The sequence below is a fragment of the Hymenobacter jeollabukensis genome, from assembly GCF_005771675.1.
Taxonomy (GTDB): Bacteria; Bacteroidota; Bacteroidia; order Cytophagales; family Hymenobacteraceae; genus Solirubrum; species Solirubrum jeollabukense.
The window spans coordinates 111334-167514 of sequence record NZ_VAJM01000016.1 but is presented as its reverse complement, the minus strand read 5'-3'; the positions used below and the strand labels follow the sequence as shown (position 1 = coordinate 167514).

At 63.2% G+C, this 56181-nt stretch carries 55 protein-coding genes (2 of these 55 cut by a window edge); 28 read left to right on the top strand and 27 right to left on the bottom strand.

The genetic code is table 11. The features are described from left to right. The 7 genes from FDY95_RS23530 to FDY95_RS23500 all read right to left on the bottom strand — a co-directional run. On the bottom strand, positions 1–137 hold the 5' end (the start) of the coding sequence (locus FDY95_RS23530) for a hypothetical protein (protein WP_138081738.1). It extends 319 nt beyond the left edge of the window; only the first 137 of its 456 coding nucleotides appear in the window; its start codon is at positions 135–137; the stop codon falls past the left edge of the window. Positions 138–146: 9 nt separating this feature from the next. Continuing rightward, a complete protein-coding gene (locus FDY95_RS23525; protein ID WP_138081736.1) occupies positions 147–344 on the bottom strand; it encodes a hypothetical protein in 198 nt (65 codons plus the stop codon). A gap of 29 nt (positions 345–373) precedes the next feature. Then, entirely contained in the window at positions 374–748 is a 375-nt protein-coding gene (locus tag FDY95_RS23520; RefSeq protein WP_138081734.1) for a hypothetical protein, read from the bottom strand. Positions 749–913: 165 nt separating this feature from the next. Next, positions 914–1324, bottom strand: a complete 411-nt coding sequence (locus FDY95_RS23515; protein WP_138081732.1) for a hypothetical protein — start codon at positions 1322–1324, stop codon at positions 914–916. Positions 1325–1327: 3 nt separating this feature from the next. Continuing rightward, positions 1328–1660 (bottom strand): hypothetical protein, encoded by a 333-nt coding sequence (locus tag FDY95_RS23510; protein ID WP_138081730.1) that lies wholly within the window; start codon positions 1658–1660, stop codon positions 1328–1330. Positions 1661–1802: 142 nt separating this feature from the next. Continuing rightward, positions 1803–2183 (bottom strand): hypothetical protein, encoded by a 381-nt coding sequence (locus FDY95_RS23505; RefSeq protein WP_138081728.1) that lies wholly within the window; start codon positions 2181–2183, stop codon positions 1803–1805. 294 nt (positions 2184–2477) lie between these two features. After that, a complete protein-coding gene (locus FDY95_RS23500; protein WP_138081726.1) occupies positions 2478–3425 on the bottom strand; it encodes an ArdC family protein in 948 nt (315 codons plus the stop codon). 387 nt (positions 3426–3812) lie between these two features. Between FDY95_RS23500 and FDY95_RS23495 the strand changes: the two genes are divergently transcribed. Then, positions 3813–5204 (top strand): hypothetical protein, encoded by a 1392-nt coding sequence (locus tag FDY95_RS23495; protein WP_138081724.1) that lies wholly within the window; start codon positions 3813–3815, stop codon positions 5202–5204. A 103-nt stretch (positions 5205–5307) separates the two neighbouring features. On the opposite strand, the gene FDY95_RS23490 is transcribed toward FDY95_RS23495, so the two are convergent. From FDY95_RS23490 to FDY95_RS23480, 3 genes are read right to left on the bottom strand one after another with little or no spacing between them, the layout of a single operon-like run. Next, entirely contained in the window at positions 5308–5682 is a 375-nt protein-coding gene (locus FDY95_RS23490) for a DUF3127 domain-containing protein (protein ID WP_138081722.1), read from the bottom strand. 54 nt (positions 5683–5736) lie between these two features. Next, a complete protein-coding gene (locus FDY95_RS23485; RefSeq protein WP_138081720.1) occupies positions 5737–9540 on the bottom strand; it encodes a toprim domain-containing protein in 3804 nt (1267 codons plus the stop codon). Next, complete coding sequence (locus FDY95_RS23480) at positions 9491–9907, bottom strand: hypothetical protein (RefSeq protein WP_138081718.1); 417 nt, start codon at positions 9905–9907, stop codon at positions 9491–9493. Before FDY95_RS23480 ends, FDY95_RS23485 begins: the two co-directional genes overlap by 50 nt. A 344-nt stretch (positions 9908–10251) precedes the next feature. Between FDY95_RS23480 and FDY95_RS23475 the strand changes: the two genes are divergently transcribed. The 18 genes from FDY95_RS23475 to FDY95_RS23390 all read left to right on the top strand — a co-directional run bounded on the left by FDY95_RS23475 (position 10252) and on the right by FDY95_RS23390 (position 32531). After that, a complete protein-coding gene (locus FDY95_RS23475) occupies positions 10252–10767 on the top strand; it encodes a hypothetical protein (RefSeq protein ID WP_171025823.1) in 516 nt (171 codons plus the stop codon). A gap of 75 nt (positions 10768–10842) precedes the next feature. Beyond that, positions 10843–11283 carry a hypothetical protein gene (locus FDY95_RS23470; protein WP_138081714.1) on the top strand — a complete coding sequence of 147 codons (441 nt, stop codon included), beginning with the start codon at positions 10843–10845 and terminating at the stop codon, positions 11281–11283. 17 nt (positions 11284–11300) lie between these two features. After that, complete coding sequence (locus FDY95_RS23465; RefSeq protein ID WP_138081712.1) at positions 11301–11630, top strand: hypothetical protein; 330 nt, start codon at positions 11301–11303, stop codon at positions 11628–11630. Beyond that, positions 11593–14235, top strand: a complete 2643-nt coding sequence (locus FDY95_RS23460) for a VirB4 family type IV secretion system protein (RefSeq protein ID WP_138081710.1) — start codon at positions 11593–11595, stop codon at positions 14233–14235. Before FDY95_RS23465 ends, FDY95_RS23460 begins: the two co-directional genes overlap by 38 nt. Next, positions 14232–15395, top strand: coding sequence for a hypothetical protein (locus FDY95_RS23455; RefSeq protein ID WP_138081708.1), 1164 nt, complete (start codon positions 14232–14234; stop codon positions 15393–15395). The genes FDY95_RS23460 and FDY95_RS23455 overlap by 4 nt, the downstream gene beginning before the upstream one ends. Positions 15396–15444: 49 nt before the next feature. Beyond that, positions 15445–16119 carry a hypothetical protein gene (locus tag FDY95_RS23450; protein ID WP_138081706.1) on the top strand — a complete coding sequence of 225 codons (675 nt, stop codon included), beginning with the start codon at positions 15445–15447 and terminating at the stop codon, positions 16117–16119. Between the two features lie 100 nt (positions 16120–16219). Next, the gene (locus FDY95_RS23445; protein ID WP_138081704.1) at positions 16220–16891 is read left to right on the top strand and encodes a conjugal transfer protein TraK; all 672 of its coding nucleotides are present in this window, start codon (positions 16220–16222) and stop codon (positions 16889–16891) included. Positions 16892–16916: 25 nt separating this feature from the next. Then, a complete protein-coding gene (locus FDY95_RS23440) occupies positions 16917–18032 on the top strand; it encodes a DUF4138 domain-containing protein (RefSeq protein ID WP_138081702.1) in 1116 nt (371 codons plus the stop codon). A 10-nt stretch (positions 18033–18042) separates the two neighbouring features. Further along, complete coding sequence (gene traM, locus FDY95_RS23435; protein ID WP_138081700.1) at positions 18043–19584, top strand: conjugative transposon protein TraM; 1542 nt, start codon at positions 18043–18045, stop codon at positions 19582–19584. A 31-nt stretch (positions 19585–19615) separates the two neighbouring features. Then, on the top strand, positions 19616–20527 hold the full coding sequence (locus FDY95_RS23430) for a hypothetical protein (RefSeq protein ID WP_138081698.1): 912 nt from the start codon (positions 19616–19618) through the stop codon (positions 20525–20527). Positions 20528–20540: 13 nt separating this feature from the next. Further along, positions 20541–21095 carry a hypothetical protein gene (locus tag FDY95_RS23425; protein WP_138081696.1) on the top strand — a complete coding sequence of 185 codons (555 nt, stop codon included), beginning with the start codon at positions 20541–20543 and terminating at the stop codon, positions 21093–21095. A gap of 152 nt (positions 21096–21247) precedes the next feature. Further along, positions 21248–23605: an FG-GAP repeat domain-containing protein gene (locus FDY95_RS23420; RefSeq protein ID WP_138081694.1), complete on the top strand. Its 2358-nt coding sequence runs from the start codon at positions 21248–21250 to the stop codon at positions 23603–23605. A 147-nt stretch (positions 23606–23752) separates the two neighbouring features. Next, positions 23753–26356, top strand: a complete 2604-nt coding sequence (locus FDY95_RS23415; protein WP_138081692.1) for a T9SS type A sorting domain-containing protein — start codon at positions 23753–23755, stop codon at positions 26354–26356. Positions 26357–26584: 228 nt separating this feature from the next. Beyond that, positions 26585–29308, top strand: a complete 2724-nt coding sequence (locus FDY95_RS23410; protein ID WP_138081690.1) for a TonB-dependent receptor — start codon at positions 26585–26587, stop codon at positions 29306–29308. Between the two features lie 79 nt (positions 29309–29387). Next, positions 29388–30047 carry a hypothetical protein gene (locus tag FDY95_RS23405; protein WP_138081688.1) on the top strand — a complete coding sequence of 220 codons (660 nt, stop codon included), beginning with the start codon at positions 29388–29390 and terminating at the stop codon, positions 30045–30047. A gap of 12 nt (positions 30048–30059) precedes the next feature. Further along, positions 30060–30608 carry a hypothetical protein gene (locus FDY95_RS23400; RefSeq protein ID WP_138081686.1) on the top strand — a complete coding sequence of 183 codons (549 nt, stop codon included), beginning with the start codon at positions 30060–30062 and terminating at the stop codon, positions 30606–30608. A gap of 12 nt (positions 30609–30620) precedes the next feature. Next, positions 30621–32093 carry a M20/M25/M40 family metallo-hydrolase gene (locus FDY95_RS23395; RefSeq protein ID WP_138081684.1) on the top strand — a complete coding sequence of 491 codons (1473 nt, stop codon included), beginning with the start codon at positions 30621–30623 and terminating at the stop codon, positions 32091–32093. 45 nt (positions 32094–32138) lie between these two features. After that, positions 32139–32531, top strand: a complete 393-nt coding sequence (locus FDY95_RS23390; RefSeq protein ID WP_138081682.1) for a hypothetical protein — start codon at positions 32139–32141, stop codon at positions 32529–32531. A gap of 178 nt (positions 32532–32709) precedes the next feature. Here FDY95_RS23390 and FDY95_RS23385 read toward each other — a convergent pair whose 3' ends face one another. The 10 genes from FDY95_RS23385 to FDY95_RS26480 all read right to left on the bottom strand — a co-directional run bounded on the left by FDY95_RS23385 (position 32710) and on the right by FDY95_RS26480 (position 42897). Continuing rightward, positions 32710–33054, bottom strand: a complete 345-nt coding sequence (locus FDY95_RS23385) for a four-helix bundle copper-binding protein (RefSeq protein ID WP_138081680.1) — start codon at positions 33052–33054, stop codon at positions 32710–32712. Positions 33055–33088: 34 nt separating this feature from the next. Next, the gene (locus FDY95_RS23380; RefSeq protein WP_171025822.1) at positions 33089–33670 is read right to left on the bottom strand and encodes a helix-turn-helix transcriptional regulator; all 582 of its coding nucleotides are present in this window, start codon (positions 33668–33670) and stop codon (positions 33089–33091) included. A gap of 108 nt (positions 33671–33778) precedes the next feature. Then, complete coding sequence (locus tag FDY95_RS23375; RefSeq protein ID WP_138081676.1) at positions 33779–37006, bottom strand: efflux RND transporter permease subunit; 3228 nt, start codon at positions 37004–37006, stop codon at positions 33779–33781. 44 nt (positions 37007–37050) lie between these two features. After that, positions 37051–38196: an efflux RND transporter periplasmic adaptor subunit gene (locus FDY95_RS23370; protein WP_138081674.1), complete on the bottom strand. Its 1146-nt coding sequence runs from the start codon at positions 38194–38196 to the stop codon at positions 37051–37053. After that, entirely contained in the window at positions 38180–38776 is a 597-nt protein-coding gene (locus FDY95_RS23365) for a hypothetical protein (protein ID WP_138081672.1), read from the bottom strand. Before FDY95_RS23365 ends, FDY95_RS23370 begins: the two co-directional genes overlap by 17 nt. Next, positions 38773–40023, bottom strand: coding sequence for a TolC family protein (locus FDY95_RS23360; RefSeq protein ID WP_138081670.1), 1251 nt, complete (start codon positions 40021–40023; stop codon positions 38773–38775). Before FDY95_RS23360 ends, FDY95_RS23365 begins: the two co-directional genes overlap by 4 nt. 108 nt (positions 40024–40131) lie before the next feature. Further along, a complete protein-coding gene (locus FDY95_RS23355; RefSeq protein ID WP_138081668.1) occupies positions 40132–40662 on the bottom strand; it encodes a heavy metal-binding domain-containing protein in 531 nt (176 codons plus the stop codon). Positions 40663–40684: 22 nt separating this feature from the next. Then, positions 40685–41404 carry a DUF305 domain-containing protein gene (locus FDY95_RS23350; protein WP_138081667.1) on the bottom strand — a complete coding sequence of 240 codons (720 nt, stop codon included), beginning with the start codon at positions 41402–41404 and terminating at the stop codon, positions 40685–40687. A 53-nt stretch (positions 41405–41457) separates the two neighbouring features. After that, positions 41458–42438 carry a heavy metal-binding domain-containing protein gene (locus FDY95_RS23345; RefSeq protein ID WP_138081665.1) on the bottom strand — a complete coding sequence of 327 codons (981 nt, stop codon included), beginning with the start codon at positions 42436–42438 and terminating at the stop codon, positions 41458–41460. 285 nt (positions 42439–42723) lie between these two features. Further along, positions 42724–42897, bottom strand: a complete 174-nt coding sequence (locus tag FDY95_RS26480; RefSeq protein WP_171025821.1) for a hypothetical protein — start codon at positions 42895–42897, stop codon at positions 42724–42726. 90 nt (positions 42898–42987) lie between these two features. On the opposite strand from FDY95_RS26480, the gene FDY95_RS23340 reads away from it, so the two are divergent. After that, a complete protein-coding gene (locus FDY95_RS23340) occupies positions 42988–43266 on the top strand; it encodes a hypothetical protein (protein ID WP_138081663.1) in 279 nt (92 codons plus the stop codon). 199 nt (positions 43267–43465) lie between these two features. Here FDY95_RS23340 and FDY95_RS23335 read toward each other — a convergent pair whose 3' ends face one another. The 3 genes from FDY95_RS23335 to FDY95_RS23325 all read right to left on the bottom strand — a co-directional run bounded on the left by FDY95_RS23335 (position 43466) and on the right by FDY95_RS23325 (position 46710). Then, positions 43466–45733, bottom strand: coding sequence for a heavy metal translocating P-type ATPase (locus FDY95_RS23335; RefSeq protein WP_138081661.1), 2268 nt, complete (start codon positions 45731–45733; stop codon positions 43466–43468). A gap of 120 nt (positions 45734–45853) precedes the next feature. After that, on the bottom strand, positions 45854–46411 hold the full coding sequence (locus tag FDY95_RS23330) for a helix-turn-helix domain-containing protein (protein ID WP_138081659.1): 558 nt from the start codon (positions 46409–46411) through the stop codon (positions 45854–45856). 86 nt (positions 46412–46497) lie between these two features. Next, positions 46498–46710 carry a heavy-metal-associated domain-containing protein gene (locus FDY95_RS23325; protein ID WP_138081657.1) on the bottom strand — a complete coding sequence of 71 codons (213 nt, stop codon included), beginning with the start codon at positions 46708–46710 and terminating at the stop codon, positions 46498–46500. A gap of 309 nt (positions 46711–47019) precedes the next feature. Here FDY95_RS23325 and FDY95_RS23320 point away from each other — a divergent pair, with 309 nt between their 5' ends. Together FDY95_RS23320 and FDY95_RS23315 are read left to right on the top strand one after the other, a co-directional pair. Then, positions 47020–47550, top strand: coding sequence for a helix-turn-helix domain-containing protein (locus tag FDY95_RS23320; RefSeq protein ID WP_171025820.1), 531 nt, complete (start codon positions 47020–47022; stop codon positions 47548–47550). Positions 47551–47662: 112 nt separating this feature from the next. After that, a complete protein-coding gene (locus tag FDY95_RS23315; protein WP_246074114.1) occupies positions 47663–49741 on the top strand; it encodes a heavy metal translocating P-type ATPase in 2079 nt (692 codons plus the stop codon). A 52-nt stretch (positions 49742–49793) separates the two neighbouring features. Here FDY95_RS23315 and FDY95_RS23310 read toward each other — a convergent pair whose 3' ends face one another. From FDY95_RS23310 to FDY95_RS23295, 4 genes are all read right to left on the bottom strand, one after another. Beyond that, entirely contained in the window at positions 49794–50945 is a 1152-nt protein-coding gene (locus tag FDY95_RS23310) for an AlbA family DNA-binding domain-containing protein (protein WP_138081651.1), read from the bottom strand. Positions 50946–50974: 29 nt separating this feature from the next. Then, positions 50975–51403: a hypothetical protein gene (locus FDY95_RS23305; RefSeq protein ID WP_138081649.1), complete on the bottom strand. Its 429-nt coding sequence runs from the start codon at positions 51401–51403 to the stop codon at positions 50975–50977. Positions 51404–51490: 87 nt separating this feature from the next. Then, positions 51491–51751, bottom strand: a complete 261-nt coding sequence (locus FDY95_RS23300) for a hypothetical protein (protein WP_138081647.1) — start codon at positions 51749–51751, stop codon at positions 51491–51493. A 52-nt stretch (positions 51752–51803) separates the two neighbouring features. After that, a complete protein-coding gene (locus FDY95_RS23295; RefSeq protein ID WP_138081645.1) occupies positions 51804–52139 on the bottom strand; it encodes a hypothetical protein in 336 nt (111 codons plus the stop codon). Between the two features lie 388 nt (positions 52140–52527). Between FDY95_RS23295 and FDY95_RS23290 the strand changes: the two genes are divergently transcribed. The 6 genes in view from FDY95_RS23290 to FDY95_RS23270 are tightly spaced (at most 35 nt apart) and all read left to right on the top strand, a layout consistent with a single transcriptional unit that may run on beyond the window. Further along, positions 52528–52908 (top strand): hypothetical protein, encoded by a 381-nt coding sequence (locus FDY95_RS23290; protein WP_138081643.1) that lies wholly within the window; start codon positions 52528–52530, stop codon positions 52906–52908. Positions 52909–52943: 35 nt separating this feature from the next. After that, entirely contained in the window at positions 52944–54542 is a 1599-nt protein-coding gene (locus tag FDY95_RS23285; RefSeq protein WP_138081641.1) for a DNA cytosine methyltransferase, read from the top strand. Positions 54543–54546: 4 nt separating this feature from the next. Beyond that, positions 54547–54786, top strand: coding sequence for a hypothetical protein (locus FDY95_RS23280; protein WP_138081639.1), 240 nt, complete (start codon positions 54547–54549; stop codon positions 54784–54786). Positions 54787–54791: 5 nt separating this feature from the next. After that, on the top strand, positions 54792–55139 hold the full coding sequence (locus FDY95_RS26475) for a hypothetical protein (RefSeq protein WP_171025819.1): 348 nt from the start codon (positions 54792–54794) through the stop codon (positions 55137–55139). Between the two features lie 23 nt (positions 55140–55162). Beyond that, positions 55163–55603 (top strand): carboxypeptidase regulatory-like domain-containing protein, encoded by a 441-nt coding sequence (locus FDY95_RS26470; protein WP_171025818.1) that lies wholly within the window; start codon positions 55163–55165, stop codon positions 55601–55603. 8 nt (positions 55604–55611) lie between these two features. Continuing rightward, positions 55612–56181: the 5' portion of a DUF5131 family protein gene (locus tag FDY95_RS23270; RefSeq protein ID WP_138081635.1), read on the top strand. The gene runs 354 nt beyond the window's last position; only the first 570 of its 924 coding nucleotides appear in the window; its start codon is at positions 55612–55614; the stop codon falls past the right edge of the window.

Genomic DNA, 56181 nt, shown 5'->3' with positions numbered 1-56181 from the left:
CCGCGGACGGTGGCCGGGCCCAGGTTGTTGATGAGCACCGTTACCTGCGCACCGACGGCGGGCACCGGCAGCGGGTTGCTCCAGCTCAGCGACGCGGGCAGCTGCGCCCGGTCGGTCACTACGGTAGGCTTAAACATGGCAGGGGCTTAGTTGTAAATGCTGCGTTTGGCGAGGCGCAGGTCCTGGCGGGCCTGGTCGAGGCGGCGCTCGGCCAACCCTTGGTAAGTCCGGGTGTCGTACTTGCGCCGCTCCCGGGCGGCGAGCTTCTTGCAGGCATCGACTTTGCGGCCCAGCGCGGTCAGGTGGGACGGGCGGCTTACGGTATGAAAGGCAGTGGAAAGCATGGCGGATAGGATCTGAGAAGGGGATAGGACTATTGGAATTGCTCGTCGCGGCACAGCAGCACGTCGCCGTAGATAGGGTGCCCGGCCAGCAGGGAAGCCACCAGGTTGCACACGGCCTCGCTGCTGGCCAGCACGTCTTCGTCGCAGATGAGGATGTGGCCGGGCAAGGCGTCGTCCAGGTGCACCACCGAAACGAGGTCGCACTTGAGCAACCGGTACAGCTGCTCCAACTTGAAGCTGGTCTTGTTGTCGGGCTCCACGGTCGGCGCCTGCGACAAGGGCGTCTTGATTTGCAGCAGGCGGGCCTGGCCGAGCGGTTGCAGCTGGGCGACAACCTGGGCCCGGGCCTGCGCAAAGCGCGCGGCCAGCATCGGGGTACCTAACGAGGCGGAATCAGGGGACATGCTCATGGCTTTATCGTTTGGTTCTGAGCGTCTTGCTCTATACTTATTAAACGAAAACTGCCGCCCTTATGTTGTATTTTTTACAATATATAATTACTGATTTTCTGGGCCTGCCCCCAACAAAAAAGGCCGGATAACCCGGCCTTCTCAACTCCTGCGCAGCTGCTAGCCACGCCCCCAAAGCCGGCACCAGGCCAGCCCCAGCAAGCCGGCCCGGCGAAAGTCCTGCAGGCCCTGGGCCGGGGCCGGCAGCCGCACGTCAGCCCGGCAGGTCAGGATAACCACCGGCCCGAAAATCCGGCACTGGTCGTCATCCTCCTGGCCGAACACCTCGCCGATCAGGAAGCGCGGCAGCAGCTGCTCGGCGGCCGGGTTTCGAGCCCCCTGGCACTGGCGGTAGATGATGAAATCGGCGCCGGCCTCCATGATGCCCACCTGGGCGGGCTCTTGCTCCAGCAGCTGCGCCGCGAGCTGCCAGCGCCCCAAGCAGCCGCCGGCGGACTCGTCGCACAAGTTCAGGTCGGCCACCGCTACCTCCTGAGGAGCGGCGGCCGGGTGTAGAATCAACGCGAACATGGCTCAGGCTTTCAGCAGAAACACCCCTACGCACTTCAGCTTCGGGCCGGTCAGCGGCGCCTGGCCGGTCAGGTGGACAAAGTCGGCCCGCATCCAGCGCATGCCCGCCGCCGAATCGGCTACCACGAGCTGCATTCCGTTCTCGGCTACGCGGTGGCGGAAGATGGGCACCGGCATTCCCCACAACGTGGCCTTGCCGATGGGCTGGGTGGGGTCTACGTCCTCGACCAGCGGCAGCAGCTTGTCCTGCACCGACGTCAGGCCCATAAGTACCAGTTGGTCGAACAGTTGAAAATCGACCCGGTACGCGTCGTTGTTGTCAAGCAGGTGTACCATGAAAGGGAATTACGCTATTGGTTTACAGATACTTATTTAACGAAAATACACCGCTTTATGTTGTAATAAATACAATATAAACCCGGTATTTGACTTAGCTTGGATCTTCCCCCCAACTGCCCCACTCTTCACCCGTGCGCGGCTACGCAGCCAGCAGCGCGCCTGGGGTTGCGTAGGCTTTGCCGTCGGTCAGGCGCAGGTGCAGCGCGTGGGTGATGGGCGACTGGTCGGCGTCGAGGTAAAAATGCGCCGCGCGGTAGGGGTTGTAGCTCACCAAGGCCTGCGCCGGCGTCTCGGCCGCCGTGAACGTGCCCAGGGCGTAGGCGTGCACGTTGCGCCGCTGCTCGGCCAGCACCCGCAACCGGCCTGCCGGCCGCACCCGGAACGTCACGTTCAGCAGGTTGACCGTGGCCAGGTGGGCAACGACCCGCTCCCCGAGCATCACCGACCACAAGCCGTTATTCAGGTTGCGGTACACCTTCACCTGCCGCCCTTCCAACTCAATATCCGTGCTGCGAACCATACCAGTATCGTTAGCTAATCCCTTAATTACTAAACGCTTTAGCCCTACCCGCGTTGCCTGCTCCGGGCCTAATCAGCAGGTATATTCTGCCCGCCCTGCACCTTCCCCGCTACTGCCCCACACCTGGTCCCAGGGCACAAAAAATGCCGCCTCTCCCGAAACGGCATGCGCAACGCCTCCCTGGCTTCGTGTCCTGGCGCGGGCGGGGCTCGATGCCCCGCCCGCGCCAATCCCGGCCCGCGCCGCTTGGCCCCGCCCACCGCTGCCGGGTGGGCGGGGCCGCAGCGCCCGGGGTTACTCCTGCTCCTGCTCGGCCGGCTCCGGCTCGGCGTCCTGCGGCTGCTCACCCAGCATGTAGCGCACGGCCCGCTCGGCCTGCGAGGCGGCCGAAACAATCATTTTCGGGTCGTTCTTGAGCACCTGCAGCCAGTTGGCAATGTAGGCGGCATTGTGGCCCAAAATGCCGGGGTCGATGCCGGCAAAGCCGCACAGGAACGAGGCGCCGAACTCGGCTATAAGTTCCTCCTTGGCGTACTGGTCGCTGCCATGCCGGTCAAATTGCGCAATGCCTTCGCGGTTGAGGCGCTTGGCGTGGCCGGTGCTGTGCACGAACTCGTGAAAGAGGGTGCAAAAATAGTGGTCCGGGCTAACGAAGGTTTCCGGCTTGGGCATGTTCACAAAGTCCAGCCGGGGCGAGTAATACGCTTTTTGGTGCATGTGGGAAAGCTGGGGCGCCGTGGTGTAGGCGGCCAGCAGCTGCCGGGCCTGCTCGTGGGTGGGAATCTGCGGCTCGGCCGGCACGGCGGGCAGGTCAAATTCGATGCCGTCAATCTGCGAGTAGTGGAACACCGTGAAGTATTGCAGTACGCCGCGCTGCTGCTTCTTCTCGGTTTCCTCGGTGCCTTCCTGCTCGGCCTTGCGGCGGGCGGGCTGGTAGAAAATGATGGGAAAGCCTTTGGAGCCGGCGCGGACCGTACCGCACATTTCCTTGGCTTGGTTAAACGTCATGAACACGGCGGGCTGCCCGGCGGCGGCGAAGTTGAGAAACACGGCGTTGAAACCAGAATAGGCGCGGCCGGTGGCGTAGTTGGTCGGCCAGATGCCGGTGCCGGGGGCACGGTTGGCCCACGGCTGCTTCCACACGATGACGCCCTTTTCGAGCTGTTCAATGATGCGGGCCGTTACAATTTCGTAAACGGACTTTTTCGGGGCGGTCGGCTGGGTTTTGGACTTGGCTGCCATAAGAAAGAAAGGGGTTTAATAGGTTGCTTTCTAAGTATATATACGCTTTCTCGGGGACTTGTGTTGTAAAAAATACAACACAATAAAGAGCCGCGCGCCCTTTCTCCCTACTGCCCCAATCGTTGCAAAACACAATCTCAGCACCCCTGCGCCACCTGCTGCGTGCGGGATGGGAGGGGTTCAGTCCGAAGGACCGGAGCGCAGCGCAGCCCCGTACAGCCCGGCCCGAAGGGCACGCCCAGAGTCAAGTCTCGCCCAGAATCCCAGGATTGAAGCGTCTCAGGAAGGATAGAATAGTGGTATACTTGAAATTCCGCAGAGGGTCTGCTGTTGCCGCTTTACTAAAACGCAGCACTACACAACTAAATAGCGCTTGCTCAAACCGATATGTCGGAACTCTTTCGATACGACTTTAAAATACAATTAGACTTTGAGCAATACAAAGAAGTATTTGGGGACAATTACGGCCATACAACAACTGACTACACGCGAGTTTACAACTCAAGTTTGTGGTTCAACCAAATCAAGCCACAATACAGCAAGCTCACCATTTATTACGACCACCAAGAATACATCTTTGAAAAATTAGAATACCTATTAGAAAAAGGGATTAATATCCTGAGCTTGATAAAACCAGAACCCACTGAGGATAAATGGAATTTCCGAAGCATACTAGATTTATCAGAAAGTATGCTTATCAAAATCAAAGAAAGCCACTATTATCTACATGACAAGCAACCCGTTGTTCTTACCATAGACAACATATCTATTTTAGACCCTGGAGGCTTCATGTATAATGGCCGATTCACATTGACAGAAAACGCTATACAGCATATCAGTAATTATATCAAATACACATTCGTAGCTTACATTGAAGATAAAGACCCTCTTCTTTATGAGAACAACAATAGGACTGTTCGGCTTGGCCCAGTCGCATTCAAGTTAATGTTTGAACACCAATACGAAGCAATTCACGGCCGCGAAATAACTATAATCAGAGACCCATACCTAGTATTTACAGAGGAATCAGATGAGGTATCTGCGGAAGAATTTATCTTACTCGGCACCAAAGTCTGTCAGCTCATGTCGCTGTTCTGGGAAAAAAGGATTGACTTTTTTCACGCCAAAGTGCGAATCAAACCGCACGAAAAATACCGTACAAAAGAACTGATAAAGTATTCAGAACCTACTAGCGACAAGTCGGTTGACTCGTACCTTGAAAGAAAACTTGAGACATTCTATAACTTCATTGAACGAATCGACTATGACGCGTTCTGCGCACATGAGCTTTTAGTAGCAGATACAACAACGAGACTGATTAGATCGAAGGAAGTAGACTCAATATCCCGGTTTATGATTTATTACAACATCATCGAGAAAATCAGAAACTACTGCATGGCAACTCCTATAAAAGACAACCAACTAACAATAAAGGAGGAATACAGCTTCACTGTTGGCAAGAGAAAAAGAGACAACATAATAAAAGATGCAATAAAGTCCATCAGTTCTATTGTAGAAGATTCGGACGTTAAAGATTTCGAAGCAAACGCAAGTAACAAAGTTACTTTCATTCGAAAGACGGGCTTAATTGATCAGTTTAGCAGCCTGATCAGTTTCTTGGGACTTGATGCCGAAGATTACGCGATAGACTTTCAGACTCTCATTCGCATACGGAACGATATTTATCACGGCAACCTACCAGACGAAAATATACCTGAATACAACCATCACATGAATAGCTTGATTTACGACATGCTCCTTAAACTTATCACTTACTGAACTCAATGGACAATACGACCACGTACCTTCCATCTGTCACTACTTGAAAACAAAAAGCCGCCCCGGGAGACCAGGGCGGCTTTTTGTTGCGTGAGAAACGGCACTAGAACGGCAGGTCGTTGTCGTCGTCCGACGCGATGGGAGCGGGGCGCTGCGGCTGCGCGTCCTTGCGGGCCGCCGGGGCCGCCTGGCCGCCGCCGGCGGCCGCCTCGATGCGCCAGGCCTCCAGGTTGGTGAAGTAAAGCATCTGGCCGTTTTTGTTGAAGCCGCGGCCGCGCAGGTTGAACTGCACGCGCACTTCGTCGCCCACCTTGTAGGCATCGACCAGGCTGGTTTTGTCCTGCACCAGCTGAAACTTGATGTGCTCGGGGTACTGGCCGTCGACGACTTCGATAACGAATTCGCGCTTGGAGAATTTTTCGCTGACTTGCTGCGTGTCGAACTTCTCGTGCAGCTTGCCGGTGGCTTCGTATGCCATGGGTAGAAAGGGATTGTGCCCCTGGGGGCGGTAGGGAAAAAAGATGAATGCGGATTAGCGGCCGACCTGCTGCTCGTCGCGGGCTTTGTCGGCCTGGTAAGCGGCTTCCTGTCGGGCGTTTTTGTGCTCGGGCAGCTCCAGGACCTCGACGCCCTGGCTGCGCTCGGCCTTGTCCAGGGTGGCGGAAATGTCCTTGATGGTCGGCTGATCGGTGCGGTAAGTCACCGACATTTCCGAGTGGCGAATGCCGTCATCGGTGGTGACGCTCTTCACCTCGCTGGCGTTGGCGCCGGCGGCCTCGATGGCGCCGTGGATGCGCTCGGCCTTGCCGGGCTCCTGCTCGTGGCCACGGTCTACCTTTTCCTCGACCTTGATAATGGCCAGCTGGTTGCCCCCGGCGGCCAACTCCCGGGCCCGGTCGCGCAAGGCCTTCTGGTCTTCGGTTTCCTCCTTGGGCAGCTCCGCGGGCGGGGCCACCTTGTCGAGTTCGTTGGCGCGTACCTGGGCCTGATCAGCGAGGCGCTGGCGCTCGGCCTGATCGGGCGTTACTTCGGCTACGGCGGTGCGCTCCGGCGTGCCGGGGGGCGTGGGCTGGCCCGGGCCGACTTCCGGCGTCAGGGGGTTCTGCGCGTAGCGCTGCTCGGCCTCCCGCTGCCGTTGGGCACGCTCGTCCTCCAGCGTAGGCAGGCCCTGCTCCTGGCGCAGCTGCCGGGCCCGCTCAAACTCCGGCGCCGGGTTGGGCACCAGTTCGTCGCCCTGGCGAATGTGCGTCGGGCCGTAGGGGTTCAGCTCCCGGTGACAGGCCCTGTCCTGATCTTCCACGGCGGCCTGCCGCATGAACCGGGCGGCGTACGGCTCGGTGAGCGTCACGCCCTGGGCGGCTTCCTGATCGAGTGCCCGCGACACATCGGTAAAGCTGGGCTGATCGGCCCGGTAGGACACGGCCAGATACGTGCGGTCGTTGGCCGTCACCACGTCGGCCACCGTTGCCCCGGCCTGGCTCAGGCGCTGGCCCGCTTCGGCCAGCTGCTGCTGTTGCTCGGCGCCTTTGCCTTCCACTTCCAGCTGCAGCACGCGCACCGGCGTATCGAGGGCGTGGCCGTAGTTCATGTTCGGGTCGTAGTACGGCGACGTTTTCAGCTCGCTCTGGGGGTTGGGCACCTGCGCCGGCGGGGCGTAGGCCTCCCGGCTCTCCTGGGCGAACTTCTCCGCGGACGGAGCCTGGTCGAGCTGCCACTCGGCGCGCAGCGCCGGCAGCGTGGTATTGTTCTCGCGCACGTACTGGCCGGCCAGCACGTCCACCCGCTCGGCCCGCTGCGCCTCGCCGCCGATGATTTTAACGCCGGGACGCAGGCGGGCCTGCTCCAGCTCGTGGTGCACCGCGTCGAGGCTGGGTTGGCCCAGGTGGTAGGCCACCCGTACCTGCCCTTGCTCCAGCTCCGTGCCGGCTGCCGGGCGCACCTGCACATCGACTACGCCCGCGCCGGCCTCGTGCAGCCGGTCCCCCAAGGAAGCGTGCAGGGGGCGGCCGGTCTGCCCGTCCATGCCGCTGGTATTGATCAGCAGGTACCGCTCCTGGCCAGCTGCGCCGGGCACTTCGCCTAGCTTTTCGCCTTCCCGGCCGGTGAGCCAGGCCTGCGCGGAAGGGGTGCGGCCGCCCTCACCGTGCCAGTGCGGGTCGGAGTACTGCTGAATGCTTCTGTCGACGCCTTCCTCGGCCCGCAGGTCGCGGGCATCCTGCCGGCGTTCCGGCTCGCGCTGGCGGTACAATTCCGTGGCAGCCAACTGGCTGGTTTCCCACGTCGCGGGCCCTACCCGTTCGCCTTCTACGCGGTCTGTGCGCTCGGCCAGCACGGCGCGCGGCTGGATCAGGTTCAAATCCTTGTGGTCCTGCTCCAGCGTGGCCAGGCGGTCGTGAATCTGGCGCAGCTCCGGCTGGTCGATGCGGTAGGCGACGATGAGCGAGGTTTCCCCGCGCTCCGACGTCACCGTGCCCGGGGTCATGCCGAGCTGCTGCAACTGCTGGCCCAGCTGCTGCAGTTGCCGTTCCTGATCGGGGCTGGTACCCGGTACCGTCAACTCGACGTGCCGGTTAAGGCTGCGCGGGTCGATGATGAGCGACTGGTCCACGCCGGGCGCGTCGGCGCGCACGGGCGGCGGGTACACGGCCTGGGAGTAGCCCGCATCGGCCGCGGCGGCGCCAACCATGAACTGGCTGAGCTTGCGGTCCTCTTCCTGCCGCTGTCTGATGGCCTCCGGGCTGTTCTGCTGCCGCTCGCGCTCCAGCTGCTCCTGCCGCTCCCGTTCCTGCTGCTGCTGGGCCTTCAGTTGCTCCTGGCGCTGCTGCTCGGCCAACTGCTGCTGCTGCTGCGCCTCCTGCATTTTGAGTTGCTGGATGCGCTCTTTCTCCTGCAGCTCCCGCTGCGCCTGGGCGGCGCGCTGCTCGGGCGTCATGCCGGCCGCGACCATTTCCAGGTCGCGGGTGTAGTCCTTGCTCTGGGCGTACTCAATTTTGAAGAACTGGGCCGGCTGCCGTTCCGCCTCGGGCAGGCGCTGCTCGCGCTGCTGGTGCTGCTCCCGGGCCAGCAGCTCCAGGGCCGGCATGTCCGAATTGGCCGCGCCCACGCGCACCACGGACTGCGACGAGCTGGTACGCACCACCGACATAGACAGCGGCGGCTGGTCGGCTTGCTGCTCGCCCCCGTTGAGCTGCGCAATGCGCTCGGTGAGATTGGCAATGGCCGTGCGCCCCTCGTGCGCCTTGTCGTGGTTGAACTCGATGCGCAGGCCCGTGTGGTACTTGCCGGCGGCCGTCGCGTGCCAGGTGATGGGCGGGGCCGCCTGCTCGTACACCGGCAGGCCGGCCACGGCGCCTTCCTTGCGGGCGGGCTGCAGGTCGTTCAGGTAATTGATGTTGAAGCGCCGGCCGGCCGCGTCGTTGTCGTTGGCCAGGGTGACTTCGGCGGGCCGCTGCCGGTCAATCAGGCGCTGGATCAGCTCGGACTGCCGCTCGGTCACGTTGCCCGACGTGGCCACGTACATGGTGTTCGGCCCCTTGCCGCCGCTTTGCTCCAGCTGGTATTTGCTCATCGCGTCGATGGCCGACTCGGTGACGACCACGCGCTCCACCGGCGTACCACGGCCTGCCGTGGGCTGGCTGACCCAAATGCCGTCCTTGGGGAGCGGCAGCATGGATTTGAAGTTGGTGTTCTTCTCCTCGATTGAGGAAATGCCCGTCTCGTTGTAGAGCGGGAAAGCGGTGTTCTGGTGGTGGCCGTTCTGCGCCGTGAACACGCGGTTGGTAAACGCCGGCGCGTCGATGGTGCTGTCCGTGATGCCGCGGCTGTGCAAGTAGTCGCGGTTGGTCAGCTCCGGCTTCAGGCCCAGGGCCTCGCCGATGAGGAAATTGCGCTTTTCCGCGTCCGTCATCCCCTCCGGCACCGGCAGGCGCTCGGCAGGCTGCGCGGGGCGGGGCAAGGCGTCGAGTGCGGCCCGGTCGCGGGCGGGGCCGTCCTCATTCAAATAGGCCCGAAGGGTCTGCCGCACCTGGCCCAGATTCAGGCCCTGGCCGTGGCTGCCCCCTCGGGCTTTCACCAGGTCGATGATGGAACCGTTGTCGCGGTCATCACCGGGATTCATGTAAACCTCGTGCCCGTCTTGCTTGCGGGTCACGATCAGGGTCTCGCCGTCCTTGTGGAGCTTATGCCAGTCGCCGCGGCGACTTTCCTCCTTGATGGTGTAACCCAATTGCTGGGTGGCGTAGCCCACCAGCGAAATATCTTGCTTGAAGTGTTCGAGCTCGTCAGCGCTATTTTCCCGTCGGGGCGGGGCTTGCTGGTTCGTCGTCGGGGTGGACATGGGATTGGTATGCTTCTTTAAAAGCAGCCAGCCCTTTAGCGTCCGTGAAGGTAAATTGGTGGGTAGTCACCGGCTTGGTTGCGCCCGCTTCGGCGCCCTTGACCGGCTCTTTCTTCTTGACTACTTCCGTTTCAAACCCGAGCGTGCGCAGAATGCGCTGGACCGCCAAAGGAGAGGGCCGCTGGGATTTGCCATTTTTTAAGGTAACCAGGGCCGTGTAGCTAAGGCCGGGTTCGCCGGTCTCAGCATACTCCTTAAGGCCCCCGTGGGGTAGGGAATTCAGATAGGCGCTGATGAGCTCCTCGGCTTCGCTGTAAGGCACAGCGAGTTTCGGGTCTTTGAAGGCGCGCGGCTTCAATTTGGACATGGGTACGGGCGAAAGATTGGCGTAGGTGGTCGTTGGAGTACGGGCGTCCGGTAACAAAGTCGCCGGAAACTTTAGGCAAAAATTGCATAAACTTTTGGAGAATCCCTACCGGCCAGAAAAAGTCTCGCAGCTTGGGTCTCCAAAAGTATTACTTTGCTATAACTTTGATTTAGCTTTGCTGAAGTTTTTAATTATGTTTGGCAGAAATTTATCTCTCCCCTCACATGGCGCATACTGGCCCAGCTCTACTGCTCGCAGCGGCACTCGTGGCCCTGGCGGTATTCGCGTTCTGGGTGCAGCGTCAAGGGACCAAAAAAGCGGCAACAGAGCCTAATAAGCCCTCTTTGCTGCCGCCCGGCCAGAACCATCCGGCCACGTCCCGGCTGCATTACGACCTCGTGGATTTCGAGCCCGTCACCCCCGAGCTGGCCTCGGTTTGGGATGTCTACCACAAGCTGACCACGCCGCCGGCGCCCGCGCCGGTCGTTGAGGAAAAAGAGCCCGAAGAGAGTTCAACGGAAGTTACACCAAATGACGACCAAAGCTTAACGGAAACGCCCGCTGAGTCCCCGGTAGTCGAGGCCGCTCCAGCGGCGGCACCGCCGCAGCTCAGCGACAAAGAGCGGGCCCTGCGCGAGCAGAGCCGCCGCCTCATGGACAACCCCTACGATACGGCTGCGCCGGCCTACGAAGCCCAGCAGCAAACGCAGCGGGAGCAGCTGCAGAAACAGCGCAAAACCCTGCCGGGCGTGGTGCTGAAAGACGGCCCGCTCCCCACCGAAGTAGTCCCGGTTCACCAGCTCCCGGTTGCGAGGCCCGCCAAGCGCCGGCAGCCCAAGCTGGAAGAAGTTGAGGACTAACCCTTTCCAATGGCCATCCTCGGGCGTCGGCACCCCGATCAACAACCATTTTTTTCACCCCTTACCCATTTTTTCATGATTACCTCCACTCTGAATCGCGCCGCGCGCCGCTCCCAGCAGTTTGCGGCCGACACCACCGCACGCGTCCTGGCTGCAGGCGCCACCTTTCCGGCCTCGTGGGGCCGCATGGGTTCGTGGGAAAAACGCTTCTGGGCTGCCTTCCTCGGCCTCGCTGCTGCGCACGGCGACGTGTGGGCGCAGGGCGCCGGCAGCAACACCGTCACCCAGCTGAACAACGTGAAGACCACGGTTATCGGCATCGGCCAGGTGCTCTTCGCCATCTTCCTGATGGTGGGCCTGGTCAAAACCGTGAAGAAGTTTATCGGGGGCGAACCCGATGCCATGACCTCGCTCATGTGGCTCATCGGCGGGGTGCTGCTCTTCTTCGGCTTCCAGGTGCTGAAAAACCAACTGGTGCAGAACGCCGGCGGCATGAGCGGCGGTGGTGTTGAATAAACACTTCAACCCTCTCAATGCAAACCTATAAAAGCATTGAAAGACCGGCCCAAGTCCTCGGATTGGCAATCCAGGATTTGGGCCTCGTCTTTGGGCTCCTCATCGTCGGCGGCTTGCTGACCGGCGTGCTGGGCCTGGTGATAAGCATTCCGGCCTGGGTCTACTTGGTGCTGCTGCTGACGTCGCTGGGCCTGTTTTTCGGCTTGAAGTACCTGGCGAAGCACAAGCCCCCCGGCTTTTTGATGGGCTACGTGAGCTTCAACCTCCAACAACCCCGGCGCCTGACGCTGGGGGCGATTCCCACGCCACATGAAAAAAGTAAAAAGCGCTCCGCTGACCGGAGCTAACCCCGTTTTCAAGTTCGAAGACGATAAAGTCATCCTGAAAGATGGCCGGGTAAGCATAGGCTTCCGCCTCCACGCGGCCGAAATGGAACAGTGGGACGGGGATGCCTACTCGGCTTCGCACGCGGCCTTCATTGCCGCGCTCAAGTCGTTGCCCGTCGGGGCGGTGTTCCAGAAAACGGATGTGTACTACGACAAGCCCTACCAGCACCAGATGCGCGAGGGCGCGTATTTCAACAACCGGATGGGCCGTTTCTTCGGGGAGCGGCTGGTGCTCTACCACCAATCCTACGTGTTCTTAAGCTTCGCCGCCGCGCCGACGTCGGACGCGAAAAAAGCCAAAGCGCCGCGCCGCACCAACGCCCTCAACGCCCTGGTGAACCGCGCCGGCGACCTGCTGGGGGAAAACCGGTTTGCCACCGTCGTCAAGAGCATGGAGCTGGCCGAGCGGGCCGCCTCCGAGTTCAAAGAGACCCTGCGCGCCGTGCCGGGCGTCACGCTCGAACGCCTCAACGAACAGGAAGTGCAGCAGCTCTACCTGCAGTACTTCAACCTGGAATTTGCCGACCAGCCCAAGCACCTCGCGCGGGAGATGGTCAATGAAATCGGCACGCTGGCCGTGGGCGAGCGGAAGGTATCGGCCGTGAGCATGGTCGGCCAGGGCACCGAAGTGCATCCCTGGGTCCACAACGACAGCAAAGTCGTGACGCCCATGCTCTTCCCGATGACCCACTACCTGCAGTTCCCGCACATCCTGACGCAGGCCGTGCTGGTGCACGACACGAAAGACAAGTTGGATGAGCTGGACCGGGACCGGAAGCTCAACAGCTCCCTGTCCTCGCTGGCCACCCAGGACAACCTGCTGCGCGTGGCCGAAATCGAAGAGCTGTCGCTCGACGTGCGCAACGGCAACAAGCAACTGGTGGACCTGCACCTTTCCTGCCTGGTATGGGATACCGACGACGTGCGCCGGCAAAACAACCTGGAAAAGGCGTCGGCCGCGCTGCGCGGCATGTACGACTCCGAGGCTGTCGTCGAGAGCTTCCTGACGCTGCCGCTGTTTTTCGGGGCGCTGCCGGGCAACGCCTTCCAGATTCCCGACCGCTGGATACCGCTCTCGTCCGACCGGGCCAGCTGCTACGTGCACTGGACCACGACCTACCGGCCGGAGCGCAGCGGGGAGTACATCTGCGACCGGTTCCGCAACCTGGTGCGCGTGAACCTCTTCGACACGACCCAGAACAACCAGAATTCCATCACGATTGGCCCCTCGGGCTCGGGCAAGTCGTACACGATGGGCAATTTCATCATTCAGCGTTTCGAATCCGGCGCGCGGCAAATCATCATCGACGTGGGCGGCTCCTACCGCAACGTGGTGCAGTCGCTCACGGGCGCCGACTTTGAAAACTGCTACTTCACGTACGACCCGGCCAATCCGATTGAGTTTAACCCCTTCTTCGTGCCGCGCAACAGCGACGGGCGCTGGCTCTACAACGAGGCCGTAAACGAGCGGGGGGAAGAAATCAGCAACAAGAAAAACTTCCACCTGGCCCTGCTGGCCACGCTCTGGAAGCATACCAAGGACACGGTGCTGCAGAAGGCCGAGCAGACCATTCTCTCGCGCTTCCTGGATGGCTACTACGCCCACTTGAACGAGCAGCCGAACCTGGGCAAGGAAGGCGAGGCCTTCCCCGGCCTGGAAGGCTTCTACCGCTACGTGCAGGCCACGCACGAGGCCATGATGCAGCTCTCGGCGGAAGATGAGGGGCTGGCCACCCGGCAGCGCCAGTACCAGAAGGATATCACGTTCGTGAACATGAACGAGTTTTTCCTGGTGCTCTCCGACTACGTGACCGGGGGCCGCTACGCGAAGGTGCTCAACGCCAAACGGGACCGGGACCTGTCGGACTACCCGCTGATCTGCTTCGACATGGACAAGGTGAAAGCGGACGCTACCCTCTACCCGGTGGTGGCCATGCTTATCACCGAACTGTCGCTCGACCTCTTTTTCAAGTACAAAAAGGACGTCAAGTACATCCTCATGGACGAGGCCTGGAGCATGCTCAGCGGCTCGCTGCAGGACTTCATCGAGAATATGTACCGCACCATTCGCAAAACGAATGGCAGCATCGGCATCATCACGCAGGGCATCGATGAGATTGTCAAGTCGCCCATCGGCAAGACGCTCATCACCAACTCGGCCACCAAAATCATCCTGCTGCACCAATCCGAAGCGGAGTGGAACCAGTTGGCCGCGCCGCTGGGCTTCACGCCCCATGAAATGTCGCTGATTGCCTCCATGCGGTCCGGCGGTACCTACCGGGAATTCTTCATCAAGAAGGGCAGCAACGCCAAAGTATTCGTGCTCGAAGCGGCGCCCCAGATGAACGCCATCCTCAGCTCCAAGCCCTATGAGCGCAACTACCTCAACGACCTGGTAAAACAGTATCAGTTTGCCCGCCCGGTGCCCCAGCGCGACGCCAACGGCAAGCAGAAGCGCGACCCGCAAAACGGGGAGCTGCTGTACGACCTGGTCTTTGAGAACCAATTGCCGGTTGCCGTCGACGTGTTCGTGGAAGACTTACAAGCCGGCAAGGTGCACCCATGAGCACGGCCCTGACCCTGCAGCAGCCACTGCTGCTCGTCCTCGGTATCGGGGGCTCCGACCTGCAACCAGAAATGTCGCAGGCCGCTTACAACGCGGCCCGCACGGTCCTGGCGATGTGTCGCAATCAGATCCTGCCCATCATGATGATGATTACGCTCACGTACACCATCTGCCGTGGCTACCTGCAGTCAGGCTCCTTGCAGATCGACCTGAGCCCCATCTTCCGGCTCATCTTCGTCTTCATTCTGCTTACTAGCTACCGCTCGCTGGTGCCGCTGATCGGCGACGGGCTCGGCGCCGTTACGACCATCATCCGGGCGCCGCTGAACGGCTCTTCGGCCTACCAGTTCATCGAGCGCCTGGCCGACCCGACGCCCACGCTGGCCGACCCGAACGCGGTGGTAAACGGCGACCTGACCATGACGCAGCTGGTGGAGCAATCCATGCAGCAGTTCAAGAACGCCTACGACGCCATTACCACCTTCAGCCTGGAGTCGCTGCTGATTCGCTTTTTCACGCAGGGCACCATCATGCTCATTCGCAACATCATGTATTTCATACGGATGTTCGCCCTGGGCTTCCTGTTCGTGGCTGGTCCGATTGCCATTACCCTGTCGGCCATTCCGGCGTTTTCGGGGCTGGCGAAAAACTGGCTGCAGAACTTCATCAGCGTGCAGCTCTGGTCGGTCACGTTTGCCATCCTGGATCTGCTGTTCGACGGCTACACCGCCGCCAAAGTATCGGGCACAGCCATTTCGCAGATGACCAACCCGGTGGCTTCGGCCCAGCGCAGCGGGGAATACATGGTGGCGTGCTTGATTTTCGTCATCCTCTACATCATGGCCCCCTACCTGACGTCGCTGGTCATCGGCGGCTCCGCCGTGCAGGGCTTCATCGGCTCGGTAGCCGGCATGGCCGCCTCCATCGCGGGTACGGCCACGCAGGTAGCCGCTCCGGGCGGCGGCGGGGTAGCCGGGGCCGCCGGCCGCCTGCTGCAGACCGCCCGTTCCGCCGCATCGGGCAGCGGGGGCAGCGGCGGGGGCGCTAGTGCCCCGAGCGACGGCGGCTCTGCCGGACCCGCGCCGGCCGCGGCGCCGCCGCCAATGGCCGCCCCGCCGACAACCAACGTGCCGCGCGTCGCTGCCTCGTCCACTTTCTAACCCTTGCGGCCCGGCTCCTGGACGGCCGGGCCGCCCTACCATCCTTGCTATGAAACCTACCGTGCCCGTACTGGCCGGACTGCTGCTGGCCGGCCTGCCGCTGGCGGCGCAAACCCCGCAGCCCTGGGCGCACCAGCAGCTGCTCAACACGCTGCCCAACCGGACGCAGGCCCCGCGCGGCCCGCTGCGCGCCGTGGCCCTGGACTCGCTGTTTCGCTACCTGTTGCCCGACATGGCCCCGCGCAGTCTGGTGGCCGTGCGCGCCGGCGAGGGCCAGCCGCAGCCGCTGCTGCCGCTGCCCGGGCGCGTGGTGGCGCCCGTGAACCCGGAGCCGGGCTACGCCTGGGCCGGGATGAGCGGCCCGGCCTACCGCCTGGCCGCGTGGCGTGTGCCCTACCGCGTGACGCTGCGCAACCTGAACACCTACCGGCAGCCAATGGGCATCAAGGCTACCGGCAACGGGGTGTGGCAGCTGGTGCTGGTAGACGCCCGGGAGCCCCGCCCCGCCGGCCTGGCCCGCGTGGTGGCCGTGGGCGACACGTTCTCGGTGCGCGGCACGCTGCTGGTCTACGAAAGCGGCCTGCCGGGTTTCGTGGCACTGCATCCCTACCCCGGCCTGCTGCCGGGCGATACGGGCTACACCAAACTCCTGATTCCGGCCCGGCTGCCGGCCGCTGGCCAGTCGCCGGCCCCGGTTACGCCCCCCCGCCGCAAGGGGCGGTAGGGGGAAAGGGCGGGCCTTTTTCTCATTTCATCAACTCCTCTCTTCAGCTTTTACAATGGCAACGGACAGCATTAAAAACCTGAGTACTTCTTATTCTTCCATGCGCAACATCGCGCTGGGCGCTATTGGCCTGGCCCTGGTCGTCTGCTTGGCAGCCGGCGGCCTGGTGATGTACGCCTACGGCTCGGTGGGCCAGCGCGTGTACGTCGTGGGCTCCCAGGGCACGCAAGCGGCGCTGGCCGCCAATCCCGAGGAACACACCGACTTCGAGCTGCGCAACCTGGTGCGAACCTTCGCCCAGTACATGTTTCAGCACGATCAGTACACGTTCAAGGACAACCTGAACATGGCCCTTCCGCTCATCGATGAGATGGGGGGCCGGCGCATCTACGACGGCTTTAAAAAGGGCGACGTGCTGGGCAACTACACCAAGTTTGGCGCCCGCACCTCGATTACGATTGACAGCATCGTGATTGACTCGCACTCCCGGCCCAAGTCGGGCCGGCTCTACTTGCGCCAACGCGCTTTCGTGGGCGACCGGCAAAGCCAACCCACGCCGATGGGCTGCTCCTTCCGCTTCGCGGAAACCAACCGCAGCAACAAAAACCCCTTCGGTGTCATCCTGACCAGCTTCGACTACTTCCTCTACAACCCGGGCATGTCGAAGGCCGAGAAGCAGATTCTCGAAGACCAGGCCCGGCGCGACGCCGAGGACCTGGCCCGCGCCAAAGCCGGCGCCGCCGCGGCGCAGGCCGGCACGGAAGCGCAATAACCACCTCGTTCATTCCTCTACGCATATGTTGTTTACTGTATCCCGCGCCTCCCGCGCCCGCCTGTTGCTGCTGCCGCTGCTGAGCCTGCTGGCCCTTACCAGCTACGGCCAAGGCTTCGGCCTGTTCCGCGGCCGCCGCCAGGCCCTGACGCTGCCGGACTCGCTACTGCAGCCCGCCCCGGCGCCGGCGCCGCTGCCCCCGGGTGTTCACCAGGGCGGCTATACCTCCACCGGCCAGCACTACACCATTACGCGCCTGGCTCCGCCGGAAGCACCCGGCCCGTTCGGTGCGCAGGCACCGCTGATCGACGTGGCCGTGTCGGACAGCTCCACGACCTACTTGGTATTCGCCGGCGGAGTAAGCTTGGTCGATGTGGGGATGATGGATAACTACCTCGTCAAGATCGAGGCCAACGCCGTGTTCGTGCGGGCCCGTTCCAAGAAAGCCCCGCCTACGCCCATTCTGGTGCGCTTCGGCAGCAAGTACTGGATGGGCCGCCTGGTGACGGTGCGCCGGCCGGTGCTCACGCTCTACGACTTCAGCAAACCCGGCAGCATGAACCCGCCCGCCGGCGCGGGCGGAAACGCCAGCGCCTCGGCGTCGGGTACGGCCAACCTGGGCGGGGCCATCATGCCGGACCAAAGCCAGGGCGTCGGCCCTGAAAATGCCTTGGCAATGGACAAGGACGCCCGCAAAAAGGCATTCATCAACGCCAAGCTGCGCCGCCTGGACCTCTACCGCGAAGAGCACCAGGCCGTGGCCGTGCTCGACAACAAGCTCGCCTTGTCACTGGCCAATGTGCGCAACGACAAGGATTTCACTTACCTGCGCTTCAAGGTCATCAACAACAGCAGCATCGACTACAACGTCGATTTTGTGGACTTCGCCTTGGTAGAAAACAGCAAGCGCCGCTTCCTGGGTAAGAAAAAGAACCAGGCCCGGCGGCCCCTGGCCCCGAGCGGCGGGCACGCCAACCAGGTCATCAAGGGCAACAGCACCGGTTACCTGTACTACGCCGTGCCCCTGTTTGCCGCTACCGATCAGGGCCACCTGCAGGTAGACCTGCGGGAGCTGAACGGCGCCCGCGCCCTGACGCTGCCGATTCCCAGCCACGTCATCAACACGGCCTCCACCTTCTAGCCTGCCCAGCATGACCGACAAACCCACTCAGCCGGTGGACAGCCTCGATGAGGCCGCCGAGCAACCCGTCGCCGCAGCTGGTGCCCCGGTCCGCAAGGACTGGGGCGCCTGGGCGCTGAAGAACAAAATGTACATTTTCGGGGCGCTGTGCGCCCTGATTATGCTGGCCGGGGGCGCCTGGATCTGGATGGCGGAAGCCGAAGCGCAGAATGCTGCCCCAGGTATCGCCGGTTCGACCAACAGCATGGGCCAGGTGGTGAGCAGCCCCGTCATCGCGGACCCGGCCGCGCCGACGGACGCGCTCGATCAGAAAGCCATGGACGAGGCCTCGGCCCGCTACCAGGCCGAAAAGCTGGGCCCCGACGAGCTGCTGCAGCAACAACAACTGGCCGTCGGCTACAACGATACGGTAGGCGTAGCGGCCATGCGCCGCGCCCAGCGCGAAGAGCAGCAGCAAAAGCGGGCGCAGCAGAACATGATTCGTGACGAGTACGTGCGGGAAGCCCGCCGGCGCAACACGGATACCGTCATGGTCACGCGGCGCGACCCGTCCACTGGCCAGTACACCCAGCGCCGCGAAACGGTGTACCGCTCGCGGGCCTACTCGGCCGGCTCTTCGGGATTTGTGGGCGGCGGCGCCGGCCCCTCGGCCGCCCCGAAGGAACGGCCGCGGCCGACGCGGGATAAGGACGGAACGCCGTTTGAGACCAACGACGACGTTAACGAGCTGCTGGCCGGCGCCGGCGTGGCCGTGCAGCAGAGCTACGAGAAGATGACGGGCCGGCGCTTCCGGCCCCTGGACCGGCCGCACAACGTGGACCCGAACGTGAAAGCCGGGCTGCAGTACGTGCCGGGCATGGACGGCTTTAACACCGTCAAGTTTCGCGGCTCCAACGCCGACCCGGAAGAAGACATGGAGCAGGTGCTCACGCCCGACGTGTTTTTCCGCTGCCTGATCAATGGCCACCAGCAGGTGCGCACCGGTTCGGTCGTGTTGCTGCGCCTCTCCGAAGATGCCACCATTGGCGGCGTGGTGTACCCGCGCAACATGGTGTTTGCCGCCGTGGCGTCGGTGGAATCCAACCGCGTCGCGCTGAGCATCGACCGCATGGGCCCTTACCGGGTGAAAGCCGAGGTGTTCAACTACAACTACATGCCGGGCATCATGATTGACCCGGAAAAGCGCCCTAAGCCGGAAGGCGGGGTGGGCATTGCCTCCGGCATGCAGCAGTCGGGCACGGCGGAGCTGTCGGCGGCTATCGACCGCTCCGTGTCCGCGGCTAATTCTCCCCTGGGCATTGCCGGCCGCATGGGCACGGCCATGATCCAACGCCTGCCGCAAGGCGGGCGCAAGCTCCGTGAGGTGCTGCTTCCTGATGGCTACCCCGTGTTGATTACCACTTCTAAAGCGTCTGGGGCCTCCGCGGCTCCGGCTCGGGCGGCTGCTGGTGGGCCGACCGGGCAGGACGGCAACCCGTTCCAAAGCCCGTTCATGGCGGGTCAGGGCATCGGGGGCTACAACGGCCAGACGCGCGCCGGAAGTGGATACTAATTCTTTCACTTCAACCCCTACCTCTATGACCATGAATGCAAAAGCACTCGCGCTCAAGGGCCTCGTCGGCGGTTTGATCGTCGCCCTCATGCTGGCCCCGCCGCCCACGGCGCAAGCCCAGTTTCTGACCACCGACGTTCCGCACATCGCCGTGCAGGTTGGCGAATTCGCCAAAAAGGCGGCCGACTGGGTCAAGACCCTGCAGAACTACCAGGTTGTGCGGGACGCCTACACCGTGGCCACCACGGCGAAGGACATTTCGAGCCGCATCCGCGACATCAGCTCGGAAGTCAAAAACCTGACCTCGGACGCGCTGGACCTGCAAAACACCATTCAGAACGACCTGAAGAAGGTGGCCAGCATCCGCGACCTGAAGCTCGCCAACGTACCGCAGCTGCTCAACACGGCGCTGGATCTGACCGCCACCAAAGGCGGGCTTACCACCCTGTTTCCCTCGGTGAGCCGCGCTGCCCGCCTGCAGACGGCCCTGGCTACCCGGGGCACGTCCGACATTCAAACGGTGGCCGGCATCTTCAACCAGTTCCAGGCCGGCACGTCCTCGCGCAAAACGTTCCAGCAGGTGCAGACGGCCGGGCAGGAAACTGCCCTGGCCGGCCTCGCGCTGGAAAACATGCAGCAGAAAGCCCAGATCCAGCAGGCGTTTGATTACCAGCGCATCGCCGACGAAATGACGGCGCAAGCGGCGGAAACGCAGGCTACCCTCAAAAACGAGGGGCGCTACAAGATGACCGAGGCCGAACGCCTGAACTCGCTCAACAACGCGCAAAACAGCTTGATGGAAGCCAACCGCCTGCGCGGCCAGGCCAACGACCTGCTCGCGCAGGCCTCCAGCAAAGGGCCGGCTACGCAGGCTGCCGAAGCCGTCTACCGCGACAAGATGCTGTCGGCCTCCATGAACGCGCTGAGCAACTCCTTCCAATAATCCTTAGCCACTAATGAGACTGCTTTCTTTTCGACCGCTGCTGCTGGCCCTGGGCCTGGTTCTCCTGGCCCTGCCCCGTCAGGGCGTTTGCCAGCGGCATATTCGTCGCCTGAATACCGTAGGCGCCCAGATCGGGCGCACGGAAGAAGGAACCTACGTATCCGCCAGCTACGGCCGGTTCCTGACCAACAGAACCCGTCTCGATTTCGGGGCTTCGCGCGAGCGGGGCTCCGGCCGGGCCGGTATCGGGGAGTTCTCCGCCTACGGGGCTAGCATCGGAGTCTCCCGGCTGGTATTCCGCCTGGGGGAAGTGTTCTATTGCCACGCGCAGCTGCAGGCGCTGGGCCGCTACGAACGCCTCCAGGAAAACAATACGGGCGGTCGGGAAGGGGGCAAGGCTCCGCAGGGCGTTGCGCTCGGTCCGGTGGCTGGCCTCTCGGCCGACCTGTACCTGCACAACCGGATTTCGCTCACGGCGTCGGCCACCAAAGGCCGGCTGTTCCTCGACCCTAAGGTCGATGCTTGGCCAGGCTTCTACGGGGTAGGCCTGCGCTACCACTTCCAATAACCTTATTCCAAACTGCTTGCTAAGCCCCCGGTCGATGACCGGGGGCTTTTTTTAATAGTGCTTTAGTTGAACTTTGCTATAACTTTACAAAACCTTTGATTCAGTTATGAATCAATATTTCATTTCCCTTCCACCGTTTCCCAGTTACCCATATGCGCACCCTTACATCATTTCTCCGCCTGGCGGCCCTGCCGCTGCTGCTCGGCGCCGCCTCGACGGGGCGCGCCCAAACTCCGACCAGCTTTTTCGGCTTCGAGCTGGCTGCCGGCGGCACCGGCCCCTCCGGCATTGCGCTGGCCGACGTGAACCGCGACGGCCGGTTGGATTGCCTGGTATTGAACACCGGCACGAACGGCGTAGCCGTGCGGCTGGGCAACGGATCGGGGGGCTTTACCGGCTCGCTCAGCGTGGGCGTAGGCCGGCAGGCGCAGAACCTGCTCGTAGGGGACCTGAACCAGGACGGCAACCCGGATTTCGTGGTGCTCAACTCCGGTGACGGGTCGCTCGCGGTGCGCCTGGGCGACGGGCAGGGCAACTTCAGCGGCGGGGACGTGGCCACCGGCGTCGTGCAGGCCGCGACCATTCAACTGGCCGACGCCACCGGCGACGGCCAGCTCGACTGCGTGGTGCTGTCGAGCACGGGCGAGGTGCGGGTACTGGCCGGCAACGGGCAGGGGCAGCTGCTGGCCACCGGGCAGGCTACCTCCTTCACGGCCGCCACCTACTCGGGGTACTATGCGCTGGCGGTAGCCGATCTGAACCAGGATGGCCTGCAGGATCTGCTCGCGCCGGCGACGGGGGGCGTGCAAGTCAAGCTGGGCACCGGCGGCGGCCAGTTCGGCCCGGAAACGACGGTGGCCATGCCCCTGACCCTGGCCTCGGAAGTGATGAGCGGCGACGTGAACCAGGACGGGCTAGCCGACGTGCTGGCCGCCGACTACATGACCCAGTCCGTGTACGTGCGCCTCAATACCGGCGGCAACAGCTACGGCCCCACGGTCACTGTGCCGCTGCCGGACTACCCGGCTCCGGTCAAGCTGGCCGACGTGAACGGCGACGGCTTCCCGGACCTGCTGGCCGCGTACTACGGTTCCCCGACCATCTACTACCGCCTGGGCAACGGAACCGGCGCTTTCCCGACCGGGGGGCAGGTAACCGTGAGCGGCGTCTTCAACGGGGCCAACGGGTTTGCCGTCGGCGACGTGAACCAGGACGGGCAACCGGACTTTGTGACCTCCAACAGCAACCAAAACTTTTCCGTGTGGCTGAATACGCTGTTGCCGCGGCGCCTGCGCACGGGGTATAGCTTTCCGTTTGGCTACAACCAGGGCCTGACGCAGCTCATGTGGACAAAAGGCAACGGCATGAACCGGGTGGTGTTCATCCGCGAGGTGCGCCCGGGCCGGGCGCCGCTGGTCGAGCCGGTGGACGGCGTGACGTACTCGGCCAACTACCAGGAAATGTCGGTGCGTACCCACGTCGCCCGGGGCACCTACACGCTGGGCCCGGGCCCTTCGCGCGACTCGCTGGCGTACCTGCGCAACCCCAGCATCGGCCACGTTTACGAAATGGCCGTCTACGAGTTCATCACCGACCCGACCCTCGGCCCAGTTTACCGCCGCCACCCGAGCGTGCGCTATACGTTCACCACGGCCCGCTACGCGCCTACGCTGTCGGCCACCAATGCCAACCCCGGCCCGCAGCTCAACTGGGACATTGCCGCGCAGTACAAGGCCACGGCCTTTCAGGTTGAACGCTCCGCGGACGGGGTATCGTTTGCCCCCGAGGGCCAGCCGGTCGCGGCGGCCGACAGCGCCAATACCGTGCGCTCGTACAACCAGCAAAGCAGCACGCCCCTGGTTGCCCGCACCTTTTACCGGGTGCGCCTCTCGCACGCCGATGGCACAACCCTGTACTCGAACGTGGTTGAACTCGCCCCGACGCCGCTGCCCGTGGAGCTGGTGAGCTTTGCGGCCAAACTGCGGCCGGACGGCGGCGCGCAGCTGAGCTGGACCACGGCCCAGGAGAAGAACAGCGCTTATTTCGACCTGCAGCGCAGCCTGGACGGCCGCGCCTTCGAGTCCTTCGGCCGCGTGGCCGCTGCCGGCAACAGCACCCAGCGCCTTACTTACACGGGCACGGACCCGCGCCCGCTCAGCCGCGCTACTTACTACCGGCTCAACCAGGTAGACCTCGACGGAACGCAGCACCTGTCTTCCATCGTGGTGCTGAGCCCGGCCGGCACGCCCCGCGCCCTGACGTGCTGGCCGAATCCGGCCGCGGCCGGTGACCGGCCGGCGGTACGGCTTAGCGGGCTCACCGATTTTACCGCGCCGGTGCACTTCTCGATACGCTCGGTTGCTACCGGCCAGCTCGTGCGGCAGCAGCAGCTGCCGGCGGCCTCGACGGTGGAATGGCCGGTCTCCGTCGATGGCTTATCCGGGGGCGTGTACCTGGTCGAAGCGCAGGCCGGCAAGGACCGCCTGCGCACCAAGCTACTGGTGCGCTAGCTCCTCCCGCCACCACCCCCGACCCCCTGCCAAAGGCAGGGGTTTTTTTTACTGCCTGGCTCCGATTGATTGAGCTTTACAGTAACCCTACATAAGCTTTTGTTCAGCTTTTCTTCTCTCTTCTTCCACTTCTACCCTTACCTGCTCATGAGTTACAACCCTAATTGGTGGTTGGTGCTGCTGATCCAAGTGGTGCTCTGGCTAACAAGCCACCTAGTCAGCGCTCAACCCGGCTCCCCCATGCCGACCGCGCCCCCGCAGGCCTTGCGCCCTAACCGCGTGAATTGCAACAACGCGCAGCTGACCTGGACCAAAGGCGCCGGCACGCACACGCTGCTGGTGGTGAAGGACAACACCTATACCAGCCTCGCGGTGATGCACCCGGCCCAGCAGATCGATTCGGCTGGGGTAGGCGTGTTTCCCAGCTACTCGGCTAACCAGATATTCGGTCAAGGCAGCGAAACGCGCCCGGGCGCCTACGTGGTGTATGCCGATACCGGCCGCGTGGCCAACATCACCCACCTGCAGCCCAACCGCCTCTACACGGTACGCGCCTACACGTACAACATTAACAGCGCGTACGACTCGCTGGGCACGGTCGTCACCCAGTACCCGGGCGTGCCGGCCGGCAATTACTACCTGCTTGATTCGGCCCAGTACGTGCTGCACACGCTGCCGACCTGCCCCAACGTGCAGCCCCTGGCCGGGCCCTCGGGCATTCAGGTGCAGGTGCTCGACTGCAGCACCGCCCGCATCACCCTGCGGCCGGGCAACGGCGAGGGCCGCATCATCGTGGTGGCCGATAACGCCTACTACACCGAAACGCAGCCGGTGGACGGCGAAACCTACTTTCCCAGCCCCATCTACGGCCAGGGCAGCAAAACCAACCCGCGCAAGACCGATTTCGTCGTCAGCGCCGGGCGCGATACGAGCGTGACGGTGTACGGCCTGGTACCCGGCCGGGTCTACGACATATCCGCTTACGAATACAACTCCCTGCCGGGGCCGGACGGGGGCCCCAGCGACGTGTTCGACTACGAGCACACCCACGCCAGCACCGCGCACGCCTACATGGTCGTTTCGCCCTGCTCAGCACCGGAGCCGGCCGCGCCGGCTACGGCCCTGGTTGCGCGCCAGCTTACCTGCAGTTCCGTACGCCTTTCGTGGAGCCCGGGCGCGGGCGATGGGCGGCTCGTGGTGATGCGCTCGGCCGGCTCGGGTATCATGATGCCCACGCAAAACGTGTCCTACCAAGGCAACCCGCTTTTTGGCCTGGGCAGCCAAACCCAGCCGGGCTGCTATGTGCTGCAGGTAGCCAACGATACGGCCGTATCGGTGCAGGGCCTGTCGGCCTCGACGTACTACGAGGTTTCCGTTTACGAGTACCGCCTCGACGGGCAGGGCCGCCCCGTTTACTTGCTGTCCAAGCGGCCGGCCAACGCCTTTTTCATTACGCCCTTCTGTCCGTCCGTGGGGCCGCCGACCGTAGCCGCCGGGCAACTGGAAGTCAGCAGCGCCGCCGCCGTTGATTTCGGCAACGCCACGGTAAACCTGCGCTGGCGCACCGGCAACGGGGCGCACTGGCTGGCCCTGGTGCGGGATGCGCGCTCGGGGCGGGCTTCGTTGCAGGCGCCGACCGATGGCACGACGTACGCGCCGGTCAGCAATCAGCTCGTGCCCGCCAATCTGGTCGGCGCGGGTACCTACGTCGTCGGGGGTGGGTTGTACGCCGGCGTCGCAGCAGACTCGGTCCTGACGCTTACGCAGCTTCCCATCGGCCACGAATACGAGGTAGCCGTTTACGAGTACAACGTCGATGGGCTGCTCGGCCCGATGTACAGCTCCACCGCGGCCGTGCTCACCTTCCGAACCCCGCGCATGGCGCCCGTGCTGGCCGGCAGCCTGAACGCGGCCCGCGAGGCCTCCCTGCAGTGGGACGTGGCCGGGGAGTGGCAGTGCCTGGGCTACATCGTGGAACGGTCGGCGGACGGGGTAACGTTCAGCGGCCCCTCAACCGGGCCGCTGATCAGCCAGATTGTGCAGGCCGGCTCGGACAGTGCCCGTACGGCTTCCTACACGCGCGTGGACCAGCCCGCCATTACCGCGCCGACGCATGTTCGCCTGCGCATGGTGCACCGCGACGGGGAAACGGTTTACTCCAACGCTGTCCTCTTAACGCCTGCCGTGCCGCTGCCGGTGGAACTGGTGGCCTTCGCGGGCAAGGCACGCCCCGATGGCGGGGTGCAGCTGAGCTGGACCACGGCCCAGGAAAAGAACAGTGCCTATTTCGAGGTGCAGCGCAGCCCCGACGGCCGCGCCTTCGCGGCGCTCGGCCGCGTCACGGCAGCCGGCACCAGCACCCAGCGGCTCGATTACAGCTACACCGACCTGCAGCCGCTATCAAAAGCGACGTACTACCGCCTGCGGCAGGTGGATCTGGATGGCACTGCGCACCTCTCGGCGGTGGCCGTGGTGGGCCCGGCCAACACCCCGGCCGGGCTGCTGCTGTGGCCCAACCCGGCTACGGCCGGCGAAACCGCTACCCTGCGCCTGAGCGGCGTTGCCGAGGCGGCTCAGCCGGTACGGGTAAGCCTTCGTTCCGCGACGGCGCAGCTGGTGCTCCAGCGCGAAGCCGCGGCCGCGCCCACTGTCGAAATACCCTTGCCGCTGCAGGGCCTGGCCCCTGGGCTGTACCTGCTCGACGCGGTGGCCGGCAGCCACCGCTGGCAGACCAAACTAATTATTCGGTAGGGGAGAGAAAATTATCCCCCTGTGGCTGAACCTGAAAGGCCGTTTCCTCGCTGGAAACGACCTTTTTAATTGCATCAGGCCCTCATTTGCTATAACACACCTATAACTTTGCTTTAACTTTGATTAATAATTACTCAAGTTTTTAACGAACTTTCCAGCGGGCTTAAATACCCCGGGTTGCCCGCCTCATTCTGCTTCCAGCTTCTTCTCTTCCTCTTTCCACTTTCTATGAAAAAATCCCTCTTTACCCCCCTCATCACGCTTTCGGTGCTGAGCATGCCCGCAGGCCTGGCGCAGGCGCAGACCCAGGCTGAGCTGATCGGCACGGTGCAAACCGATACCGGCGAGCCGTTGCCCGGCGCGACGGTGTTTGTGCAGGGCACCTACATCGGCGGCACCACCAACGGGCAGGGCATGTTTCGCCTGCTCGTGCCGGCGCACTCCTTGCCGGCCACGGTCAACGTGTCCTTCGTGGGCTACGAAACCCACAAAGCCGTCATCGAAAACGCCGGTGACAAGCTCTCGGTCGTGCTGCTGCCCAGCCCGGCCCAGATCAACGAGGTAGTGGTATCGGCCTCGCGCGTCGAGGAAAACATTCTGCGCGCCGGCGTCACGGTCGACAAGCTCAACACCCTGCAGCTTGGCCGCCTGACGCAGCCCGACCTGATTCCGGGCTTGGCCCGCATGAAGGGCGTGGACGTCACCCAGTCCGGCATGTTCATGAGCAGCCTGAGCACCCGGGGCTTCAACGGGGCCACCTCCGAGCGCCTGGTGCAGCTGATCGACTACATGGATACGCAGTCGCCCAGCCTGAACATCAACGCCGGCAATGCCCTGGGGCTGCCGGAGATTGACATTGCCAGCGTGGAAGTCCTGCACGGCCCCTCGTCGGCCCTGTACGGGGCCAACGCCTTCAACGGGGTGGTGCTGACCAACTCCAAGGACCCCTACCAGTACGAGGGACTGAGCGTGCGCCTGCGCGGCGGCAACCGCGACTACATAGACGGCCAGCTGCGCTACGCCCTACGCTTTGGCCGCAAGGCCGCATTCAAGGTCAGCGGCAGCTATACCCGCGCCCTGGATTGGATGGCGGAGAATTACGATGCGCTGTCGGGCGCCTACGTGCCCAATAACAACCCCGCCGGCTCGGGCCTGGGTTACGATGCGGTGAACCGCTACGGCGACGTGAGTAACACGTTCAACGCCTCGGGCGGCGCCCTGAACGGCAAGACGGTATTCATGCCCGGCTGGACCGAGCGGCAGCTGATTGCCGGCGACCGGTACGCCCAGCTCTACCGCGTGGTGCCCTCGTTCCACTACCTCATCACCGACAAGGTGAAAGCCATGGTGGAATTCAAGCGGGCGGAAGGAACGACCAGCTACCAGTTTACCAACCGCTACCGCTTCAAGAACTTTGCCTCCAACCAGGTGCGGGCCGAGCTGAAGGCGGATAACTGGTTCGTGCGGGCTTACCAGACCCAGGACTTCGGCAACGACTCCTACGACCTGCCGTTCCTGGGCGCGTTCATGCAAACGGCGGTGGACCCGACCAGCACCACCGGCCGCAGCTACGCGCAGCAGTATTTCCAGGCTTACGCCGTAGCCTACAACACGTACCTGGCCCGCACCCCCGGCGACGTGGCCGGGGCGGAGCAGGCGGCGCAGGCCGCCGCGGCCCGCTACCAGCTCACGCCCGGCTCGGCCGAGTTCAACGACCTGCGTAAGCGCGTCAGCCAGGACCCCACGGCCGGCAAGGGCGCCCGCATCAACCCCAGCTCGCTGCTCAACGACGTCAGCGCGCAGTACGATTTCAAAACCCGGGCCGTGGACGTGGTCATCGGCGGCGCCTACCGGCAGTACCGCCTGGGTTCGGACGGGCAATTGTTCAGCGACCTGGACGGCAAGCGCATCGTCAACCCGGAGTTCGGCGCCTACCTGCAGCTGACCAAGCAGCTGCTTCAGGAGCGGCTGAAGCTGACGGCCGCCGGCCGCCTCGACGACAGCAAGAATTTCAAGTCGGTATTCTCCCCGCGCGCCTCGGCCGTGTACTCGCTGGGCGAGCAGAAGCAGCACAACCTGCGGGCCAGCTACAACCAGGCGTACCGCTCGCCCACCCAGCAGGGCCAGTACCTGAACCTGGATCTGGCGCGGGTGCTGCTGCTGGGCAACATCGGCGGCGGCTTCCAGGGCTACTCGACGGCCGCGGCTTCGCAGCTGGGCAGCATCCTGACCCAGCCCGCCACCGCGCAGGAGCGCCTGGCCGCCTACGAGCTGCAGGCCGACCGCCTGAAACCGGAGCGCGTGGCTACCTGGGAAGTGGGCTACAAAGGGGAGCTGGTGAAAAACGTCGTGCTCGACGTGAACTACTACCGCAGCCACTACAACGATTTCATCGGCCAGGTCCGCCTGATCAGCAACGTGGACGGAAGCCGGCCGACGCTGCCGCAGCTGGCCGCCGCCGCGCAGAGCCCGCAGCCCTTCCAGAGCGGCACTACCCGCGTGATTCAGGTACAGACCAATGCCAATCAGGAAGTGCGCACCTCCGGGGGCCTGGTGGCCCTGACGTGGACGCCCACCAAGCAGCTCAACCTGTCGGGCAACTATACCCTGAACCTGATCGACCGCAGCAACTTGCCCGAGGGCTTCCAGACCTACTACAACACCCCCAAGCACAAATACAACCTGGGGGCCTATGGGGAGCTGGCCAAGCGCTTTAGCTACAGCGTGAATTACCGCTGGGCGGAAGGCCACTTGTTCGAATCGCCCTTCGCGGCCGGCCAGCTGGCCAGCTACTCTTCCCTCGATGCGCAGGTGGGCTACCAGCTCCCGCGCCTGCACACCACGCTGCAGGCGGGCGGCTCCAACCTGGCCGACGCACGAAACATCCAGGTGTACGGCGGCCCGCAGATCGGCCGCCTGGTGTACGCCGGCCTCAGCCTCGACCTGAAATAACCCGGCCTGGCCCGGCCCCGCGTGGGGCCGGGCTTTGGCCTTTTCACCCCGTCTGTTTCACCCTTATTCCCGCATCTGTATGAGACTTCTTCTGCAGCTCGCCCTCGTGGCCACCATGCTCGTGGCCACCGCTGCCCCCTCCGACGGGCAGACTCACTCCACCAACCGCCTGGTGCAACGCAACCGGGCTGCCCAGCGCGTTACCGCCGAAGCCCCCTTGGTGTTCGTCGGCCGCCCGCTGGCCGGCGAGTTCTACCGCGACTCGGCCCATCACCTCTACCACACGACCCTCGTGGAAGTACTCGAAGTGCTGCGCGGGGATGCCTCCCTGACGCGCGGCACGCTTCAGCTGACCGACTCGCTGGGCCTGGCGCCCTCGGAACTGGAGCTGTCCATGGGCCGCGGCGACGCGCTGACGAAAGCCACTTGGGGCGTGTACTTCTGCCAGGCCTCCGCGTGGCCGGCCAACCCGTATCCGTACACCGTCGATAACGCTCAGGCCCTGCGCCTGTACGGCCGCAACCGGGAAGCGCTGCTCTACGCCGTTGATACGACCCACGGCCAGTTTATCCAAGGTCTGTACCATGTGTTCTATTCGGAAGGCTCCGTAATGGCGTTTTTGCGCGAAGTGCCGAACCTGCGTCCCATCAGCCAACCGGCCAGCTCCTACCCGGCGCGCACTTATCAGGATACCCGCCCGGTCCGTTCGGCCGCGGCCGCTTCCCCGGCTAAGCAGTAACCCGCCGGTACCATGAGAAAGCTAACCGGCCCCCTGTTGGCGTTTGCCCTCTTGCTGAGCACGGCCTCGTTGGCCGTGGGCCAGGGCTTGAACCTGGACCACCTGCAACGCATGAGCACACTCCCCGCTGATCTGCCGCTGCCCAAGCTGACGGCGGTGCTCTTTCCGTCGGATTGGGCGTACCGCGGCTACATCGGCCAAACCACGGAAGCCTACTGGACGGCCGGCGAAACGTGGACGGACGCCTCGGACGAGCGGGAGTTGTCCGAGTACTGGGTCAGCCTGCGCCCCATGCCCGGCGGCGCCATCGACGTGCTTTACAAAACCACGCATGCCGGCAGCTTCGAAGCGCTGCACCGGGAGCTGAAGCGGCTGAAAGTGCCGGCTACCCCGGTAACTTGCCTCGACTGCGAGGACGGTCCCGGGGTGCGCTACGATTGCGGGGAGTACACCGCCGCCCTTTACAGCCGCAAAAAGGCTGGCTACCCTTTTGTCGTGGTGCTGCACCGCACCGCCGCTCCCTTACCCGGCACCGCCTCGCCGGCCACTTCCCGCAACTAAGCTGCCCTGATCATGCCGTCTCCCTTCCCCTTCGTGCGCGTGCTGGCCGGCCTTGCCGCCGTCCTGGTGGCGGTAGCAGGGGTACTGGTCTACAACACCCTGCGTTTCACCCCACCGCCCGCGGCATCCCTGAACGCGCCGGCGGCGCTGGTGGTGCCGGTGCCTGATTCGGCCGTCAGTCACCTGCAGCAGGCCCTGCGCTGGCGCACCGTATCGGCCGCCGATACGGCGCAAGTAGATACGGCACAATTTGCGGGCCTGCGGCGGCTGCTGCGCCGGGCTTATCCGCGGCTGCACCGGCAGCTGACCGGCTACCTGGTCGGCGGGCGTACGCTGGTATATCACTGGCAGGGCCAGGATACTGCGCTGGCGCCCGCCGTGCTGCTGGCGCACCAGGACGTGGTGCCGGTCGAGGCGGCCACGCTCGCGCAGTGGCACGTTTCGCCCTTTGCCGGGACCGTGCGCGACGGCTACGTATGGGGCCGGGGCGTCACGGACAACAAAGCCAACCTGATAGCCATCTGCGAAGCGACGGAAGCGCTGTTGGCGCAAGGCCTGCGCCCGCGCCGGCCGGTGTACCTGGTGTTCGGCCACGACGAAGAAGTCGGCGGCCTGCGCGGGGCGGCCCGGGTCGCCCGCTGGCTGCAGGCCCGCCACCGGCGGGCCGCGTACGTGCTGGACGAAGGTGGTTTCGTGACCAGGGAGCGGGTACCGGGCCTGGTCGGTCGTCCGGTGGCCCTGATCGGCACAGCGGAGAAGGGGTATCTCACGGTCGAACTCTCGGCCGCGCTGCCCGGGGGCCACTCGTCACTGCCGGCGTCGATGACGGCTTTGGAGCTGGTAGGCGGCGCCCTCGCGCAGCTGCGGGCCCAACCGTTTCCGGCGGGCTTCACGCCGGCCATGCAGGCGTTTGCGGCCCATGTTGGCCCCCATTTGCCCTTCGGCCAGCGCCTGGCCTTTGCCAATCAATGGTTGCTGGAGCCGCTGATTTTGCGGGCCTACAGCCGTAAGCCCGGCGGTAACGCGGCCGTGCGCACGACGGTAGTTCCGACCATCTTCCGCAGCGGCGTGCAGGCCAACGTGGTGCCGACCACGGCGGCCGTGCTGCTCAACCTGCGCCTGCTCCCCGGCATGAATTCCACCCAGGCCCTGCAGCAGCTCCGGGCCCGGCTCTCCGACCAGCGCTTGCAGCTGCGCCCGGTGGGGTTCGTGTCCGAGCCGGGGCCAACCTCCGCCGATTCGGCCCGCAGCTACCGCCGCCTTGAATCCCTGGTGCACCACCTGGTGCCAGGCGTGATCAGCACGCCGTTTCTTATGACGGGCATCACCGATGCGCGCCACTTTACGGGCCTGACGCCGAACGTGTACCGCTTCTCCATGATGACCGACCCGCAGGGCTTGCACGGGGTGGACGAACGCCTGAGCCTGGCCAGCTACCGTCAGTGCATCACGTTTTATGCTTCCTTGTTGGCAGCTACTCCCTAGCGGCACTTACACAACGCCTGCCCCCTTCTTTACCCCGAGTTCTAAATGCAACAGCCTGAAACTTCCCCTCACTATCACATCGCGTTTCCCAACCCGGCCCTGAGCGTGCCCTATGATAAGTGCCTGTCCTACGCCCAACACTGCCTATGCAGCTTTCCGCACGGCGGGCTGAAGAAATGGACGGAGCAGCAGGAACCGCCGTTCAGCTATTCCGCGCTGGTGTCGCTTAAACGCAGTACCAACCGCAAGCCCGCGCCGCTGCTGGTGCAGCGCATCCTGCAGGCTTTCGGCTTTCGCACCAACCCCGTTGCGCGGCCCGAAGGGAAGACGCGCACCTACGTGTACGAGTTTGCCCACGAATCCGACCTCAACAACTTTACTCATCAGCTTTCCGAGTTCGAGAAAGTCAAGGTGCCGGCCGAAGCCGCATCGGTGTAACCTCCGCGCTGCCCAAGGCGAAAGGCCCTGCTATGTCAAAGTAGCAGGGCCTTCTTTGTGAGTCTCGTGGCATCTTGACCTAAAACAGAACCGAACGTTGAATTAACGGTTCAGGGAAAACAAACGACAAGCGCCTATCCAAGAGTCTTGGATAGGCGCTTGTGATAACGACAACGCACTAGTGACCAGCCGTACTTCCTGCAGCCTGCATGCAGGCCTCTTCGCAGCGCTTACAGGCTTCGGCGCACTGGCGGCAGTGTTCCATGTGCTGATGTTGGGCGCATTCGTTTCCGCAGGCGCGGCAGATTTCGGCACATTCACGCAGTAAGTGTTGGGCATGCTCCGAGCCGCGGGCTACGAAGCGGGCCGTCAACGCGCAGATGTCGGCGCAGTCGCGGTCCAGCTGAATACAGCGGACCATCATCTTCACGTCCTGCTCTTGCAGGCAGGCGGTGGCGCAGTGTTCACAAGCAGCTACGCAGTCGGCCAGCGCTTGGAGGAGGGTTTGATTTTGCTGGTGCATGGTTTTTTGAGGTTGAGTGTCCGAGTGTTTCTCTTTACTTACCCTCCGCAGCCGGTGTGGTTGGGCACAGTTCGGCGGCGTCACTTGCAAAATTTGCCGGCACTTCGCTCATCTGCTGGCGGTACTCGGTGGGGGCTACGCCCAGCACCTGCCGGAATTGCCGCGACAGGTGCCCGTGGCTGCTGTAACCGAGCTGCCGCGCAATGCGGCCGACAGACAACGTAGAAGTTTTCAGCAGTCGAGCCACGGTGGCTACCCGGCGCTGAATGACGTATTGTTCCAAGCTGACGCCCTCTTCGGCCGAAAACGCATGGCTCAAGGACGAGTAGTTGCGCTGCATTTTCGCGCTGAGCATGGCGGCAAAACGCCCATGCAGGCCCTCTGGGTTGGTGGTGAGCAACTCTTCCACGGCCGCGGTAATCTGGTCGACCAAGCGCTGGCGGGGCAGGTGCCAGAGTTCGAAGCCATCCGCGGCCAATGCCTGCACCAGTTGGGCCCAGTCTACGGCCGTCCGCTCAACCCCCAGCTCGACCAAGCCGAGTTCCACGCGCCGGATAGGGTAGCCCAAGCGTCGAAGGACCTCGCGGACGGCCTGCACGCAACGCGGGCACATCATGTGCTTGACCAGGAAAATGGTTCTGGGAGTTAAGTCGGCGGTGCGGGTACCTTCCATTACTACGGTTGCGGCTGACGGAACGCCCGATTGCTCGGGCCCATCGGGGTGTTACGAGGACTGGGGCGCTGAGCCGGGCTGTACGTCGGCGGACGGCGTAAACGGCTGCGGGTCCAGCTCCTGCGGGTGGGCTCCCAAGCCCGTTTCGTGGTGACCGGCGAAATACTCCGCCAGCGCTTTTTCGCCTACCAGCCAGAAGACCACAGGCGTGACGATGATATCGAGGAACGTCGACGAAAGCAGGCCGCCCAGGATGACGGTGGCCACCGGGTAAAGGATTTCTTTACCTGGCGCGTCCTTGGCGAGGGTGAGCGGCACCAGCGCCAGCGCGGCCACCAGCGCCGTCATCAGCACCGGCACTAAGCGCTCCAGGGAGCCGCGGATAATCATGGGCTTGCTGAACTGCTCCCCTTCGTGCTCGACCAAGTGGATGTAGTGCGAAATCATCATGATGCCGTTGCGCGAGGCAATGCCGGTAAGCGTGATGAAGCCCACCAGCGAGGCAATGCTGAACGTGCCCCCGGTGAGCAGCACGGCTACCACCGAGCCGATCAGCGCCAACGGGATGTTGAGCATGATCTGCAGCACCATGCGCGGCGACTTGAAGTGCGAGTAGAGCACCAGGAAGATGCCGGCCAGCGAAAACAGACTCAACCACAGAATCTTCTGCGACGCCGACTGTTGGCTCTCGAACTGCCCGCCGTAGGTCAGGTAGTACCCACTGGGCAGTTTCACCTGCTGACGCACCCGCTGCTGAATTTCCTGCACCGTGGAGCCCAGGTCGCGGTCGGCCACGTTCAGCGAGATGGTAATGCGGCGTTGGGTGTTTTCGTGGTTGATGGTGTTTGGCCCAGGCTCGTAGCTCACGTCGGCAATGGCGCTGACGGGCACAAAGCCCCCGGCCGGCGTTTCGATACGGGTGTTGGCAATGGCCTGCAGGTCGTTACGCTGCTCTTCGGGTAGCTTCACGATGAGGTCAAAGCGCTGCTGCCCGTTGAGCATTTGCGACACCACGGAGCCCTGAAACAGCGTCTGCAGGTCCTGCACCACTTCGCCGCGCTGCATGCCGTAGGCGCGCAGGGCCTGGTCGCGCGGGCGGATGAGCAGCTGGGGTATCTGCACTTGCTTTTCCACCTGCAAGTCCACCACACCGGGCACCGCGGCGGCTACGTCGCGCACTTGGGCGGCGTAGCGGCGGAGCTCCAGCAAGTCGTTGCCGAAGAGTTTGATAGCCACCTGCGCCCGTACCCCGGACAAGAGGTGGTCGAGGCGGTGGCTGATGGGCTGGCCGATGTTCACGTTCACCCCTTTAATCAGGCTCAGCCGTTGGCGCAAGTCGGCCAGGATTTCGTCCCGGCTGCGCATCTCGCGGCCTTCTTTCTCCAGCTCCGCTTCCGACTTGAAGGCCACCTCGATTTCGGAGTTGTTCACCGATTCGGCGTGCTCGTCGAGCTCGGCCCGGCCGGTGCGGCGGGCGGTGTACGCCACTTCCGGTACCTGCAGCATCAACTCTTCACCAATGGTACCCAGCTTGTTGGACTCGGTGAGCGAAGTGCCGGCCGGCGCCGAGAAGTTGACCGTTAGCGAGCCTTCGTTGAAGGGCGGCAGGAACTCGGTGCCGAAGAACGGGACCAGGGCAGCAGCACCCATAAACAAGGCGACTGTCGAGGTCAGGACCACTTTGGGGTGGGTCAGGCCCCAGTTGAGCAGGCGCGTGTCCTTATTCTTCAACCAGCGCACCAACGGCCCGTCGGTTTCGGCGTGGTTCATCTGCTTCATCTTGGGCAGCAAGTAGTAGCAGAGCACCGGCGTGACGGTGAGCGAGACGAACAGCGACGCCACGATGCTGGTGATGTACGCGATGCCCAAGGGCGCGAAAATGCGGCCCTCCATGCCCTCCAGCGCGAACAGGGGCAGGAACACCAGCACCACGATGATGGTGGCGTACACGATGGAATTACGCACCTCTGAGGACGCGGCGTAGATGACCTGCAGTACCGGCTTCGGATTGGGGAGGTGCCGGTTCTCGCGCAGGCGCCTGTACACGTTCTCCACGTCCACGATGGCGTCGTCGACCAGCTCGCCGATGGCAATGGCCAGGCCGCCGAGCGTCATGGTGTTGATGCTGATGCCGGCGAAGCGAAACACCAGCGCCGTTACCAGCAGGGACAACGGAATGGCCACCAGCGAGATGAACGTGGTACGCACGTTCAGCAGGAAGGCAAACAATACGATAACCACCAGAATAGCCCCGTCGCGCAGGGCTTCCTCCACGTTCGTAATCGACGACTCAATAAACTCCGACTGTTTAAACAGGCGGGAGTTAAACTTCACGTCTTTGGGCAGCGAGGGCTGCAAGTCCGCCAGCGCGGACTCTACACGCTGCGTCAGGTCTACCGTAGCCGCGCTGGGCTGCTTCTCGATGCTGAGAATGACGGCCGGCTTGCCATTTACGCTCCCGTCGCCGCGCTTGAAGCGGGCACCGAACTGCACCGTTGCCACCTGCGCTACCGTGATGGGCGAGCCTTCGCGGTAGCCGACCACGATGTTCTCGATTTCGTCGACCGAGCGCAGCCGGCCCAGGTTGCGAATGAGCACCTCGGAGCCCTGCCGGTCGAAGAAGTTGCCGGTGGTATTCAGGTTCGACTGGCGCAAGGCGTCTTCCACCTGGTTGATGGTCAGCCCCGTGGCGTTCAGCCGGTTCAGGTCCACGAGCACTTGGTACTGACGCGTGTCGCCGCCAATGGGAATAACCTGGGCGACGCCGGGAATGGAAAGCAGGCGCTGGCGTACGGTGTAGTCGGCCAGGGTGCGCAGGTCGGCATTCGAGGTCTGCCCGCCACTGGTCATGCCGACGAGCATAATCTGACCCATCACCGAGGAAATGGGGCCGAGCACCGGCGAAACGCCCTGCGGCAGCTGTTCACCCACGGTCTGCAGCTTCTCGGAGACGATCTGCCGGGCGGTGAAGATGTCGGTACCGTAGTTGAACTCCACGAATACCATTCCGAGGCCGATAGCCGAGTTGGAGCGTACGGCCGCTACGCCGGTAGCCCCGTTCAGCGCGGTTTCGACCGGCAGCGTCACCAGCGCTTCCACTTCCTCCGGCGCCATGCCCGGCGACTCCAGGAACACGGTCACACGGGGCCGGTCCAGGTCGGGCAGCACGTCCACAGGTAGGTCGCGGGCGGTGAAGAGTCCCGCCACAATCAGCGCGGCCGCGAAGGCCAACGCCAGCAGGCGGTTCTGCAACGCAAAACGAATGATTTGATCGAGCATGGGCAGCAAGAGAGCTGCTACCGACAAGGGGTAGCGGGCTCACCTTATTGGTTGAGGTAAATGGACTTGAGTTGGTAGGTGCCCCGCGTGACGACCCGGTCGTTCTCGTTGATACCCGCCAGGATGGTCGTTTGCTGGGCGTTGGCGGTTCCTGTCTTCACGTAGCGCACTTTGAAGACTTCCGGTGCCGTGTGCACGTACACCACGGGTTTGCCGTTGAGGTCGGTCACGGCCGAGGTCGGCACCATCAGCTGCTTGGCTCCGTGGCTGCGGCTGATGACCTGCACGTTCACGGCCTGACCGGGGCGCAGCAACGCACTACCCGCGCCGTCCACAGCCAGAATCAGCTGCCGGGCCTGGTTCGTGGGGTTGACCACGTTGCTGTAGGACACCACCCGCGCCGGCACACTGCCCTGTTGTCCCTGCAGCCCCTCGATGCGGAATTGCGCGTCGGGGCTGACACCGTCCATATCTTGCGGAAACACCTGCGCCTGCACCTGCAGCTTACCGGGGTTGAGCACGCGCAGCAGTTCGTCGCCTTGGTTTACCTGCTGCCCTACGGCGAGGGAAAAATTATCGACGGTGCCGCTGATGGGCGAGGTAATGGTCACCCGGCGCTGCTGGCCCTGGTTGTTCAGGATGTCGGCGTTCTGACGCGCCTGCCGTAAGCGCAGCTCGGCGTTGACCACCTCTTTGCGGGCGGCAATGTCCTCGATGCTCTTGAGGCGGGCGTAGTCGCGCTCGGCGGCCCGCAGCTCCGCCTGCGCGTTGGCGCGCTCCGTAGCCAGCCCAATCTGCTCGGGCGCGGCCAGGGTCTGGTCGAGCACGGCCAGCACCTGCCCGGCGCGTACCTGCTGGCCCACCTGCACGGGCAGGCTGACGAGGCGACCGGTTTGCGGAGCCACGGCACGGCCCTCGCCCCCGCTGGCCGGCGCTACGGTGCCGTAGAGCGTGGCCTGCGTGGTGAAGTCGGAGAAGGATACCAACGAGGTGCGTACCTCGAAGAGAAACTGGCTTTCTTTTGGCAGCGCTACCTCATCGGGCGCCGTGGCCGCAGCTGAAGGTTTAGCGGCTGAGTCGCCGTGGTCTTCGCCGCCGTGCGCCCACAACGAGGCCGGTGGGGGCAGGGCGACGGCCAGCACGGCGGTAGCAGCAGCAGCCACCGCCAGCAGTTTACGCGGGGTTTTCATACGCAAGGGAGTTTTGGGGGCCACGACGACGAACGAGGAGCACGGTAAGCAGCACGCCAGCCACGAAGGCCCCGGCGACGAGCACCCAGATTTTCCAGCCGCTTAACCAGCCTGTGGCGGCGGCAGGTGCGGCGGCTACGGGTAGCTCTTTGCCTACTTCGATGCCTTCGAGCAGCAGCAAGTCGGCTCGCTCGCCGGAGACGATGCTGACGGTCAGGCTGTACTTCTGATTGGCCGGAAAGCTCCCTTCCACGAGGTACACGCCGGGACCCTGGGCCGTCGCCGTGAACTTCTCGTTGGGCGCTTCCGGCACGGTAAGCGTCAGCTGAGCCCCCTGGATGGGGGCATTGGTGGCGTAGTCGGATACGAACAGCTGCAGGTGCGCCGGCTCGCTCTTCTTCAAGGGCTTGAAGCGCAGCAGCAGCTCAAACTGCTCGGAGAGGGCAGCCACGGAAAAGGACGTCGCGCCGGGTGCGGGCGCAGTGGTACCGCCGCCGTGGTCTTCGCCACCGTGCGCCCACGCGCGGCCGGGCACGAGCACCAAGCACCACAGAAAGAGGAAAATCAGGCGCTGCATCATTGGCCCCGCAGGTAGTTAAGCTCGACCATCGCCTGCCCGTAGTCGCGCAGGGTGGTGAGGTAGGTGAATTGTATGTCGAATGCCTGGCGCAGGCTCTGGAACAAAACCAGGTAGCTCACTTCGCCGGCTTGGAAGAGTCGTTGGGAAGCACTGATGATGGTGCGCGCCTGGGGCAGGCCGGTCTGCTGGTAGTAGCCCAGGCTGCTGTTGAACTTGCGCACGTCGGCCAGCGCCTGGCGGTATTGCGTGCTCAATTCCAGTCGCTGCACGTCCAGTTCGGCCGACGCCGCTTGCGAGCGGGCCGTAGCCGCCTGCAGCTGCGAGCGGTAGGTCCAAAACCACAGCGGCACCGATACGCCCGCCTGAAAACGGTAGCCGTACGGAGAGTTTCGCTCGCCCTGATTCATGTAGCCCAGCGTCAGGGCCGGCGTGCGTTGCGCCCGCACCAGGCTGATGCCGGACTGGCTCAACCGCACGTTCTGCTGGTAATAGCCCAGCGTCGGGCTGGCAGCTACGGCGCTGCTGTCGGCTGTCGGCAACTCGGCCAGCAGGGCGGTGCCCTGGGTGGCCAACTGTTGACCCGCCTGGCGCAGGTCAGAGCTCGTCGCAAGGTCCTGCGCGCCGGGCTGGCCGATGAGCAAGCCGAGCTGTTGCTGAGCCGCCTGCAGGTCGGTACGCGCCTGTGCCAATTGGTTGGCTACCTGTTTGGCTTCGGCTTCGGTGCTGATCTTCTGCAGCAGGTCGATTTCGCCGGCCGCGTGCAAGCGCCCCACCGCCGTGTACAGCCGCTGGTACAGGCTGTCCTGCTGGGTGAGCTGGCGCACCAGGGCTTCGGCGTACTGCAGGTTCACGTACGCCCGGCGCACGTCCCGGCGCACGGTGGCGACTTGCACCAGCTGGTTACGGCTAGCCAGTTCGATACCGGCCTGCGCCTGCTTCGCCTGCCGCCGGTACACCGTGGGCGACTGAATGGTTTGCACCGCCCCGAAGGTGTAGAAGTTGCCCGTGGGCGCTTCCATCAACAGGTCGGGGTTGGTGAGGCTAAACGAGCCCCGCTTGAGTGCCCGTTGCTCGTCGAGCTGCCGCGCGGCCTGGCGTAACCGCGGGTGTTGCCGCTCGGCGCGGGCCACGGCGCTGTCCAGGCTCAGCACCTGCGAAACCTGCGCACGGGTTAGCCGCGGGCTCAGCATCCCCACGGCGAGGACCACTAGGAGCAGGGCGCTGAATCGGAAGGTTGATCGGTTCATGGGTTTGGGTTCGGCCGTGGCAGAGGCCGGCGCTGCTGCAGATGCTCGTAGCGCCGGCCAGCCACGGAGTAAGCGGCTGCGGACTCAATGGCCCGCCTGCCGTAGCGGTTAGGCTTTCTTCACCAGGTCCATGCCGCAGGTCGGGCACTTGCCGGGTTTGGTGCTTTCGCTGCCCTTGCAGCCCATCGGGCAGACGTAGCCGACGGCTTTGGCCTTCGCGCTGGTGCTGGCGAGCTTGTCAAAGCGGGCGTTGATGGTTTCGCTGCCCCGGCGCAGGGTCAGGATAGCCGTCGTGGGCGTGGCGCCGGCCGGGATGGTGGCGCGCAGTTGGTCGTCGCCGTAGGGCGCGAGCGTGACATTGGTGGTCTTGCCGCCCTGCAGCACCATTGCCGTGCCGGTTAGCCCCTTGTTGGCCAGTACCTGCTCCTTACCGTCGAGCAGGTAGGCGGTCATCTGGCCGTCCTTGAGCACGAGCTCCACATGGTACTTGCCCGCGGTGCGCACGATGCCCCCGTGCGGAGCCGTGTGGGCGTGGGTTTCGCCGGCGGCGTTGTGCCCCTGGCCGTGGCCGTGTTGGGCGGAGAGGGAGAGGGGAGCAGCCAGCAGGGCAGCCGCCAAGAGCAATTGCGAGAACTTCATAAAAGTGGAAAGGGAAGGGGAGTTACTTACCGGCGCCGTGTTGGGTCAGCCAGTCTTGGAGTTGCTTGATTTCCTGTTGCTGTGCGTTGATCATCTGCTGCGCCATTTCCTTGAGGCGCGTGTCGCGGCCGTGGTCCAGCTCCGCCTGGGCCATGTCGATGGCGCTCTGGTGGTGCGGAATCATCATGGCCGCGAAGTCTTGGTCCACGTTGCCGGACTCCTGGGGCATGTTCTTCATCATGCCATCCATCGACGCGGTCATCTTGCGCTGGAACGGGTCGCTGGGGTTGGTCGGCTGGTAGTTCGTGGGCGCGTCGTCCAGGCGGGTGGCGATTTGCTCCAGCTCCTGAATTTCTTTCTTCTGGTCGGCGCTGATCTTCTCGGCCATCTGGCGCAACATGGCATCTTTGCCGTCGCGCAGCTCTACGGCGGCCATTTCCACGGCACCCCGATGGTGGTCCATCATCATATGCGCGAAGTCGTGGTCGGTATTGCCCTTGGGCTTCGTCGCGTGCATTTGCTGCATCATGTTGTTCATGGCCATCATCATCGGCCCACCGCTGGTTTCGCCGTGGTTCATCGTCGAGTGGTCCATCCCGGCCATGTCGCCACTGGCGTTGTCAGTGGCTGCAGCGGGCTGCGTACTCGTTTCAGCCGATTCGGCGGGCTTGTTGTCGCAACTGGTTAGCGCCAACGCGCCCGTCATGAGCAGGGCCGTGAGCAGGTGGATGGGAGTTTTCATGAGGTCGGGTGTTCGGTAATGAGGGTAAAATCTGATGAAGTGAAGCGGAGCCTTTAGGCCGCAGCCGGGGCGACGTTCACCGTGAAATCAGCTGTCTGAATGGTGCCGGCGTGGTTGAATTGCAGGAAGACGCGGTACAGACCTGGCTTCTCGAAAGTGGTATGGAAGCCGATGCGTGGCCCCTTGTCGGCCTGGTCTTCGGGGTGTACGTGCAGGTATTGCGCGCCGTCTTCGCTCAGGACGACCATGTGCCCGAGCGCGCCGAGGTAGTTGTCGAGGTCCGTGACGGGCTTGCCGCCGCGGTTCACAGTCACGCTCACGGCCAGCGGCTGCCCCACCTGAGCGGGCTTGTCAAACGCGAGGTCGGCTGCGTAGCCGTTCTTCTCCCAGCGCATCTGGTCCTTGGTGAACTTCACGGCTGGTCGCGTCGGGCCGCTCACTTGCAGGGTCTGCCGGCCGAGCTGGTGCGTACCGCCTTGGGGCTGGTAGTCCTGGTAAAGCAGGTAGGTGCCGCCGGTTTTGAACGTGAACGGCACGTCGTAGCGCCCCGACGCTTTAAATTCGGGGTGCTCGTGGAAGAACTCTGAGAGGTCTTTCGAGACGATGATCAGGTGCATCTTCTTCTCGTGCACCACGGCCAGCGGTACCGGGGTTGTCTCGCTGCCGACCACTTGCGGTTGAAACGAGAGGGTGACGGGTTGGCCGGCAGCCGGCTGGGCGGGCGAAGCCGTCAGGTTCATCTGGTACGTCTTGCCGTCCCCGGCTGCCCCGTCGGTATGCTCCAGCTTCATGCCGCATTTGGGGCAATTACCGGGCTTATCGCTCGTCACCTCGGGGTGCATCGGGCAGGAGTAGATATGGCCGCCGCTGTGTTCGGCGCCGGCGCCGTGGTCATGCTGCTCACCCGCTTCGTGCTGGTGCTCGGCGGTGACGTCGGTGGGTGTGTTCGTGGAGGAAGAGGAGTCGTTGGACGAGCAGGAGGTCGTCCAGGCAAGGGTTGCCAATGCGAAGACCGGCAGCAGTATGCGCTTCATGGGGTATGGTAATAAGGGAGAGACGGCAAGGGGATAGTTCAACCCCGGAATTGCTGCCAAGCGACAAAGGCGAAAGCAACAGCGAGTAGGGCGTAGAGCCCATAGGTGGCGAGTCGACGCCACGGGGAGGGCGGCTGTGGACCACCGGGTTGGCAGCAGCTCTTCATGGCCGTACCAGCGAAAAGGGAAGACGAAAGACGAATAGGGTCCGCGAAGGGCACGCAAAAAGGTCCGGCCTCGCCACGGCATAACCGGGCGGGCGCGGACCTTACAGGGCGCGAAACGCTAAATCGTCAGGGAGCCGATGAAGATTCGGATGTCCGGAATCTTCGGCTTCAGGTGCGTGGGCGGCACCAGGGTAACGGCTTGGGTCGAGTCCCAGGCCACGAAACGGGGTACCAGCACGTCATATACGGGCGGCAAGTCCAGCACCATCGGGGCGAACTTTTCGAGGCTCACCTTCGGCGGGGTACCTAATGCGGCCCACAGCGACTTCGCGTCGTCCTGGCAGCATTTCGGGTCGCTGTGCTTCTCGGCAGGCACCGCCGCATGGGCGTGCTTACGCTTTCCAGCAGCTGCGTGGTCGTGCTTGTGGGCATGACCGTTCGGGTGCTGATGCGTGTGCTTGCCAGCGGCACCATGCTGGTGCGGCGGCGTGCCAGGCGCGTGCTGATGCGGACGGGATTCGCCCGTGAGGTGCATCTGTGCGCAGGCAATCTGACCCACGAGCACGTGCAGAAACAGCGCTACAAACGTAGCGGCCGTAGTGCGACGGTATCGACGGATCAGTTGGAACATGGCGCGAAAGGAACGACGAAAGTAAAGTGAAAGTTTGGTGCGGTTGGTTTCCGGAGCGACGACTGAAAGCGGCTGTCAGACAGCTGTCTAGCTGGAGTGGTGTCGAAAAAGTGCTGTCAGACAGCTATTTGAAGTGATATGACTGTTGAACTACATCGGCGGCAGTGTACCCACGGGTGAGAATTTTATAACTCTCACGCATAATTGTGTAAGCCCCCTACGTAGGCACTTACAGCCGCGACGCCCGCAGCCGCAGGCTGTTGCTCACCACCGATACCGAGCTGAGCGCCATCGCCGCGCCGGCAATCATGGGGTTGAGCAGAAAGCCGTTGATGGGGTAGAGCAACCCGGCGGCGATGGGAATACCGATCAGGTTGTAGATGAACGCCCAGAACAGGTTCTGGCGGATGGTCTGCACCGTCCGGCGCGAGAGGCGCAGCGCTTTGGGCACCAGGTTCAGGTCGGAGGTGATGAGCGTCATCTTGGCTACGTCCATCGCAATGTCCGAGCCCCGGCCCATGGCAATGCTCACGTCGGCCTGGGCCAGCGCCTGCGAGTCGTTGATGCCGTCGCCAACCATCGCAACCACCTTGCCCTCGGCCTGCAGCTGCTGCACGAAAGCGGCTTTGTCGGCAGGCAGCACTTCGGCGCGGAAGTGCTGCACGCCCACCTGAGCGGCCACCGTGCGGGCGGTCTGTTCGTTGTCGCCCGTGAGCATGTACACGGCAATGCCCTGCTCCTGCAGTCGGGCAACAGCTTGCCGGGACGTTTCCTTTACGCGGTCGGCAATGGCTACCACCGCCAGGACGCGGCGACTGTCGGCGAAGAAGACCACCGTTTTGGCCTGTTGCTGCAGCTCGGCTACCAGCTTCTCCACGGCGGCGTCCACCGTGACGTGGTTCTCCTGTAGCAGGCGCAGGTTGCCGACCAAGTACCGCTCACCCTCGAAACGGGCTTCGACACCCCGACCGGTCAGGCTGGTGAAGTCGGTGAGGGCAGCCGCTTGCCGCACAGCGGTCGGCTGCAGGTAGCGCACCACGGCTTCTGCCAGCGGGTGCTCGGAGTGGGCTTCGATGGCCTGCAAGACAGCCGCGTGAACGGGCTGTTCGGCCGTTGTGCTGAGCCAGTGCAGGTCGGTAACCTCGGGCTTGCCTTCGGTGATGGTGCCGGTCTTGTCGAGTACCATCGCGTTGACTTTGTAGCCCAGTTCCAGGCTTTCGGCGTCCTTGATGAGGATGTTGTGCTCGGCTCCTTTACCGACACCCACCATGATAGCGGTAGGGGTGGCCAGGCCGAGCGCACAGGGGCAGGCAATGACGAGCACTGTCACCAGGGCCAGCAAGCCCTGCGTGAGGGCGTTGTCGCCCCCGAACACCAGCCAGGCGGCGAAGCTCAGCAGCGCAATGCCCATGACCACGGGCACGAAGATGGCGGCAATCTTGTCCACGAGCTTCTGCACCGGGGCTTTGCTGCCCTGCGCTTGCTGCACCATCTGGATGATCTGAGCCAGCACGGTCGCCCCGCCGATTTTCTCGGCCCGGAAGCGGAACGCGCCCTTCTGATTGACGGTGCCAGCAAACACCTGAGCGCCGGCTGCTTTTTCGACCGGCACGGGTTCCCCACTGATCATGCTTTCGTCCACGAAGGAGCTGCCGCTGGTCACCACCCCGTCGACGGGCACTTTCTCGCCGGGGCGCACCACCACTTCGTGTCCGATGCGCACCTGCACGGCCGGAATTTCCTGCTCCTGCCCGTTCTCGATGACGCGCACCGTCTTGGGCTGCAGCCCCATCAGCTTCTTGATGGCCGACGAGGTGTTGGACTTGGCCCGCTCTTCCAGCAGCTTGCCCAGCAGAATGAACACGATGATGACCGTAGCCGCCTCGAAGTACACGTGCGGGTGCACCCCGCGGCGGTGCCAGAACGCGGGGTAGATAGTGTTGAAGGCGCTGAACAGGAACGCAATTCCCGTGCTCAGGGCCACCAGTGTGTCCATGTTGGCGCGGCCGTGCCGGGCCTGCCGGTAGGCCCCCACGTAGAAGTTGCGGCCGAGCCAGAGCACCGGCAGCGACAGCACGAGCATGATCCAGTTGGCGTAGGGCGCGTCCATCCAGAACATGCCCAGCGCCACCACCGGCGCAGCCAGCACGGCGGCCCAGATGGTCTTGCGCCGGAGCTCCTGGTAGTGCTGCTCTTGCAGCTCAGCTTGCTTGTCGGCGGCGTTGTCCTCGTCCACTATCAGGTCGTAGCCGACCGACTGTAGGGCCTGCTGCAACTGCGGCAGCTGCACCTGGCTGGGGTCGAAGGCAATGGCGGCCGTTTGGGTAGCGAAGTTAACGCCCGCCTCGGCCACGCCGGGCTGCGCCTTGAGCATCGACTCGGCGCTGGCTGCGCACGACGCGCAGCTCAGACCGGTGATGGGGACGGTTATCTGTTTCAACTGCCCGGCCCGGGTGCCAGACGGGCGGCGGGTCGGCGAAAGGGTTTCAGTAGTCATAGCGGTAGGCGGATAAGCCGCCGGTTGTGCCACAAAGGAAGCGTCGGCAGCCAAGGGGCTGTGTGCGCAATTGTGGGTAAGTGTTGCAACATTCGGACGAGGCAACTTCCTCGCTGCCCGCTAGGCCGTCTGCGGCATCTCCCGTACCAGTTGGCGGTACTGCGAAGGCGTCATGCCCGTCTCGCGCTTGAACTGGTTGGAGAAGTGGTGGCTGCTGCTGTAGCCCAAGCGGTCGGCTATGTCGGCCAGGGTGTCTTGCGTAGCTGCGAGTAGCTGGCGGGCCAGCTCCACGCGGCGGCTGATCAGGTACCGCTCCAGCGTCAAGCCTTGTGTATCGGAGAACAGCGTGCTCAGGGAGTGGTAGTTCTGGTGCAGCGCGTCGCTCGCGTAAGCGGCCAGCGTCAACTTACGAGCCTGCTCCTGCTGAATCCACTCGTCGACCAGCTGCTTGAGGCGGGCAATGGTGCGGGACTGTTTGTCGTCGAGCACCTCAAAGCCCTCCTCTTCCAGCTGTTCTCGCACCAAGGTCAGATCACGCGGGTACTCATCGTCGGTGCGGTACGTGAGCGAGCCCAGTTCGACGCCCGTGACGGTGAAGCCCAGGTCCATGAATAAGGTCTTCACCGTCTGGATGCAACGGGGGCATACCATGCCTTTGATGCGCACGAGGTGCTCCATATATGGCTAAGTCGACAGAACGGGCTCAAAACCACAAACGCCTGAGCAGAGCCCAAGCGTTTGCATGAACGGTACCTTGGACGACGTTACGCCTGGGCGGGTTCGGCTTTGAAGCCGGCTTTTTCCACCAACTCGACCACCTCGTCTGAGTTCAGGTCGCAGGTTACGGTCAGAATCTTGTCGGGGTTGGCGGTATCCACCTGCCAGTTCTCGATGGACTTCTCGCCGTTCAGGGTCGGGGTAACGGCTTTCACGCAGCCGCCGCAATTGATGTTGGTCTTAAACTTCAGCGTGTTCATGGCTTGGGTAGTAAAAGGGTAGGGCCAGCTCTGAAGGCCGGTCGGGAATGAACCTATGCAAAAGTACGGCCGGGGTCCGGCGGCGGCTGTACACAATCATTGCTCGTTATTACAAGATTCGTCACCGGGGTAGCGCAGCGTTGCGGGCTTGCGTAGGTTTACTACAAGCTGCCCTTTTTCGGGTACTACACGATGGAAATGATGTCCCCTGCCGCCACCCGCCCCATTGCTGCTCTACCTGCCGTTCCCCCTGTCGGCGCCACGCGTTTGCAACTGCGCGGCGTCGTATGCCCGCGTTGCGTGCGCCTGGTGCGCAACGAACTGGAGCGCATGGGCCTGCAGGTGGTCAACGTAGCCCTGGGCGGCGCCGACGTGGTGCTTTCGCCCGGCACGGAACTCGACGCAGCTGCCGTGCACGCTACCCTGGACCCGCTGGGCTTCGAGCTGCTGGAAAACCCGCACGACCAGCTAGTGGAGCAGTTGAAGGCCACCGTGCTGGAGCTGATTCACTACACGCCCGTGGAGCAGTGGCCGGTGCTGAACTACTCGGTGTACCTGAGCGAGCGGCTCGGCCGCGACTACCACTACCTCTCGCAGCTGTTTTCGGCGCGTGAGGGTTTGACGGTAGAGAAGTACATCATCCGTCAGAAAGTGGAGCGGGCCAAGGAGCTGCTGAGCTACCAGGACGACTCGGTGGCGGAAATAGCCCGCAAGCTCGGGTACCGAAGCGCGGCCCACCTCACGAACCAGTTCAAGCAGGTCACGGGCATGTCGCCCACCGAGTTTCAGCGGCTCGACCCGGAGCACAGCCACCGCACGGGTCTGCACGAGGTAGCGTAGGCAGCGGCGAATCACGCAACCAGCGGTACGCAATTGTGCCAAGCTTGCGGGAAAGCGGTCCGTTAGAAGAAACCAGTTCGCTACACCACGCTGCATTCATTTGCTGCACGCCATGGACCACTCGCACCACCATCCCGCTTCGCACACGCACCACGAACCCGCCGTGTCAACAGCACCGCCAGCATCCCACGCCCATGCGCACCGTGCTGGGCCTGCCCACTCCGACTCAGGCATGGGCCACGCCGGTCATGACCACGGGGCCATGATTGCAGACTTTCTGCGTCGCTTCTGGATCTGCCTAGTGCTGTCAGTGCCGGTTATTGCGCTGTCCACCATGTTTCAGCACCTGGTCGGCTACGAGCTGACCTTTCCTGGTGCGCAATGGATAGTGCTCGTGTTGGCAACGGCCATCTACCTGTACGGCGGCTGGCCCTTCCTCTCCGGACTGGTTGGGGAGCTGCGCGCCGGACGGCCGGGCATGATGACGCTTGTGGCCGTAGCCATTACGGCGGCCTACGTCTACAGCGTGGCCGTCACGGTGGGCTGGCTCCGCGGCATGGACTTCTTCTGGGAGCTGGCTACGCTGGTCGACATCATGCTGCTGGGCCACTGGCTGGAAATGCGTTCTGTAGCCGGCGCCTCGCGTGCCTTGGAACTCATCGTGCAACTGCTGCCGGCCGAGGCGCATCAGGTGCACGGCGACATGATCCATGACGTCCCGGTGGCGGGCATTAAACTGGATGATGTGGTGCTGGTGCGCCCTGGGGAGAAAGTGCCCGTTGATGGCGTCGTCCTTGACGGCCGTTCGGCTGTCAACGAAAGCGCCCTAACCGGGGAGAGCGTACCCGTGACCAAAGCCGAGGGCGACCAGGTCATTGCCGGGGCCGTCAACGGCGAAGGCGCCCTGAAGGTCCGCGTGACGCATACCGGCGAGGACAGCTACCTAAACAAGGTGGTCGGGCTGGTGCGCGAAGCTCAGAACGCGAAGTCCCAGAGCCAGAACCTGGCCGACCGGGCCGCCGGCTGGCTCACGCTGCTGGCCCTGTCTGTGGGCATCATCACGTTGGTCGCCTGGTTATGGGGCGGGGCCGAAGCGTCTTTCGCCGTGGAGCGCATGGTGACGGTCATGGTCACGTCTTGCCCGCACGCGCTGGGGGTCGCTATTCCGCTGGTTGTGGCCATTTCTACGGCGCTTTCGGCCCAACGCGGTCTGTTGATTCGCAACCGTACCGCCTTTGAGCAGGCGCGCAAGATTTCGGCAATGGTCTTCGACAAAACCGGGACACTAACCGAGGGGGAGTTCGGTGTAGCTGGCCTACGGGTGCTCGACCCCGCCCTCGACGAAAATACCCTGCTGGCTACGGCCGCCGCGCTGGAGCAACAATCGCAGCACCCCATCGCCCAGGGCATCGTGCGCGAAGCCCGGCAGCGGAAGTTGACGTTGCCGCCCGTCAGTGACTTTCAGTCCCTCACCGGCAAGGGGGTACAAGCCACGGTCAATGGTCGGCAGGTGCTCATCGTCAGCCCAGGGTACTTGAAAGAGCACAACCTGCCATTACCGCCCGAAGCAGCCGGCAACCAAGCCGCTACGGTGGTGTTCATGCTGGTGGACGGCAAGGTCGCCGGCTTCCTAGCTCTTGCCGACCGCATCCGCTCTGACGCCAAAGCAGCCGTGCAGCGCCTGCAGCAAGCCGGTATTGCCGTGTTCATGGCCACCGGCGACAACCAGCGCGTAGCGGACGCCGTGGCCCAGGAACTCGGCCTGAACGGGGTGTACGCCGAAGTGCTGCCCCACCAGAAGGTCGCCATCGTGCAGGAACTCCAGCAGAAAGGTCATTTCGTAGCCATGACGGGCGACGGGGTAAATGACGCACCCGCCCTGGCGCAAGCTGACGTGGGCATTGCCGTGGGCTCGGGCACCGACGTAGCCGCCGAGACGGCTGACATCATCCTCGTCAACAGCCGCCCCACCGACATTACTAACCTCGTGGAGTTGGGACGGGCTACCTACCGCAAGATGATGCAGAATTTGTTCTGGGCTACGGGCTACAACCTCGTCGCCATTCCCCTGGCCGCCGGCGTGCTGTACCCGCATTTCGTACTAAGCCCGGCCATGGGAGCCGTGCTGATGAGTGCCAGCACCGTTATTGTAGCGCTGAACGCGCAGTTGCTGCGGCGGCAGTTCGCTTAGGTAGTATTGATTTATTTTTGCGAAGTCCCTTGACTTAGCACAGGGCTGCATCCTACAACTGCTCTCTAGTATGTCCGCCGCGGCGCCATTTTTGGTAAACCACGCAGAGCTTACCTAAATCGATAGGGTCCGTTTGGTGTTCATGCCCCGCTTTGCGCATTTCTTTAGCTGCTTCCTGCGCCCAGTAGCCCGGATCGGCTTCTTCTAACAACTGTTCATGTTGCTGCACAAAGGCATCGAAAGCATTTTGGTCAGTCTCGTTCTTGAAAAGCAGAAAAGGGGCTTTCATGCCACGTGATTCAAACCCAGATCGGCCTTCGGTTAAAAACGTCAGGAATCCACCCACGAGGTCTTGGTTATAATGGTAATACCACACCGTACGGTCTTTCAGCTCTACATATCCAGTTTCAGGGAATGGGAGCATAAGGCGCATTTCGTCCAAGTAGACATAGTCCATTTCAAAGAGAGTCGTTGCGTTGTAAGCAAACGAGGCAGTACCCCAAAAGGACTTTTTGTTGGTAAAGAAGAAGCTAAACGGCTCCCACAGTTCCTCCTGCTCAGATAACGTCACACGGTAGTCAGACAGGTGCTTGTGGTACGCATACTTTTTTATGTTGAAATCGATTTCCCAGTCCAGGGGCTGGTAAAGTAATTGCTTCATCCGCTCGCGAGGCATAAGATCCATCCCGAAGCGTTGCCGCCACATCTTTTCAATATGGTGCGGGTCCGCAGCTTTCGTCATGGGCGTATTCGTGTCGCCCACCCGTGTGTAGATGTATTGTGCACGAACTACCTTGCCCTTATCTCCTGAATAATCTTCAGTAAGCCAATACGGTTTGTGCGGTGTATCAAGCACAACTAGGACATCGACCTCTTTACCGTCAAGGACTAAAGTCACCATTGTAATTTCGGGTCGTGAACCGCTGGCAAACTTCTGCCCTCGTAGAAAGTCGATGTATTGAGCCTGGGTCTTACGGCCTTCTTGGCCTTGAGTAAGGCCGACAACGTTGGCGCCCTTGCTAGGGTCATCGACACCCAGAATCAAGTAACGGTTTCCTTGGTGCAGAGAGTTAGCAAGGCACAGCAGGTCGTGCAGCAAGCTGGCATTGTTGCTATGAGGCTCGGCTTTGAAATCCCAGTAGTCCCCTTCGCGTTTGGAATATATCAGATTGCGAATGATAGGTTCTAAGCTATGCGGACTCATCAAATCAAGTTTTATGGTGATTCTTCTCGCTATTCCGTTGGTGAGGCAGGTGCATTAGCTGAGTCGTCGGGGACAGCTGATTCACGGGCTTGGCCTGTGGCCAACCAAAAATCGATAGTGCTCAGCAGCGAGCGGATCTTGTTCTTATCCGACGCCGTGGCGCTGGTCAGGATCGAGCGCAGTTTCCGCAGCTGCTGGCGCCACTTATGGTTGCGGTTCTTACGCCCGTTTCGAATGTGCTTGGTGCTGGCTATGATCTGCTCCAGCTCGGCCACGCGCCGGCGGCTGGCCTCCAGCTTCGGCAATGCCTGTTCCGCGTCGACAAACGCGGCGCTGGCCAGGTCGAGGGCCTGCATGCCGGCGGCCAGCAGCTCGGGCTGCGCGGCCATTGTTTGGGCGAATTGCTGGCGGGCTTTCTGGATGTGCGCCGGCTCGTCGTGGTTAGCGAAAGGATGCATTGGCATTAAAAGTACCGCCTTTCTTACGCAACAACGCCCGGCAGCTATGCTGCCGGGCGTTGTCAAGGTGCAATAGGTATGGGGAGCTTACTCGGCTGCAGTTGGGTTCAGGGGCAATGCAACCTGGACAGGTTTCATGGCTTTAAGCCGGTTCTGCAACCACTCAATGAGCTCCACTGTCTGTTCTGGGGTTAGCTCAATGTTGGACCGCCCGGTTTTGGGGGTCTCCAGCCGTAGCGAAAGGGTGTTGTCTTTCACCGTAAGCCACAACGCATCCTTGCTCCGCAGCACGTTCTCCTGATTGGAGATTATGCATTGGTGGAAGCTCGACATTTGCAAGAAACTCATGGGCAGTGAACAGTAGTGGAAGTGCAAAGAACGTCAACTGTTCGCGCAAAATTCACCTAATCATCAACCAAGTCCGGGCCTGCCACGGCCGCTCCTCGGCCTGCAGCAGTACCAAGTAGTTGCCTGGGCCCAGTTGCCCCGGCAGCCGCAGCCGGTGATGGTACACGTAGCAGGCCGGCAATAGGCGCGTTTCCCAGACCGTCAGCCCCTGGTAGTTTAGGATGCGCAGCTCGACGGGCTGGTCGCTGAAGCCGATGATGCGCACGGCCGCCGTGCGGCCGCGGTGCATGCGCCCGGGCGCGACGTGCACGCGGCGGGGCCACAGATCAGCGGCGGGGCTGGCAGGCCCGGTCAGCCACAACATCGAGAGGAAAGCAAACAGCGGCATTGGAGCGGTCAATAAGGCGTGTAGCGCTGCTGCAATATTACCGCTGCCGGGCGGGTAGCCGGGCCTATATGATTTAATTTTTGTTGAGTTTTGCTTGAACTTTGAAATAACTTCCTATCTTTGAATTGCCCACGGTAATTACGGTGTGAAAAAGGCAACCGGGGGCAGTAGTTTATATAGTAGATGGACGATTTAAAGCCGCGCTTCGGCGCGGCTTTAATGGTTCCTAACAAGGGTCGATAATTAAGAGTTATCAAGCCTTGTTACCCGCCGCCGCCCGCCGCAAAATCCGCCTCACTGACTCGGGTAAATAATGCGAAACCCGACTAGTTGATGCAACACCGCTTGCATCCCACCGCTTCGCCTCGTCCACTTCACCTTCCCAGACATGCAGCATACCTGGCGTACCCTGGTTGAGCACATTCTGAATACGGTTCCGGCCGACCAGCTCGACTCGATGGCCCTGGCGGGGCCGCACCCCGAAGTACTCATGCCGTTGCTCGGCCTGCAGCGGCTGCGCACCCCGCAGCCGGTGCTGCTCACCGAGAACGGGCAAAACTCCTACGTCACCCCGGCAGCCGGCGCCTTCTACCTGAGCACCGACCAGTGCTGCCGCAGCTGCGGGCAAGTAGACTTGGACGTGCTCAGCACGTCGCCCGACGCGCGCCCCTTCCTGACCTGGGTGGAACCCGACCTCTGCTCGGCCTGTGCCGCGACCCTGCGCGTGGCTCCGGGCGCACCGGTGCCGGCGGAAACGGCTACCGCCTAACCTGTCCCGATTGCTCATTTCTACTCCTTATATAGATGGTGTGCTCTGAGGCAGCGGGCCAGCTCCAACGCTTTGTCGCCGGCGACAAGCCGACGATGGTTGATTTCTTCGCTGGCGGCGGCGGCGGTTCCCTCGGCGGCAAGCAAGGCGGCTTCGACGTCATCGCGGCGCTGAACCACAACCAAACCTGCATCGACACGCACCGCTTCAACTTCCAGGGCGTGCGCCACGTCCGGGCCGACATTTTCAAAGCCAGCCCGAAACTGCTGCCTACGGCGCGGGTGGGCTGGTTTTCACCCTCCTGCGTGTTCTTCAGCATCGCCCGCGGCGGCCGGCCCTGCAACGAGCAGGAGCGCGCCCACGCCGAGCAGATGCCCCGCTTCTGCTTCGCGCTGAACCTGGAAGTCGTGTACGTCGAGAACGTGCGCGAATACCGCGACTGGGGCCCGCTGACGGAGAAGCGCGACAAGCAGGGCAACATCGTGCGGGTCTGGAACGAGGAAACCCAGGAATGGGACGTGCCGCTCGTGCCCGACAAGGCTCGCAAAGGGGAATACTACCGCCGCTGGCTGCGGGCCATGCAGGAAATGGGGTACACCAACTACGAGTACCGCCTGCTCAACGCCGCCGATTACGGGGCGCCGCAGTCGCGCCTGCGGTATTTCTCCATCTTCACCCGGGGCGAAATGCCCATCGTGTGGCCCGAACCGACGCACGATGAGTTCGGCCGGAACGGGTTGCCGCGCTGGCGCGGGGCCGGGGAAGTGTTGCAGCTGCAGCAGCGCGGCCGCAGCATCTTCAACCGCACCCGCACCAGCAAAAAGCGCGGCACCCGGCCGGACCCGCTGGCCGACAACACCCTGCGCCGCATCCACCAAGGCCTGCAGCGCGAAGTAGCGCGGGCAGTAGGGAAAAAGAGTGCCGGCTGGGGCGTGCCGTGGCGGCAGGTGGACCGGGCCAGCTTGCGCCTGGCCCTGCACGTCGAGCAGGTCATCTACCAGAACAACGGCACCCGCGCCAACGACTCGGAAGCGCGGTCGGTCCGTTCGCTCCGCCGGCCGGCGCTGGCCGTGCTCAGCAACGGCGGCAACCAGTTCCTGATGACCTACTACCGCAAGGGGGGGTTCCGGCACATGGACGAACCCGCCGCGACGGTCACCACGAAGGACCGGATAGCCAAGGTGGCGTTTCTCTTCGCCCATCAGTTCACCAACGCCCCGCGCGGCCTGGATCTGCCGGCGCGCACAGTGCTGGCCTCCCGGCGGCATCCGTACCTGGCGCAGGTCAGCTGCGAGGGCGTGAGCAAGCTGCTGCCGCAACCCGGCGACTCGGCCGTCATGCTGGCCCTGAAAGCGTTTTGCCTGGAATGCGGCATTACCGACGTGTTCATGCGCATGCTCACGGTGGATGAGCTGAAGCTGCTCATGGGCTTCCCGGCCGACTACCACCTGTTGGGCACGGTGACGGAGCAAAAGAAGATGCTCGGCAACGCCGTCGTACCGGCCGTGGCCGCCGCCCTGGCGCGGGCCATGGGCCCGGTACTGGAGCGCTGGCGCGGCAAGCGCCTGCCCAAGCTGCGGCGGGGCGTGGTGCACCGCTGGGAACAAGGCGACATATTCCTCCAAGCTGCCTGAGGCTATGGTCGTCGTGCGTCACTACTCCTACCAGGGCGACCAGCACACGGCCCCGTGCCTGCGGGGCCTGCTGCTGCGCCCGGTGCTCAGCCCCGGCGGCACCTGGCAACGCGGCCGCAACGGCTCGGTGCTGGTCGAGCTCCAGGGCGCCGGCCGCTTCGTCGTGCCGGGCCGCCGCATCCGCTGGCGCGTCGTGCAGCCGCCGTTTCGGCCGCCCTTTCCCCCTACTGCCACCAATTCCTAAACGCCATGAAAACAGCCAATTCCTGGTTCAACTGCTCGGGCGAAGCCCTGGTATGCGCCGGCCGCCAACTCCTGCAGGACAAGCTGCCCACGGCGCCGACGGACCAACACCTCTCGGCCTTGATGGCGCAACCCCTGACCAAGCTGCTGCCGGTGCTGGCCGGCTACAACGACCAGGTGCAGCAGCTGCAGACGCTCTACGAGCAAGGCAGCTGCATTGCCACCTGCGGGGCCATCGTCGCCGCCCGGTGGCTGCTCTCACCGGCCGCGGCGGCGCACCGGCCCGACGCGGCGGTCTTGCTGCAGATCCTGCCGCTGCTCGATGCGCCCGTGCGCCCGACTTACTCCCGCTGATTCACCCCGCCTTATTTCTCCCTATGCCCCAATTCCCCTTCGCGCTGGTTGCCCTGGCCAGCTTGCTTACCTGGTCGCCGTCGGCCAGCGCCCAGGCCCAGCAGGCCGATTCGCTCGCGACGCCTGCCCCGGCCACGGACGCGGCAGATACCCCGCCGGCGTGGCTCACGCTGACGGGCGTAGTCGTCGACGAATTCAGCCTCCCGCTGGCCGGCGCCACGGTCACGTTGGCCGGCAGCCCAAAATATCTCTGCATCACCAACGCGGAAGGCGGCTACCTGCTGGAAGTGCCCGCCGGCGGGGGTGATATCCGGGTGGCCTTTTCGGGCTACTACGAGCAGGTGTTTTCGGCCCAGCGCTCCGGCGAGCGGGACGTGCTGCTGCTGCCGCTGCCAGGCTTCAAACGCGACCGGAAAGGGCGCGTCATCGACCGCCGCCCCCGTCAACTTACCACTTCTCACTAAGGACCGCTATGGGCGAAGTCACTGGCATACAGTGGTGCGACCACACGTTCAACATCGACTGGGGCTGCGAGAAAGTCTCCCAGGGCTGCAAATTCTGCTACGCCGAGACGCTGGCCACGCGCTGGGGCTTCGACGTGTTCGGCCCCGGCAAAGAGCGCCGGCTGCTCAGCGACGAAAACTGGGCAAAACCCCTGCGTTGGTTCCGCAAGGCCCAACAGGCCGGGGTGCAGCGCAAGGTGTTTTGCTCCTCGATGACGGATTTGTTTCTCGATGACCCGCAACTCGAAGCCGCCCGGGCGCGGCTCTGGCCGCTGGTCGAGCAAACGAAAGAGCATCTGATCTGGCAGTTCCTGACCAAACGCCCGGAAAACGTTATGGCCATGCTGCCGCGCACCGGTTACTGGCGCAACAAGTACGGTCAGCTGCCGGACAACGTCTGGGTAGGCGCCACCATCGAGGACGACAAGACCCGGGCGCGCGTCGTGGACCTGCTGCGCATCCCGGCGCAGACCCGGTTCATCAGCTACGAGCCGCTGCTCTCCAGCATTCCCTACCCGCTGGTTGATTGCACCCGGCGG

Bases quoted from the DNA above. Each gene is read 5' to 3' on its own strand.
- FDY95_RS23355 (WP_138081668.1), bottom strand. From the start codon at position 40,662: ATGAAGTTCTCGCAATTGCTCTTGGCGGCTGCCCTGCTGGCTGCTCCC.
- FDY95_RS23470 (WP_138081714.1), top strand. From the start codon at position 10,843: ATGATTACCTCCACTCTGAATCGCGCCGCGCGCCGCTCCCAGCAGTTT.
- FDY95_RS23335 (WP_138081661.1), bottom strand. From the start codon at position 45,733: ATGACTACTGAAACCCTTTCGCCGACCCGCCGCCCGTCTGGCACCCGG.
- FDY95_RS23425 (WP_138081696.1), top strand. From the start codon at position 20,541: ATGAGACTGCTTTCTTTTCGACCGCTGCTGCTGGCCCTGGGCCTGGTT.
- FDY95_RS26470 (WP_171025818.1), top strand. From the start codon at position 55,163: ATGCCCCAATTCCCCTTCGCGCTGGTTGCCCTGGCCAGCTTGCTTACC.
- FDY95_RS23460 (WP_138081710.1), top strand. From the start codon at position 11,593: ATGAAAAAAGTAAAAAGCGCTCCGCTGACCGGAGCTAACCCCGTTTTC.
- FDY95_RS23345 (WP_138081665.1), bottom strand. From the start codon at position 42,438: ATGAAGCGCATACTGCTGCCGGTCTTCGCATTGGCAACCCTTGCCTGG.
- FDY95_RS23360 (WP_138081670.1), bottom strand. From the start codon at position 40,023: ATGAACCGATCAACCTTCCGATTCAGCGCCCTGCTCCTAGTGGTCCTC.
- FDY95_RS23280 (WP_138081639.1), top strand. From the start codon at position 54,547: ATGGTCGTCGTGCGTCACTACTCCTACCAGGGCGACCAGCACACGGCC.
- FDY95_RS23525 (WP_138081736.1), bottom strand. From the start codon at position 344: ATGCTTTCCACTGCCTTTCATACCGTAAGCCGCCCGTCCCACCTGACC.
- FDY95_RS23315 (WP_246074114.1), top strand. From the start codon at position 47,663: ATGGACCACTCGCACCACCATCCCGCTTCGCACACGCACCACGAACCC.
- FDY95_RS23350 (WP_138081667.1), bottom strand. From the start codon at position 41,404: ATGAAAACTCCCATCCACCTGCTCACGGCCCTGCTCATGACGGGCGCG.
- FDY95_RS23490 (WP_138081722.1), bottom strand. From the start codon at position 5,682: ATGGCATACGAAGCCACCGGCAAGCTGCACGAGAAGTTCGACACGCAG.
- FDY95_RS23515 (WP_138081732.1), bottom strand. From the start codon at position 1,324: ATGTTCGCGTTGATTCTACACCCGGCCGCCGCTCCTCAGGAGGTAGCG.
- FDY95_RS23510 (WP_138081730.1), bottom strand. From the start codon at position 1,660: ATGGTACACCTGCTTGACAACAACGACGCGTACCGGGTCGATTTTCAA.
- FDY95_RS23375 (WP_138081676.1), bottom strand. From the start codon at position 37,006: ATGCTCGATCAAATCATTCGTTTTGCGTTGCAGAACCGCCTGCTGGCG.
- FDY95_RS23480 (WP_138081718.1), bottom strand. From the start codon at position 9,907: ATGTCCAAATTGAAGCCGCGCGCCTTCAAAGACCCGAAACTCGCTGTG.
- FDY95_RS23445 (WP_138081704.1), top strand. From the start codon at position 16,220: ATGCGCAACATCGCGCTGGGCGCTATTGGCCTGGCCCTGGTCGTCTGC.
- FDY95_RS23505 (WP_138081728.1), bottom strand. From the start codon at position 2,183: ATGGTTCGCAGCACGGATATTGAGTTGGAAGGGCGGCAGGTGAAGGTG.
- FDY95_RS23330 (WP_138081659.1), bottom strand. From the start codon at position 46,411: ATGGAGCACCTCGTGCGCATCAAAGGCATGGTATGCCCCCGTTGCATC.
- FDY95_RS26475 (WP_171025819.1), top strand. From the start codon at position 54,792: ATGAAAACAGCCAATTCCTGGTTCAACTGCTCGGGCGAAGCCCTGGTA.
- FDY95_RS23340 (WP_138081663.1), top strand. From the start codon at position 42,988: ATGGGCGTGCTTACGCTTTCCAGCAGCTGCGTGGTCGTGCTTGTGGGC.
- FDY95_RS23450 (WP_138081706.1), top strand. From the start codon at position 15,445: ATGAAACCTACCGTGCCCGTACTGGCCGGACTGCTGCTGGCCGGCCTG.
- FDY95_RS23400 (WP_138081686.1), top strand. From the start codon at position 30,060: ATGAGAAAGCTAACCGGCCCCCTGTTGGCGTTTGCCCTCTTGCTGAGC.
- FDY95_RS23310 (WP_138081651.1), bottom strand. From the start codon at position 50,945: ATGAGTCCGCATAGCTTAGAACCTATCATTCGCAATCTGATATATTCC.
- FDY95_RS23365 (WP_138081672.1), bottom strand. From the start codon at position 38,776: ATGATGCAGCGCCTGATTTTCCTCTTTCTGTGGTGCTTGGTGCTCGTG.
- FDY95_RS23380 (WP_171025822.1), bottom strand. From the start codon at position 33,670: ATGATGTGCCCGCGTTGCGTGCAGGCCGTCCGCGAGGTCCTTCGACGC.
- FDY95_RS23440 (WP_138081702.1), top strand. From the start codon at position 16,917: ATGTTGTTTACTGTATCCCGCGCCTCCCGCGCCCGCCTGTTGCTGCTG.
- FDY95_RS23395 (WP_138081684.1), top strand. From the start codon at position 30,621: ATGCCGTCTCCCTTCCCCTTCGTGCGCGTGCTGGCCGGCCTTGCCGCC.
- FDY95_RS23390 (WP_138081682.1), top strand. From the start codon at position 32,139: ATGCAACAGCCTGAAACTTCCCCTCACTATCACATCGCGTTTCCCAAC.
- FDY95_RS23430 (WP_138081698.1), top strand. From the start codon at position 19,616: ATGAATGCAAAAGCACTCGCGCTCAAGGGCCTCGTCGGCGGTTTGATC.
- FDY95_RS23405 (WP_138081688.1), top strand. From the start codon at position 29,388: ATGAGACTTCTTCTGCAGCTCGCCCTCGTGGCCACCATGCTCGTGGCC.
- FDY95_RS23500 (WP_138081726.1), bottom strand. From the start codon at position 3,425: ATGGCAGCCAAGTCCAAAACCCAGCCGACCGCCCCGAAAAAGTCCGTT.
- FDY95_RS23485 (WP_138081720.1), bottom strand. From the start codon at position 9,540: ATGTCCACCCCGACGACGAACCAGCAAGCCCCGCCCCGACGGGAAAAT.
- FDY95_RS23370 (WP_138081674.1), bottom strand. From the start codon at position 38,196: ATGAAAACCCCGCGTAAACTGCTGGCGGTGGCTGCTGCTGCTACCGCC.
- FDY95_RS23465 (WP_138081712.1), top strand. From the start codon at position 11,301: ATGCAAACCTATAAAAGCATTGAAAGACCGGCCCAAGTCCTCGGATTG.
- traM (WP_138081700.1), top strand. From the start codon at position 18,043: ATGACCGACAAACCCACTCAGCCGGTGGACAGCCTCGATGAGGCCGCC.
- FDY95_RS23305 (WP_138081649.1), bottom strand. From the start codon at position 51,403: ATGCATCCTTTCGCTAACCACGACGAGCCGGCGCACATCCAGAAAGCC.
- FDY95_RS23285 (WP_138081641.1), top strand. From the start codon at position 52,944: ATGGTGTGCTCTGAGGCAGCGGGCCAGCTCCAACGCTTTGTCGCCGGC.
- FDY95_RS23410 (WP_138081690.1), top strand. From the start codon at position 26,585: ATGAAAAAATCCCTCTTTACCCCCCTCATCACGCTTTCGGTGCTGAGC.
- FDY95_RS23295 (WP_138081645.1), bottom strand. From the start codon at position 52,139: ATGCCGCTGTTTGCTTTCCTCTCGATGTTGTGGCTGACCGGGCCTGCC.
- FDY95_RS23420 (WP_138081694.1), top strand. From the start codon at position 21,248: ATGCGCACCCTTACATCATTTCTCCGCCTGGCGGCCCTGCCGCTGCTG.
- FDY95_RS23385 (WP_138081680.1), bottom strand. From the start codon at position 33,054: ATGCACCAGCAAAATCAAACCCTCCTCCAAGCGCTGGCCGACTGCGTA.
- FDY95_RS23290 (WP_138081643.1), top strand. From the start codon at position 52,528: ATGCAGCATACCTGGCGTACCCTGGTTGAGCACATTCTGAATACGGTT.
- FDY95_RS23495 (WP_138081724.1), top strand. From the start codon at position 3,813: ATGTCGGAACTCTTTCGATACGACTTTAAAATACAATTAGACTTTGAG.
- FDY95_RS23415 (WP_138081692.1), top strand. From the start codon at position 23,753: ATGAGTTACAACCCTAATTGGTGGTTGGTGCTGCTGATCCAAGTGGTG.
- FDY95_RS23520 (WP_138081734.1), bottom strand. From the start codon at position 748: ATGTCCCCTGATTCCGCCTCGTTAGGTACCCCGATGCTGGCCGCGCGC.
- FDY95_RS23300 (WP_138081647.1), bottom strand. From the start codon at position 51,751: ATGAGTTTCTTGCAAATGTCGAGCTTCCACCAATGCATAATCTCCAAT.
- FDY95_RS23325 (WP_138081657.1), bottom strand. From the start codon at position 46,710: ATGAACACGCTGAAGTTTAAGACCAACATCAATTGCGGCGGCTGCGTG.
- FDY95_RS23455 (WP_138081708.1), top strand. From the start codon at position 14,232: ATGAGCACGGCCCTGACCCTGCAGCAGCCACTGCTGCTCGTCCTCGGT.